Source organism: Bacillus sp. CZDM1 (genome assembly GCF_055502545.1).
Map to the genome: position 1 here is coordinate 1 of NZ_JBUESO010000004.1, position 57,671 is coordinate 57,671.

General features: G+C 39.1%; 50 protein-coding genes and 1 pseudogene (1 of these 51 running past the window's edge). 11 read left to right on the forward strand and 40 right to left on the reverse strand.

Annotation, left to right across the window (positions count from 1 at the left end; genetic code table 11):
* Window positions 1–377: 377 nt before the first annotated feature.
* The 7 genes from ACY3XC_RS10205 to ACY3XC_RS10235 all read right to left on the reverse strand — a co-directional run bounded on the left by ACY3XC_RS10205 (window position 378) and on the right by ACY3XC_RS10235 (window position 7,056).
* The gene (locus tag ACY3XC_RS10205) at window positions 378–809 is read right to left on the reverse strand and encodes a hypothetical protein (protein WP_464868452.1); all 432 of its coding nucleotides are present in this window, start codon (window positions 807–809) and stop codon (window positions 378–380) included.
* A gap of 262 nt (window positions 810–1,071) precedes the next feature.
* Entirely contained in the window at window positions 1,072–1,695 is a 624-nt protein-coding gene (locus ACY3XC_RS10210) for a nitroreductase family protein (protein ID WP_464868853.1), read from the reverse strand.
* Between the two features lie 313 nt (window positions 1,696–2,008).
* A complete protein-coding gene (locus tag ACY3XC_RS10215) occupies window positions 2,009–2,962 on the reverse strand; it encodes a metal ABC transporter substrate-binding protein (protein ID WP_464868453.1) in 954 nt (317 codons plus the stop codon).
* Window positions 2,963–2,982: 20 nt separating this feature from the next.
* Complete coding sequence (locus ACY3XC_RS10220) at window positions 2,983–3,840, reverse strand: metal ABC transporter permease (protein ID WP_095250215.1); 858 nt, start codon at window positions 3,838–3,840, stop codon at window positions 2,983–2,985.
* Window positions 3,841–4,584, reverse strand: coding sequence for a metal ABC transporter ATP-binding protein (locus ACY3XC_RS10225; protein WP_464868454.1), 744 nt, complete (start codon window positions 4,582–4,584; stop codon window positions 3,841–3,843). It lies immediately after the preceding gene.
* A gap of 310 nt (window positions 4,585–4,894) precedes the next feature.
* A complete protein-coding gene (locus ACY3XC_RS10230; protein WP_464868455.1) occupies window positions 4,895–6,100 on the reverse strand; it encodes an MFS transporter in 1,206 nt (401 codons plus the stop codon).
* Window positions 6,101–6,294: 194 nt separating this feature from the next.
* On the reverse strand, window positions 6,295–7,056 hold the full coding sequence (locus ACY3XC_RS10235) for an MBL fold metallo-hydrolase (RefSeq protein WP_464868456.1): 762 nt from the start codon (window positions 7,054–7,056) through the stop codon (window positions 6,295–6,297).
* Between the two features lie 132 nt (window positions 7,057–7,188).
* Between ACY3XC_RS10235 and ACY3XC_RS10240 the strand changes: the two genes are divergently transcribed.
* Window positions 7,189–7,599: an Lrp/AsnC family transcriptional regulator gene (locus ACY3XC_RS10240; RefSeq protein WP_464868854.1), complete on the forward strand. Its 411-nt coding sequence runs from the start codon at window positions 7,189–7,191 to the stop codon at window positions 7,597–7,599.
* A 181-nt stretch (window positions 7,600–7,780) separates the two neighbouring features.
* Here the strand turns inward: ACY3XC_RS10240 and ACY3XC_RS10245 are convergent, their stop codons facing one another.
* From ACY3XC_RS10245 to ACY3XC_RS10270, 6 genes are all read right to left on the reverse strand, one after another.
* Window positions 7,781–7,984, reverse strand: coding sequence for a hypothetical protein (locus tag ACY3XC_RS10245; protein ID WP_179160421.1), 204 nt, complete (start codon window positions 7,982–7,984; stop codon window positions 7,781–7,783).
* A 378-nt stretch (window positions 7,985–8,362) separates the two neighbouring features.
* Window positions 8,363–10,159, reverse strand: coding sequence for a glycosyl hydrolase family 18 protein (locus tag ACY3XC_RS10250; RefSeq protein WP_464868457.1), 1,797 nt, complete (start codon window positions 10,157–10,159; stop codon window positions 8,363–8,365).
* Window positions 10,160–10,321: 162 nt separating this feature from the next.
* On the reverse strand, window positions 10,322–10,900 hold the full coding sequence (locus ACY3XC_RS10255; protein WP_464868458.1) for a thermonuclease family protein: 579 nt from the start codon (window positions 10,898–10,900) through the stop codon (window positions 10,322–10,324).
* Window positions 10,901–11,107: 207 nt separating this feature from the next.
* Complete coding sequence (gene ypfJ / locus ACY3XC_RS10260) at window positions 11,108–11,944, reverse strand: KPN_02809 family neutral zinc metallopeptidase (protein ID WP_464868459.1); 837 nt, start codon at window positions 11,942–11,944, stop codon at window positions 11,108–11,110.
* Between the two features lie 191 nt (window positions 11,945–12,135).
* Window positions 12,136–12,549 (reverse strand): hypothetical protein, encoded by a 414-nt coding sequence (locus tag ACY3XC_RS10265; RefSeq protein ID WP_464868855.1) that lies wholly within the window; start codon window positions 12,547–12,549, stop codon window positions 12,136–12,138.
* Window positions 12,550–12,702: 153 nt separating this feature from the next.
* Window positions 12,703–14,019 (reverse strand): MDR family MFS transporter, encoded by a 1,317-nt coding sequence (locus tag ACY3XC_RS10270; RefSeq protein WP_464868856.1) that lies wholly within the window; start codon window positions 14,017–14,019, stop codon window positions 12,703–12,705.
* Between the two features lie 308 nt (window positions 14,020–14,327).
* Here ACY3XC_RS10270 and ACY3XC_RS10275 point away from each other — a divergent pair, with 308 nt between their 5' ends.
* A complete protein-coding gene (locus ACY3XC_RS10275; RefSeq protein WP_464868460.1) occupies window positions 14,328–14,624 on the forward strand; it encodes a hypothetical protein in 297 nt (98 codons plus the stop codon).
* A gap of 80 nt (window positions 14,625–14,704) precedes the next feature.
* Here ACY3XC_RS10275 and ACY3XC_RS10280 read toward each other — a convergent pair whose 3' ends face one another.
* The gene (locus tag ACY3XC_RS10280; RefSeq protein WP_464868461.1) at window positions 14,705–15,379 is read right to left on the reverse strand and encodes a GNAT family N-acetyltransferase; all 675 of its coding nucleotides are present in this window, start codon (window positions 15,377–15,379) and stop codon (window positions 14,705–14,707) included.
* Window positions 15,380–15,704: 325 nt separating this feature from the next.
* Between ACY3XC_RS10280 and ACY3XC_RS10285 the strand changes: the two genes are divergently transcribed.
* Both ACY3XC_RS10285 and ACY3XC_RS10290 read left to right on the forward strand, forming a co-directional pair.
* Complete coding sequence (locus tag ACY3XC_RS10285; RefSeq protein WP_464868462.1) at window positions 15,705–16,061, forward strand: hypothetical protein; 357 nt, start codon at window positions 15,705–15,707, stop codon at window positions 16,059–16,061.
* A 3-nt stretch (window positions 16,062–16,064) separates the two neighbouring features.
* The gene (locus ACY3XC_RS10290) at window positions 16,065–16,508 is read left to right on the forward strand and encodes a PIN domain-containing protein (RefSeq protein WP_464868463.1); all 444 of its coding nucleotides are present in this window, start codon (window positions 16,065–16,067) and stop codon (window positions 16,506–16,508) included.
* Window positions 16,509–16,956: 448 nt separating this feature from the next.
* Here ACY3XC_RS10290 and ACY3XC_RS10295 read toward each other — a convergent pair whose 3' ends face one another.
* Window positions 16,957–17,424, reverse strand: coding sequence for a DUF3291 domain-containing protein (locus ACY3XC_RS10295; protein WP_464868464.1), 468 nt, complete (start codon window positions 17,422–17,424; stop codon window positions 16,957–16,959).
* A gap of 197 nt (window positions 17,425–17,621) precedes the next feature.
* Here ACY3XC_RS10295 and ACY3XC_RS10300 point away from each other — a divergent pair, with 197 nt between their 5' ends.
* Together ACY3XC_RS10300 and ACY3XC_RS10305 are read left to right on the forward strand one after the other, a co-directional pair.
* Window positions 17,622–18,722, forward strand: a complete 1,101-nt coding sequence (locus ACY3XC_RS10300; protein WP_464868465.1) for a phosphatidylglycerol lysyltransferase domain-containing protein — start codon at window positions 17,622–17,624, stop codon at window positions 18,720–18,722.
* An 18-nt stretch (window positions 18,723–18,740) separates the two neighbouring features.
* Window positions 18,741–19,133, forward strand: a complete 393-nt coding sequence (locus ACY3XC_RS10305; protein ID WP_464868466.1) for a GtrA family protein — start codon at window positions 18,741–18,743, stop codon at window positions 19,131–19,133.
* Between the two features lie 464 nt (window positions 19,134–19,597).
* On the opposite strand, the gene ACY3XC_RS10310 is transcribed toward ACY3XC_RS10305, so the two are convergent.
* From ACY3XC_RS10310 to ACY3XC_RS10345, 8 genes are all read right to left on the reverse strand, one after another.
* Entirely contained in the window at window positions 19,598–20,233 is a 636-nt protein-coding gene (locus ACY3XC_RS10310; protein ID WP_464868467.1) for an NADPH-dependent F420 reductase, read from the reverse strand.
* Between the two features lie 73 nt (window positions 20,234–20,306).
* A complete protein-coding gene (locus tag ACY3XC_RS10315) occupies window positions 20,307–21,566 on the reverse strand; it encodes a cupin domain-containing protein (RefSeq protein WP_464868468.1) in 1,260 nt (419 codons plus the stop codon).
* Window positions 21,567–21,588: 22 nt separating this feature from the next.
* Window positions 21,589–22,731, reverse strand: a complete 1,143-nt coding sequence (locus tag ACY3XC_RS10320) for a cupin domain-containing protein (protein ID WP_464868469.1) — start codon at window positions 22,729–22,731, stop codon at window positions 21,589–21,591.
* On the reverse strand, window positions 22,731–24,563 hold the full coding sequence (locus ACY3XC_RS10325; protein WP_464868470.1) for a GMC oxidoreductase: 1,833 nt from the start codon (window positions 24,561–24,563) through the stop codon (window positions 22,731–22,733). The genes ACY3XC_RS10320 and ACY3XC_RS10325 overlap by 1 nt, the downstream gene beginning before the upstream one ends.
* Window positions 24,564–24,577: 14 nt before the next feature.
* Window positions 24,578–25,660 carry a gluconate 2-dehydrogenase subunit 3 family protein gene (locus ACY3XC_RS10330; RefSeq protein WP_464868471.1) on the reverse strand — a complete coding sequence of 361 codons (1,083 nt, stop codon included), beginning with the start codon at window positions 25,658–25,660 and terminating at the stop codon, window positions 24,578–24,580.
* A gap of 605 nt (window positions 25,661–26,265) precedes the next feature.
* Complete coding sequence (locus ACY3XC_RS10335) at window positions 26,266–27,792, reverse strand: AbgT family transporter (RefSeq protein WP_464868472.1); 1,527 nt, start codon at window positions 27,790–27,792, stop codon at window positions 26,266–26,268.
* Between the two features lie 21 nt (window positions 27,793–27,813).
* Entirely contained in the window at window positions 27,814–28,995 is a 1,182-nt protein-coding gene (locus ACY3XC_RS10340) for an amidohydrolase (protein WP_464868473.1), read from the reverse strand.
* Window positions 28,996–29,115: 120 nt separating this feature from the next.
* Window positions 29,116–30,411: a hypothetical protein gene (locus ACY3XC_RS10345; protein WP_464868474.1), complete on the reverse strand. Its 1,296-nt coding sequence runs from the start codon at window positions 30,409–30,411 to the stop codon at window positions 29,116–29,118.
* Window positions 30,412–30,872: 461 nt separating this feature from the next.
* Here ACY3XC_RS10345 and ACY3XC_RS10350 point away from each other — a divergent pair, with 461 nt between their 5' ends.
* A complete protein-coding gene (locus tag ACY3XC_RS10350) occupies window positions 30,873–32,276 on the forward strand; it encodes a purine-cytosine permease family protein (protein ID WP_464868475.1) in 1,404 nt (467 codons plus the stop codon).
* A gap of 104 nt (window positions 32,277–32,380) precedes the next feature.
* Here the strand turns inward: ACY3XC_RS10350 and ACY3XC_RS10355 are convergent, their stop codons facing one another.
* The 12 genes and pseudogenes from ACY3XC_RS10355 to ACY3XC_RS10410 form a co-directional block, all read right to left on the reverse strand.
* Window positions 32,381–32,650, reverse strand: a complete 270-nt coding sequence (locus ACY3XC_RS10355) for a hypothetical protein (RefSeq protein ID WP_464868476.1) — start codon at window positions 32,648–32,650, stop codon at window positions 32,381–32,383.
* Window positions 32,651–32,653: 3 nt separating this feature from the next.
* Window positions 32,654–33,043: pseudogene (locus tag ACY3XC_RS10360) on the reverse strand (SHOCT-like domain-containing protein).
* A complete protein-coding gene (locus tag ACY3XC_RS10365; RefSeq protein WP_464868477.1) occupies window positions 33,040–33,414 on the reverse strand; it encodes a DUF2089 family protein in 375 nt (124 codons plus the stop codon). Before ACY3XC_RS10365 ends, ACY3XC_RS10360 begins: the two are co-directional and overlap by 4 nt.
* A gap of 272 nt (window positions 33,415–33,686) precedes the next feature.
* Window positions 33,687–35,129: a DHA2 family efflux MFS transporter permease subunit gene (locus ACY3XC_RS10370; protein ID WP_464868478.1), complete on the reverse strand. Its 1,443-nt coding sequence runs from the start codon at window positions 35,127–35,129 to the stop codon at window positions 33,687–33,689.
* Window positions 35,130–35,358: 229 nt separating this feature from the next.
* The gene (locus ACY3XC_RS10375; RefSeq protein WP_464868479.1) at window positions 35,359–36,552 is read right to left on the reverse strand and encodes an MFS transporter; all 1,194 of its coding nucleotides are present in this window, start codon (window positions 36,550–36,552) and stop codon (window positions 35,359–35,361) included.
* 109 nt (window positions 36,553–36,661) lie between these two features.
* A complete protein-coding gene (locus ACY3XC_RS10380; protein ID WP_179160459.1) occupies window positions 36,662–37,198 on the reverse strand; it encodes a VUT family protein in 537 nt (178 codons plus the stop codon).
* A gap of 548 nt (window positions 37,199–37,746) precedes the next feature.
* The gene (locus tag ACY3XC_RS10385; protein ID WP_464868480.1) at window positions 37,747–38,280 is read right to left on the reverse strand and encodes a GNAT family N-acetyltransferase; all 534 of its coding nucleotides are present in this window, start codon (window positions 38,278–38,280) and stop codon (window positions 37,747–37,749) included.
* A 567-nt stretch (window positions 38,281–38,847) separates the two neighbouring features.
* On the reverse strand, window positions 38,848–39,795 hold the full coding sequence (locus ACY3XC_RS10390; RefSeq protein WP_464868481.1) for a sugar ABC transporter substrate-binding protein: 948 nt from the start codon (window positions 39,793–39,795) through the stop codon (window positions 38,848–38,850).
* 36 nt (window positions 39,796–39,831) lie between these two features.
* Entirely contained in the window at window positions 39,832–41,895 is a 2,064-nt protein-coding gene (locus ACY3XC_RS10395) for a PAS domain S-box protein (RefSeq protein ID WP_464868482.1), read from the reverse strand.
* Window positions 41,837–42,727, reverse strand: a complete 891-nt coding sequence (locus ACY3XC_RS10400; protein WP_464868483.1) for a CheR family methyltransferase — start codon at window positions 42,725–42,727, stop codon at window positions 41,837–41,839. The genes ACY3XC_RS10395 and ACY3XC_RS10400 overlap by 59 nt, the downstream gene beginning before the upstream one ends.
* 146 nt (window positions 42,728–42,873) lie before the next feature.
* Window positions 42,874–45,651: a response regulator gene (locus ACY3XC_RS10405; protein WP_464868484.1), complete on the reverse strand. Its 2,778-nt coding sequence runs from the start codon at window positions 45,649–45,651 to the stop codon at window positions 42,874–42,876.
* A 265-nt stretch (window positions 45,652–45,916) separates the two neighbouring features.
* Entirely contained in the window at window positions 45,917–46,768 is an 852-nt protein-coding gene (locus tag ACY3XC_RS10410; protein ID WP_464868485.1) for a DegV family protein, read from the reverse strand.
* A 746-nt stretch (window positions 46,769–47,514) separates the two neighbouring features.
* On the opposite strand from ACY3XC_RS10410, the gene ACY3XC_RS10415 reads away from it, so the two are divergent.
* Window positions 47,515–50,547 carry an efflux RND transporter permease subunit gene (locus ACY3XC_RS10415; RefSeq protein ID WP_464868486.1) on the forward strand — a complete coding sequence of 1,011 codons (3,033 nt, stop codon included), beginning with the start codon at window positions 47,515–47,517 and terminating at the stop codon, window positions 50,545–50,547.
* A 434-nt stretch (window positions 50,548–50,981) separates the two neighbouring features.
* Here ACY3XC_RS10415 and ACY3XC_RS10420 read toward each other — a convergent pair whose 3' ends face one another.
* Window positions 50,982–51,773, reverse strand: a complete 792-nt coding sequence (locus ACY3XC_RS10420; protein ID WP_464868487.1) for an IclR family transcriptional regulator domain-containing protein — start codon at window positions 51,771–51,773, stop codon at window positions 50,982–50,984.
* Window positions 51,774–51,956: 183 nt separating this feature from the next.
* Between ACY3XC_RS10420 and ACY3XC_RS10425 the strand changes: the two genes are divergently transcribed.
* Genes ACY3XC_RS10425 through ACY3XC_RS10435 form a run of 3 tightly spaced genes read left to right on the forward strand, consistent with a single transcriptional unit; the run spans window position 51,957 to window position 54,467 of the window.
* Window positions 51,957–52,622, forward strand: a complete 666-nt coding sequence (locus tag ACY3XC_RS10425) for a CoA transferase subunit A (protein ID WP_464868488.1) — start codon at window positions 51,957–51,959, stop codon at window positions 52,620–52,622.
* Window positions 52,615–53,268 (forward strand): 3-oxoacid CoA-transferase subunit B, encoded by a 654-nt coding sequence (locus tag ACY3XC_RS10430; protein ID WP_464868489.1) that lies wholly within the window; start codon window positions 52,615–52,617, stop codon window positions 53,266–53,268. The genes ACY3XC_RS10425 and ACY3XC_RS10430 overlap by 8 nt, the downstream gene beginning before the upstream one ends.
* Before the next feature lie 17 nt (window positions 53,269–53,285).
* The gene (locus ACY3XC_RS10435; protein ID WP_464868490.1) at window positions 53,286–54,467 is read left to right on the forward strand and encodes a thiolase family protein; all 1,182 of its coding nucleotides are present in this window, start codon (window positions 53,286–53,288) and stop codon (window positions 54,465–54,467) included.
* Window positions 54,468–54,629: 162 nt separating this feature from the next.
* Here ACY3XC_RS10435 and ACY3XC_RS10440 read toward each other — a convergent pair whose 3' ends face one another.
* From ACY3XC_RS10440 to ACY3XC_RS10455, 4 genes are all read right to left on the reverse strand, one after another.
* A complete protein-coding gene (locus ACY3XC_RS10440) occupies window positions 54,630–55,721 on the reverse strand; it encodes a maleylacetate reductase (protein WP_464868491.1) in 1,092 nt (363 codons plus the stop codon).
* 138 nt (window positions 55,722–55,859) lie between these two features.
* Entirely contained in the window at window positions 55,860–56,618 is a 759-nt protein-coding gene (locus ACY3XC_RS10445) for a gamma-glutamyl-gamma-aminobutyrate hydrolase family protein (RefSeq protein ID WP_464868492.1), read from the reverse strand.
* A gap of 49 nt (window positions 56,619–56,667) precedes the next feature.
* Complete coding sequence (locus ACY3XC_RS10450) at window positions 56,668–56,937, reverse strand: hypothetical protein (RefSeq protein ID WP_179160983.1); 270 nt, start codon at window positions 56,935–56,937, stop codon at window positions 56,668–56,670.
* 16 nt (window positions 56,938–56,953) lie between these two features.
* On the reverse strand, window positions 56,954–57,671 hold the final stretch of the coding sequence (locus tag ACY3XC_RS10455; protein WP_464868493.1) for a glutamine synthetase family protein. It continues 767 nt past the right edge of the window; only the last 718 of its 1,485 coding nucleotides appear in the window; the start codon falls outside the window, past its right edge; it ends in the stop codon at window positions 56,954–56,956.

Sequence of the window (57,671 nt, forward strand, 5' to 3'; positions counted from 1 at the left end):
GAGCCCGGTTCAATACCGTAACCATACCAACCAATTAGCTGCTTAAAATAAAACTCTAACTTTCGGGGGTCACATCATTCTAGCGGTCCTTTTTGTCTAACTTGCACCATGAGCACAGACTAAAAAGAATAAAAAGTGCCAGGCAACCTCATTTTTAGGGATGTGCCTGGCACTAGGTATTGCTTGAATTATATTAGGTTTCTATTTAGTTAATGCGTAGGGACTTCCTTTTAATTGGTTGTAGCCTTGTCTGTTATTTTGTTTAAGTGTTGGATGAACATAGTGGCCATGCTTTGTGTTAAGGTATAAACTCAAAGTAGGTTAGGAATTTCTTAGATTGAATTAAGTATATTATTGAGGAGTCTCATTGGAGAGGTTTAATGATTTTTTAGTTTATTGATTTCCCTAGAATGCTCTGAAATCATTTGGTCATAGTATTCGAGGTCATGTTTTGTTGCCATTGTCGCCTTTATTTCTTTAACCTCCTCGAAAACGGAATCTAGTTTTTTTTCAATTGTGGTCACTCTTCCGTTTATTTCAGTAACTTTTTCATTTGTTTCAGAAATTTTCCCATCCATTACGATTATTTTTCTATCCATTTCAACTATTTTTCCATCCATTTCGACTATTTTTCCATCCATTTCAACTATTTTTCCATCCATTTCGACTATTTTTCTATCCATTTCAACTATTTTTCCATTTAAATCAGCAACTTTTACATTTGTTGCGGCAACAGTGTTAATTAATTGATGCAATAACTCACCCTGTCTTTTCTGTTCTGCTAAAATTAAATTAAGCGTTTTTTCCACTTTTCCTCACCTCCTTCTTTTATTAGATTTTATTATAGCAGATTTATGTTGAGAATTGTCGATGAAATGGATTGAAGTGAATCCTCCAACCATTGATCAAGTTTTCCTTAGAAGCTTTGCTCCACCATTTCTCGTTAAACATCAAATCGTGTGCAGAATACCAAAAAAAATCCCCTTATCCACTTTTTGGATTTGGGGATTTTTATTATAAAAACCATGGAGACGGTTCGACCTTTGATTTGAAAAATTGAAACTAGCAGCCTTATTCCGTTGGCAATTCGTTAAAGAATGCAACATCCTCAATCGGAAGACGTGTCGTAGGATGTCCAGGTTTTGTTGCTTTTCCGATTGCAATGAGCATAACCGGCACTAACTGCTCAGAAATCCCAAAAGCTTCAACAAACTTTGCTTTATCGTAGCCACCCATTGGAACCGTGTCGTAACCTTTGGATCGCGCGACAAGCATAAGCTGCATCGAGATAAGGCCACCATCAGTATATACAATTTGGCGAGCCACTTCAGGCTGTAATGTGGAATACATACCGACCGTACGTTCGATGAATGATTTAGCCGTATCAGCTGGCATAAAGCCTCCTTCTACTGCCTGTCCATAAATTTTTTCAGCCTTCTCATAGCTTTTTGTATCACCAAGGACTGCTATAACAGCAGAAGCTTCGACTACTTGTTGTTGGTTAAACGCAATTGGCAATAGCGTTTCCTTCAACTCCGGTTTATCGATGACTAGAAAACGCCACGGCTGGAGGTTCGATGACGAAGGAGCCAATGTTGCTAGCTCCAGTATTTCGGTCATTTCCTCGCGGGATATCCGCACTGATGGATCAAAGGTACGAACAGATCGACGTTCACGAATAACATCCAAGAACATTTGCTGCTCGAGTTTTTCTAAAGTTTGAGAGTTTGCCACAATAATTCCTCCTATCAATGAAAGTATACTTTATCTCAAATACGCACATTTTTAGGAAAATTCTTATAAAGTATAAGCTTCTTTGCGCATATTGTTTTTTGATACTAAATTACCTTACTCAAATCAAGCCGAATTGTCAAAAATAATAGATTCGTAACTTTAACCATAAATAAAAAAGCGAATGATACTATTCAAGTACCATTCGCTTACTCTTTTCAATAGGATGGTGCCAGGCACTTTGATCCTTGAGAACCGTCCCAATGGAAACATATCCCTAATTTCCCATTAAGTTTTCAAATATAACAGAGATATTCCATTCCATCATCCCAATATAAGAATCTCCTTCTTCACCTGGTTTTCCTAGAGAGTCTGTAAATAATGTCCCGCCAATTGGAACACCCGTTTCTGTTGAAACCATTTCCATACTGCGAGGGTCGATACTCGTTTCTACAAATAATACTGGAATTTCTTGTTCATTAATTAAATCAACAATTTGCTTTACTTGTTGGGGTGTTCCTTGATTTTCTGCATTGATTTCCCAAATGTAACCTGCCTCAAATTCGTATGCAGCACTAAAATATTTAAAAGCGCCCTCACTTGTAACTAAAAAACGCTTTTCCTTAGGAATTTTATTGAAGCTTTCTAACGCTTCTTGATGAAGTTTTTCTAATTTCAAAATATATTCTTTAGCGTTTTTTTCGTAAATATTTGCATTCGCTGGATCTATTTCAATCAGGGCATCTCTTGCATTTTCTGCATACTTAATTCCGTTTCGGATATCAAGCCATGCATGTGGATCTTCTTCACCTTCATTTCCTTCTGATGTTAAAAATTTAGGATCTACTCCTTCACTAAGTCTAAATACAGGCGCATCCTCACCAGTCTTTCCCGCTGTTTGGATAAGCTTCTCAAACCAAGAGTTACCTGCTTCAAGATTTAAACCATTATAAAAAACGACATCTGCATCTGTTGTTTTTTGAATGTCTAATGGAAGTGGGTCATATTCATGCGGATTAGATCCTACTTTAGCTAAACTATGAATCTCTACTTGATCGCCACCGATATTTTTTACGATATCATAAAGAATGGAGTAAGTCGTAACCACCTGTAACTTATCCTCTTTATGTTCTTTTCCTGGTTCACTACCGGTTTCCCTATTTTCACTACATCCTGCCAGAATGACAATTGCAAAAAGACTTATAATAAATAATTTTAGAAAATATTTCATTGCTATTCCTCCTTTGTTTTTTATGAAAGGGCTTGTTTTTTCCTTCTTGCTTTTAAGAAACGCCATAAGATTCCTTGTTTTGGTGAAAAACCAAAGGCTAATAGGAAGAGAGCAGTTGAAACTAAGACAATGGTTGCTCCTGAGGCTAAGTTATAAGTGAAGCTAAAGTATAACCCCACAACCGAAGCAATCACTCCTAAACCAGCTGAAAGGTAAATCATTACCCATAATCGATCAGTTAATAAATAGGCTGTTGCTGCTGGAGTGATTAGCATAGCTACTACCAGTATGATTCCCACTGTTTGTAAAGAAGCAACAGTTACCATTGTCAGCAGCGTCATTAAAAAATAATGGATAAATTTTATTGGTAGTCCATATGCTTCTGCCATGGTCGGATCAAAAGAAGTCACTAGTAGTTCTTTGTAGAACAAATAAATCGAAATTAACACAAATATTCCAATGCCCAGTGTAGTCCACATATCTGAAGGTCGGACTGCTAATACATTCCCAAACAAGATGTGATAAAGGTCCGTACTACTTTTCATTAGGGTGATCAGAATAATTCCTAATGCAAAAGCAGCCGTAAACATAATTCCAATGGAAATATCATTTTTGATACGACTATTTTGGCTAACAAAACCGATTGACATTGCGGTCAAAACACCTGAAATAACGGCTCCAACAAAGAAATTAATTCCAAGCATGTAAGCAATGGCCACCCCTGGAAGAACAGCATGAGAAATCGCGTCACCCATTAGTGCCATTCCTCTTAAAATGATAAAACAGCCCACTACTCCACAAATAATTCCAACCATTACAGAGGTTAAAAGAGCTTTTTGTAAAAATCCGTATTGAATCACAGCCTCAATAAAAGACATTTATACCTTCACCCCCAAACTATCAAGAAACGAAAACTGTCCAGAATACGCTTTAGCCAAAACTTCCGCATTTAAAACCTGATTTATTTCTCCAAAACCAATAAGTTCTTTATTTAACAGAACAAGTTGGTCAAAATAATCACTGACTTTACTTAAATCATGATGAACAACAAGAATCGTTTTGCCACTATTCTTTAATTCTTTCAATATAGTAATAATGGTTTCTTCACTTGATACATCTATACCAACAAAAGGCTCATCTAGAAAAAGCATTTCAGATTCTTGAGCAAGTGCCCTTGCTAAAAAAACTCGTTGTTGCTGTCCACCTGAAAGTTCTCCAATTTGACGCTTACTAAATTCTGCTATACCAACCCTTTGTAAACATTGTAGCGCCCATTCTTTTTCTGACTTTTTTGGTCTTTTGAATAAACCTAGTTTTGGATACGTTCCGAGTAAGACCGTATCTAATACTGTGATTGGAAAATCCCAGTCAATATTGCTCCTTTGCGGGACATAGGCAACGGATTTTCTTAGCTCAATAAAACTTTTTCCGTATATTTGAACTTCGCCTTTATCTTTCGGGATAAGGTTTAACAATGCCTTTAATAGCGTTGATTTCCCAGCTCCATTCGGACCAATAATCCCAACTAATTTACCTGGTTCAATTGAAAAACTGACATTTTTCACCGCTTCATTTCCATGGTAGGACACAAACAAACTTTTCACTGAAAGCGCTGAATTCATTCATAATCATCTCCTTCATATCTAGTGTTTTCATTTGTATAAAAATGTTTACTTAGCGCAACTTTTAATTAAAAAAATAACGTGGAATTTTACCACATTTTACTTTAATCATATATATGTCATAACTTTAAAAAAGTTTACCTTAGGAAACATTTTAATCCTTAGGAAAAAACATGTCAATTAAAAATTGCTTTCACGAGCTAAAAAATCCCCTTATCGATTTTTTGTAACGGGTTCCGCTTTAAGGTGCCTATCATATAAATGACAATGAAAATGGCTTGCAAACTGACATCAGTTTTGCAAGCCATTTCTAATTTTTTGCTAAGCTTTCTCCCAATTGGTTTTCTTTCCACATAATTGTAATACCGAAGCCAATGACCATAATAACAGCAGCGAAAAGATAAGGATAGTCGATGTTTACGTCAAATAAAATTCCACCCATCGCTGGGCCACCGATATTACCTAGGCTCGTATAGGTTGAGTTCATACCAGCAACAAATCCTTGCTCTTTCTCGGCAGCTTTTGATAAAAAAGTCGTCAATGCCGGGCGAAGCAAGTCAAATGCGAGGAAGATGAAGCAAGTTACTGCCAGCACAGCCAAAAAGCTAGAGATTACAGTAGACGCCACTGCCAATATTGCACCTATAATTAAACATAATTGGATCAGTTTCTTCTCACCAAGTATATCTACCATTTTTCCAAACATAAATACTTGGATTACAACTCCGAAGATTGAGCTGATTGTAATAATAGCGGCAATCTCCTTCGGCGTGAAGCCAAATTTATGATCAGAAAATAGGCTGAAAACAGTTTCATATGCTGATAAACCGAAAGCAAGTACAAATACAATGATTAAGGCAGTAAAGTAACGTGGATTAAATGATCTTTTGAAATCGCCTATAAAGTTTGTTTGCTTTGTATTAGCAGAAATTTCTGCAAACTGTTCCTTTGTTAGCGGCTCTTTTAAAATAAATATTGATGAAATGCATGCTAAAAAGGCAATGCCTGCCGCAAAGAAGAAAGGCATACGTATACCGTATTCTGCAATAAAGCCACCAATGGCAGGTCCGATAATATAGCCAGTACTAATGGCAGCAGAAATATAGCCTATCGCTTTTGACCGTTCCTGAACAAATGTAATATCTGCAACATATGCAGTAACACCTGGCATAATAAAGGCGGCACTAATTCCCCCTAGAATCCTTGATAGATAAAGCACTGATACATTCGTACCTAAACCAAAGATAAGTTCTGAAACACCAAAAAGAAACAAGCCGATTATGATGATTTTCTTTCTGCCATAATGGTCAACCCAACGTCCTGCGAGCGGTGATATAAGTAATTGTGCCACAGCATGGACGGCGACAAGATAGCCCATCGTTTTTCCCGATAAATGCATGATATTCATAAAAGACGGCATAACGGGGACGATAAGACCTATACCTAGATATGCAATGAATAGATTGCTTAAAAGAATAATTAATACCAACTTTTGTTCTTTAATTGTTTTCTTCATATTTAATCACCTCTTTCTGTATAATCATTGATGTGAAATACCTCTTTGTAATACTTGCTTTAGAAGGTTTTGTTCAATAAATAATTAAGGAGCTCACGATTATCCGACTGCATAATCATGAGCTCCTTGTATCACTACAGAACAAATAAATGCTTAGAAACTGCACAAAATAAAATTCTATCTGCTTTGATTCTTTAAAATGAATATGATTCTCCGTCTTCAGGTACTAAAACATTCGAGGAGATTCCTTTTTCATTTATAAAGCTTTTTAATTCTTCTTTTGATAATGTCCAATGATTGACAGCTTCCATATGGACAGAAATGATTTTTGCATGTGGAGCAGCTTTATAAACTTCATAAATGTCATCTTTCCCCATAATTAGAGAACCACCTTCAGAAAGTTGAACATCCCCGCCGTTGACAACAATGATTTCTGGTTTGTGTGTTTCAATTACTTCCTGAACAGCTTCATACCAAACAGTATCTCCAGCTACATATAAAGTCTTCTCATTTGAGTGTTTGAAGACAACGCCGCACACTAGACCAGTAGCCTTTAGGATTTCGCCTCTTCCATGCTCGCCTTTTGTTTTAATTAATTGGATTCCTTCAAAGACTGTATTCTCTTGTAAAACCTCTACATTTTGGAAGCCTGCATTTCGAAGTTCAGTCGCATCTTCTTCATTTTGGGAAAATATTTTAATCTCTTTGGGCAGCGATTCTTTCGCAGCATCATCCCAATGGTCATAATGTAGATGCGTGACAATAACAGCATCAACATTATGAATGATTTCATCAATGGATATTGGTAAACTAACTAAAGGATTATTTGAGTTGTTTTGTCTTAATGAAGGGAAAGGCGGGTAAGTCCCTTTTTCTGATAACATTGGATCGATCAAAAACTTCTTTCCCGCATATTCAACGACAATTGTTGCATTACGAATTTGATGTATATTCATATATATTAACCCCTTTTTCTTTTGAAATTTCATCTGAACAATGTATAGTCTACAATATGGACACATTACAGATACATAGATTAAGTAAAGTCTTTTGGCGGTTTGACTTTATTTATGAAAGGAGTTAAATAAATTATAGATAACACAGATATGCATATTTTGAAGGAACTTACTAAGAACAGTCGGATTACAATGAAAGAATTGGGAGAAAAAGTCCATTTGACTGGACCGGCTACTTCAGCTAGAGTGGCGAAATTACAGGACAATGGGATTATTGAGGGGTACACCATTAAAGTGAATCAAGTAAAAATGGGGTATCTTGTTCACGCAATTATACATATTTATACGAAAAGCACAAATCATCAACCCTATCTGTCGTTTATAAAAGAACAAGATCAATTCGTCATAAACAACTACAAAGTCAGTGGAGAAAGTTGTTATCTTCTCGAATGCAAATTCCCAGACAATGGAATATTAGATGAATTCTTGACAGGTTTGAGCAATTTGGTGAGCTACAAATTATCTATTGTTATTAACAAATAGTGCATCCATAAACATGCGCGGTTGTGAATGAATCCTCTTAAACAAATGGAGGCATTCATCCAAGATGGATCCATGCCCCCATTAGCTTACGTTTGTAACACCCGAAGTCGGTAGGGAAAAGTTAGAAATCAATAAAAGAAATGACTCAGTATAGTGAACTGAGCCATTTCTTTTAGATCCTTTATTTAGATTGCTTCCTAAAAATCATGCCAAAGGTTAAGATCTCATAGCTATTTTTAAGAATAAATCCATAATTTTGTTTGTGGTCGATTATGATATCATCTTCTAGATGGTTCATCACCAATGGGTCAAGTAAGATTGTAATTCCATCAACTTGAAAAATCTCCTCATCCTTTACCTGCTCAACCTGAGCAAGTTCGTACACATACGTGGCACCTCAACCCGTTGTTCTGATTTCATTCAGCTTAATGGTTGGCGCTTCACCCAGTACATTTTTCAGCTGCTGCTTTGCATCTATCGTAAGAGTAACCTTCATTATTATCACCTCTATTTACTATTACCTTACACTTATCTTCGATGCATTAGCAAATACCTCATAAGCTTCTAAAATATCATTTAGCTTAAAGCGGTGCGTAACAAGCTTTTTAGGTTCTAATTGGTTGGCAGCAACTGATTTAAGAAGCATTGGAGTTGAATTTGTACTTACAAGTCCTGTCATTAAAGTAATATTTTGAATCCAAAAATCCCTACCTTTAGGCAGGGATTTTCAACTTGATAAAAAAATTTATCGTTTTTTTATATTTTATTTCAAATCATTAAAAATCTTCGATAATAACACTCTATTGGGATCCTGGCTAAGCTCCCACATCATCGCACCTCCGAGGCTATTCGCCTTGATGAAGGAGGTTTTATATCCGATTGATTCTGTATCATCATAGCTGATAAATTGCGAGCCATTGAACAGCCATGGGACTTTGGAATCTGGTTCCCAATATCGAGTGAATCCATTATTGTTTACATAGTTCGCTTCTAAATTCGCATAACTCAAGGCCGATCCGCCACCCGTAAAGGACTGGTATAGCCCGTTATTATGATTCGTCACCTGGTTATAAGCTCTGCCGTAGAAGGGAATCCCCATAATGAGTTTATTAGTGGGCACTCCTTGATTGAGAAATAGGCGACTGGTATCCTGTACACTCCACTCCCAGGAGAAGCCTGATTCGGGATCACGGTATAAAGGAGCATTCATCCCTGTTATGCCGTCCCAGGAACCGTGAATATCATACGTCATCAGCTGAATGTAATCCACAAACTGGTGAATCAAGTTCAGTTCTGTATTGGCAGCATAGGAGCTGCCTGCTCCAGCGGCAATGGTTAACAAATACGTTTTCCCATCCTTTGCACTTTGAGCATCCAATGTTTCTCTTATTTTTTTCAAAAGAAGCGTAAAATTCTGCTTATCCTCAGGTCGATTAATATTGTCTACCTCTCCCCCGCCTACTGGATATTCCCAATCCAAATCCACGCCGTCAAATCCATATTTTAATAGGAATTGCAGGGCGCTTTCAGCAAAGATTGTTCTTGACTGCTCTGTCAGAGCTACATCCGAGAACCTTTCCGACCATGTCCAGCCGCCAACAGAAATTAATGTCTTTAAATGGGGATATTGCTGTTTCAGCTTGGTTAGTTGATAAAAATTTCCCTTGTAAGGCTGATCAGCCGTATCACCTGGAAATGGTTTTTCCACATCAGCCCAGGAGTCCCCTAAGGCAATTTTTCCATCTGAAGAAATGTTGGCAAATGCATAGTTAAGATGGGTAAGGGCACTTGCATCAATATCAGCAACTTGGAAATTTGAATATGTCGACCAGCCGGTGAAATAGCCGACTCGTTTATAGGCAGCTGGTTCAGGGGTCACTGTATTTTTCACCAAAACAGTTTTGGAAACCTGCGCCGTTTGATTGGCCGTATCGTAGACAATCACCTTTAACGTTTGACTGCCATCCGACACCCATGGATCGGTAGCCCAATTCAAACTATATGGCGCTGATGTTCGCGTACCAATTAAATACCCGCCATTATTGCTGTAAAACTCGACCTTGCTGATTCCTTTATCATCACTTGCACTGACAGACAAAGTAACCGTTCCACCTATGGTCTGACCATCACTTGCAATTGGAGTAACCTGAATGCTGCCAACCTGCGGGGGTTGGTCGACGGCCGGTGCGGATGTGGTAACAGTGATCGTATTACTAGCTGGAGAAATATTTCCACTTGCATCGCGTGCCTTTACAAAGAAACTATAAGAAGTTGATGGACTTAGATTCCCCGAGGAATAAGAGGTTGTAGTCGTATTTCCGATATAGGTATTATTCCGGTAAACATCGTACCCTTTCACGCCAACATTATCCGTAGAACTCGTCCAAGTTAATGAAACCGTGGAAGCCGTTATGGCTGCTGCCTTCAAATTCGTTGGTGCAGTAGGAGACGTTCGATCTCTTTTAGCGGCTTCTGTAACAGTGAAATTACTTGTAAGGCTGAATAACACTAACAATAAAACGATAAAGATTTTATAGCCGTTTTGTAATCGTGGTTTCATGGCAATTCCTGCCTCTCCTATTAAAATAGCAAACTATCTATTCTTCATTTTAATAGGAGGACACGGGAATCGTGTACTGGCAAATAGTAGTAAATTTCAGCCTAGTCCCATATTGCTGATAAAAGGGCCTGGCAACTAGTAATGATCGTCTTTAGGTTGAATTTATTTTTCATCTAAACACCCATTAAATCCCCAGTTCGTCACAAATTTGAACCTGCTCCAAATATTCAATTTTTGCCTTTTCGCTAGATTTTCCTCCTTCCTGAAGTGTTCCAGGTATCTATAGGGTGGATTTATGATATAAGCCACTCGTGCGTATCCCTCTTTTATCAGCGTTCCTTGGACCGATACCCCATTTACATAAACATAGGCTAACAGTCGACCGTAGGTATCTCTTGTGTTTCCCTGTTCAAACTCCAAAGTTATCCTTCCGCTTTTAACCAGCTCGCTATTCCGTAAGAACGCGTCCTTTGCATAGAGCTGAACACATGATTTTGGATTTTTTGACTCCGGTGTATCAATCAATAAATAGCGCACCGTTTCCTTTTTTCCGTTCATATGGACTTTAATCGTATCTCCGTCAATGATATCTATTAAAGTAATGGGTATGTTACTTACTTGATCTTCAGTCACCTGAACGGTGTTCTCTTGTGCTGTATCTTCTATTTGTGATGATAATGGATAGATTGATATAAAGGCAGCTGCTGCGACTATAGCGAACGCTCCTGTTTGTTTTCTCATGAATATTCCCCCCTCCCCATTCCATTTACTAACTGGCAATCTTTTTTATATCTTCCATTTGTTATATATGGGTTTAGGAAGGAATAGGACAGGGTGGTTTTTAATATTATAGAATAAATAAATGGGACGCGCCCTCTGCCTTTTTATAGAAAGGTAGGTCGCGTCCCATTTTCAGAGATAAAATAGTTCTAGAAAATCCATTTCGATTTAAAGATTATCTGCATCAAAGGTATTTCCACCCTCAATCGTGCCGGTCTCAAATCCTTTTGTAAACCAGCGTTTCCGCTGCTCAGAAGTCCCATGGGTAAAGCTATCCGGAACGACATAGCCCTGAGCCTTCCTCTGAATGGTATCATCGCCAACCGCATGTGCAGCATTCATAGCCTCATCAAGGTCGCCTTTTTCGAGGTAGCCCTTCCCTTGTGCATGATTCGCCCACACACCTGCCAAGTAGTCTGCCTGTAATTCAAACCGAACTGAGAACTCATTAGAACGCCTTTCTTGAGGGGATACTTGACCTCCGGTATTCAACAGTGTTTGAACATGATGTCCAACTTCATGGGCGATCACATACGCCATTGCAAAATCACCAGGTGCCTGAAAACGTTGTTTCAGATCCTCATAAAAACCTAAATCAATATAAAGCTTATGGTCACCAGGGCAATAAAACGGTCCAACAGCGGAGCTAGCTTCTCCACACGCGGACTGGACTCCACCGCTAAACAATACAAGCTTCGGTTCTTCGTAATCCAGTCCCTTTTTCTCAAATTCAGCAGACCAGACATCCTCTGTATCTGCAAGGACAACGGAAACAAAATCCGCAAGTTCCTCCTCTTGCTGCGTTACATTCATTGGCGGGGGTGGATTGGCGCCATTATTGGCTGGCGTGTTCCCGATTATATCCCCTGGGTTTCCTCCGAGCAGGGCAAAAAGAATAATGACAATCACACTGCCAATTCCGCCACCAATGACGGTTTTGCCGCCCATTCCCATTCCTCTTCGATCTTCAACATTTGCACTCTGCCGTCTTCCTTTCCACTTCATGCTTCTACCTCCCCGAAATATAAAGATTTCCATTATGTTATACCCAAATTGGACATGATCTATTTCACGTGACCGTGGGTGACCGTGGGGACGGTTCTTTTGGTCCAATCTTAGAATGGTCATTGTGTAGAGGCCTGGCTGAATGGAAGGGTTTGAAGGGCTTCATACCAGTTAATAAAATTGTCAAACCATTATTTTAAGTCTGATAATTTTTCTCCCGTAATCATTTCGTATAGGACTGCCGATTTTTCTTTATCTAATTGAGCATATTTACTTTCAGCATCTATAACAAGTTCTACTTTTTCCTTATTTGGGCTTATCCAGAGTTCATATAACACTGCTTTCGCTTCAATATTAGGATCTTTGTATTGAAATCCAAACCTGTAATCAGGAAGGCGTACCATAGACACTTTTGCATTTTCCCAATCAATATCAGATAAAATCTCTTTCACTTTTTTAACTTGCTCATTATTATTAATTTCTTTAAAGTCCTCATATTGATTTTCATTCCCCAAATACTTTTGGACTTCTATCCTTTGTTCCTCATCTTTTAAATCATTTGAACAACCTGCTAAAAATAGTAATATCATTCCAATAGTGACCATTAATTTTTTGTATTGTTTCAAGGAAATCCCCCCTTTTACTATAGGACGAATTGTTTTAGGTAAAGTTTCAACGTGGTCCATCATAAACATAAAGAAGAGCTCGATTCTTACTGTAGAATCGAGCCCGTTTTTGAATAATTTCTTTACATAAAGCTATGTTATATTCGTTCCACTTGCTGTAACTTCCTTTTTAACATGAAGGGGCTGATTCTTTTCCTTCGCTACTGTTACCCATTTATCAAGTGATAAATATATAATACCTGCAACGAAACATCCTATTCCCAGAACCGTAAATAGAACCTGACCAAGATGTTCATCAAGCAAAAAACCGGCAAAAATGGGTCCGAATGCACTGCCAACGATCCACTGAAGACTTGCTGCCCCCATATAAGTACCACGTAAATGTTCAGGTGCAATATTGGCTACAAATGTCATTTGTACCGGGGATAAGAGCATTTCCCCTAATGTATATATTCCATAGATTATGATAAGGACTAAAAGGATACTCCAGTAGGAAAACTGGAGCTTTGTAAAAAATATTGGCAGCCACCCTACTGCAAGCAGCCCAAAACCAAATAAAACCGAACCATATAGCATGACCTTTCCTAGTTTGCGCTTACTTGCCCATCTCGATATCGCAAATTGGAAGAAAACGACCAGTGCTCCGTTAAAAGCCATTAAATAGGGATATGGATTTTGGGCATCGGAAAGTGCCGGCAATTGTTGATCAAAATGCAAAGGAAGCATCCCTTCTGTTTGTGAAAATCCCATTGAAATCACAATTCCCGTAATAATATAGAATAATAAAATTTTATCTTTGACGAGCACCGTAAAAATAGATGGCAGTTTCTCTACTTCATCCATTTCCTTCGAATCTTTCTTTCGTTCACTTTTCGGTAATGTTTCTGAAAGTAAGAGCGCTAAAAAAAGGGAATAAACAAAAACGGATGAAGCCGCAATGATAAAGATGACTGTTTTTGATAAAAACACAATGGAAGTACCAAGCAAAGGACCGATGGCTGCTCCAATATTGTGGCCCATTCTCAGCAAACCATATGCTTCCGTTCTTCCCTCTTCATCTGTCACATCTGCGACCATGGCTGATGCCGCGGGATGAAAAAGTGAATTAAACAAGCCGAAAAAACTCGATATCAATAAGAAAGGATAAAAACCATCGAAAAAAATAAACCCCAGCATAACCAATCCATTTCCAACCATTGAAACAATCATTATAGGTTTCCTACCATATTGATCCGCAAGCTTTCCACCTATTAATGAACCAAGCACTCCGGCAATTGGCCCCATCGCCATCACCACACCAACTTGCCAAAAATGATCCACCTTATCACTCATATATAAGGCGAAAAAAGGCATTAACATCATCATCGCAATACCATTAATCGATTCACCGATGAAACGAATCCAAATATTACGATCCATGTTTCGATAAGCCTGTAAAGTCATTTTCAATCCTTTTTCCTCATTTCTCTCTGACATCCATTTTGGCAGTCCTAGATTTTCAAAACATTAGAAAAGCACAAAAGCACTAGTCTCTTTTAAGAAATAATCGGCGAATGCCCGCCATTGTAGCATGCATGTAAAGAAATTCCTCATTAAAAAATAATAATTTTTAAGTTCCTTGACCAATTAATTCCACATCTAAAGCGTGCTTCCTAATCATGAAGTGAGTAAAACTACTGCAACTGGGCAGTATATGTTTAGGTTAATTTACATTCATATTTAGCATATTGGCTATTATTCAATGAGGAAGTGAATAGATGAATAACGGTAACGAACGCAATAACTTGGGTGAAAATGTAGAAGATATTGACAACAATCAAGCTGATCGTACTGCTAATGTAGGTACCAGTGACTTTGGTGAAACAACAGGAACTTTGACTGATGCCGTTTCGGGTGCTATGATAGGTGCTCCATTTGGACTTGTTGGTGCTGTTATAGGCGGTGTTGCAGGCGGTGTTATTGGTAATCAGATGGTGGAGTCAACTGAAACAGATAACAATATAGATTCAAATAATCGTGATGAGAAAAGTAATACTAGCTCTATAAATAAGTAGATATTTTTCATTTTGTATAATTGGACTACTATTACAGCAGTCCTTTTATTCATTTCAATCAAAATTTACTCCTACCCAATTTATTCTGTACATTTTTTTATTAACTTTTGATATTTATTATGTCCATCTGTTAAACCAACAAGTTCAAACTCATTGTTCTTATAAAAGTTATTTAGCTTTTTATTTCCAGCCACACAATCTAATTTTAGATACTCTGTTCCACTTACGTTGTTCTGGACCCAATCCAGGATACTTTTCCCCATCCCTCTTTTCATATATGAAGAGGTAACAGCAAGTCTATGTAAATAAACCGATTTAGAGGAGGGATCGACACCCCAAATATGCCTATCCCATTCACTTTGTTTAGATAAAAGCGTAAATGTTGCCACGATTTCGTTATCTTTCATAACAATATACGTTTTTTCATTAAGTATGTCCTGTTTAATCTCTTCATCTTGGTTACCTTCTAATAGAAACCTCCACTGGTTTATCTCATTATCCTTGATCCACTGTGCTGTCTGTTTTAACAGTTTAATAATTTCGCTGCTCTCTTCATTCGCAGCCAATCTAATAGTAAAACCCTCACCATAATTCAAGTTCATTTTTTCCTCCTCATTGATTTTAGCTTGAATTGGTAAATAAATCTGTACCTCTTCAACACCATTACCGATAGGATGATAGGTCTCGATAATATAAGAATCGGGATCTCTTTGATAACCTGGTTCTCTGCCCCATTCAAAAAAATACTCTATCATATTCTATATTTTATTTATTCAATAAAAAAACCTTACTTCCTGCATTGGATTAAGGAATGGGTCATTACCCCAACATAGAAACTCTCCATTGGAACACATTGACGGTGTAAATACCTCCATTCATTACATGTTAGTTTTCCTTAATCTAGAAAAATTTATTATTCTAATGCAACTAAACTGCTTCAGTCCTTATGCCTATTAAACTGAAGGAGCTTCAATTCCTAACTTTAAAGAATTCTTATTAACCACTTCCACATGGAAATGGTTGTATATGGAAGAAACATGGTATAATATTTTTAATAATTTGTAATAAGGTCGTGAAAAAATGCCAGCAAAAAACCAATCTAAACGTCTAGAGGATCACCTTAGGGCCATACAAATATCCAAGAAGCTAATAAGAAATCCACGATTTAGAAATCAACATAATGGAATCCTTGTTGTAGACTATACAACTCGAGAAGATATTGAGATTGAAATCGTGAGACCGGAAGATATCCTTGTACGTGCAGAAGAATTTGCTGAATCTAGGGAGGGTATTGATGTGAATACTCAAAAGAAAAAGCTTACTAAAGAAGAAAAGAAAGCACTCCATAAAGAGCTTGCTGGCAGTGCACAGTCCCATACTAAAGAGGGTATTGAAGAATTACTAAGAATTGCAAAAAGAGATGACTGGGAGGACTAATCATTGGATAGAGCACTGGTGGATACAAACATTTGGGCAGCCGATGAAATGGGGTACCAGGATGCCGTAGACTATATTGAACATTTAATTGATGAAGAAGTTGAAATCATCATGACTACATTGGTTAAAATGGAGCTAGCGTCTTACCATTTAATTGACAAAGACACAGTAATTAAAGAAAACCGGGACAAATATATAAACATGATGGCCGATGTAGTATTTCATATCACAGAAAGAGAAATGGAATTAGCAGCAGAGATACGAAGAAAAGCTAGAGGTGATGCAATCAGACAAAAAAGCATTAAAACACCTGATGCTCTGATTGCTGCCTCAGCCCTGGTACATAATTCTTATAAAGGTAGAAAACTAGATTATGTGAATCCTATCAAAGATAACGTAGATTATTCTGCATTTGGTAAAGCATATGCTAAATCAAAAGGACTTTAAATACATAGAACTAAGTTAGACACTTTATTTTAAAGGTGTCTTTTTTCTTCTAAATAAGATACCTTCTCCGTCCTAAGGTATTACCTAACTTCATTAACCGTTCACAATACTGTAACAACATCTAACAAATCACCCTGTCCTTCCCCCCCTATTTTCATATATAGAGGGTAGAAAAGGTTGGTGCATTTTTATGAATTTGTCTTAGTATCGCGATTCAGTCCTTTAAGCAGCTGATCCGCAAACTGAAATCTACTAAATCCGTATTAAAACCAATTGCCTTCTTTTACGGAATTGTCACCAACAAATTAAAAGAAATCTTTCTTAATCAATTATTTGAAGTTCGTGAAAGTAAGCCGATACACTTTGTGCTCCAATCAGGCGAGGTCATGTACTATGATTGGCCACATAGTGAATTATAATTTTTGGTTGTACTTTTTCACGAACCGCGCTACTTAACTACATACTTCTCACCTTTTTCATCAAAAGTGTGCTTAAAGTCAAACGCAAAAGAAGTGGGGCCATGCTGAAAATAATAGTTATATCTTTTGAAAGCCTCCTGCCAAGAGACATCCTTAACCTTCTCTGTCCACCATACAACATACGAAAGGTGTTTCTCTGGATAAGGCTCCATCCATTTGCTCCTATCTCTCATGGCTTGGCTGTGCTGACCTGAGTAGGTAAAACGATATAGGCCCTGAAGGGTTTTCCATACAGTCAGCGTAAGAACGGGGAAACCAACCCCTTTTTTAGCTTCCTCGGGGATAGCGACTCCAAAAGGGGAAAACTCCTCTATTAGCTGCCCTGTTTTAGCAGCCTGTCGCATTACTTGGTGTCCCACTTCATAAAACTCACGTGATGCCGGGTGGTCATAATGGTGATTAAGCCTGCCCACCGTATAAATCGAAACGAAAGCCATATGTATACCTCCATTTAATGACCATCGGGACGGTTCTATTGGTCTTTTTTCTATCAAATGACCGCGAGAACCGTCCCTGTGGTCCCTTGTATTCCCTGTGGTATTCCACTTTAAAATTTACAATAAATTCTACACAGTCAATTAACTCTTCCTATGTTATTATATAATAGTTGACTTTTTTCAGGAGGAAACCTTTCATGTTTGATGTGAATACATCCTTTATTAAAGAACAAGGTGAGATGATGAAGTCTCCCATATGTAACATCGATCTACACTATGATGAATTGTCTTCTTTTATACAAGAAAATGGAGGAAATCATGCTTCTCATTTGATTTTCTTAAAAGATAAAGAGATTTTTTGGACGAAAGAGCGAGATGTACTTATTGTATATAAACGCATTGCAAATAAATTAATGGTTTTAGGTGATCCAATTGGAGCTGAAGCAAAAATTCAGGAAGCCATAAAAGATTTCTGTGAATATAGCAAAAGCAGAGGCTTTAAACCTGTTTTCTATCAAATAAGTCCACAGTATATGCACTTTTATCATGATTCAGGTTTTCGCTTCCTTAAGGTTGGTGAAGTGGGGTTAGTGAATCTCCAACAATTTTCTTTAGAAGGAAAACAAGGAGCAAAATTACGAACAAAATTGAATAAATTTACGCGAAATTCTTATACAGTTAGCGTAGTCCACCCCCCTTATTCAAATCACATGCTTTCCGAATTAAAGCTTATTTCCGATTCCTGGTTAGGCAGTCAGAAGGAAAAAGGGTTTTCGGTCGTCTCATTTAGCAAAGAATATGTTTCGCGGTTCCCAATCGCACTTTTACACAACCCTGCAGGTGAACCCATTGCCTTTGCTACGTTAGCAACTGATCATAAAAATACGGTTACCATTGACCTGATGAGAAAATATTCAGATACCCCTTATGGAACCATGGATGTATTATTTATTCATATTTTTCAGTGGGCAAAAAACAACGGATATCAAAACTGCAGTTTAGGTATGTCTCCATTATCAAATGTCGGAAACTGCAAACATTCATTTACAGGTGAAAAACTAATTCGCCTAGCCTACCTTTACGGGAATTCCTTCTACAATTTTAAAGGTCTAAAAGAATTTAAAAGTAAATTTACCACCGATTGGGAACCAAAATATATAGCTTACAAAAAAAACTTTCTTCTGGTGACTTTTGTACAACTGCTGCTTCTGATCAACTATAAACGTAGTTTAATAGATCATAAGAAAAGAAAAAATAATTCTATTAAAAATGCTATCACAAAATGGCGTTTTGAATGACCATAATGAGAGGCTTTAATGATGCTCGTAAGCGTAAATAAAGAACTATTTCTTAAATTTATTAAATACAGTATTGTGGGCTGCTTAAGCGTGCTCATTTATTTTCTGTCTGTTTTCGTTTTGGTTGAACTTTTTGACAAAGGTCCTATTTTCGCATCAACACTTTCCTTTATCATCATGACTTACATCTCATTTCTATTAAACAAAAAATATACCTTTGGCAGCAACTTCTCCTACAATCAATTGTGGCGTTTTCTCGTTGTTTCTGCCATTGGTTTCACCTTAAATTTTAGTATCATGTATCTAGTAGTAAATATCCTATCACTTCACTATGTAATCGGTGAGCTAATCACAACATTGATCATTCCCATCATCAACTTCATATTGAATAACTATTGGACATTTAAATAGTAGGAAAAAGTGTGAGGCCGTGGTGCCTGACACTTTTATTATATTTAGATTGGTTACAAAAAATATAGTTTGATTTTTAAATCAGAGCGCTATGTGGTAGAAATTTTTGAGGATTAGAGGATAAAAGGAAGAAAAAATTGTTACAATTTATTTGATATATATATTTTTAAAAAATAATCAATTCGTTAAATAAATAGTTATATCTTTTGAAAGCCTCCTGCCAAGAGACATCCTTAACCTTCTATGTCCACCATACAACATTAGATTATAGATACTGAAAATTCAAAAAAGGTGCCAGGCATCTTCCAATTTTGGATGTGCTTGGCACTAAGGTATTGTTATAATTAGGTTTCTTTATAGTTATATGCAGATATCCTTTGGAATCAGTTGGTGCCTTATCATTTAAACCTTCGATATTAAATGGTCATTCACTTCATAGGTACCCATCAAGCTAGTACTTTGGTTTAGGACACGACCTGAATAGCCGCATGCCAGTTATAATTATATTTCATGTTAAGCCCGATGATCAGCACAGTCATTTGTTCAATCGTACGTGCTTTTTGCAGTCCGCCTGCATCTAGAGCCTGGAACGGCAGCGCGGATATTAGTTCAATCACTTCCGCTTTCGCCTGTTCCTCTTCACCGATGACCAACACTGTTGATTTTTGCCCGTTATTAAAATACGGTTCATAGAATACGCCTGCTAATGTGTTTTTGAACGCGCCGACGACACGAGATTCGGGTAGAAGTCCTGCAACGGATTCGGCCGCGGAATGATCAGGTTTCGTTATCAGGCCATCGTACGTCGCGTTAAGCGGATTGGAAATATCGACGACGATTTTTCCTCTTAGTGCAGTCACCAATTCGCGAATGGTTACATTGTTTTCTTGATAAGGGATGGCCAGGAACACGATGTTCGCGCGCTCGGCTGCTTCCGCATTGCTTACGCCTTTAATACGAGGTAAGCCAATCTGTGCCGTCACTTCCTCCGCAGTTTTGCGATTACGGGAGCCAAGAAAAACTTGATATCCTGCTTTTGCAAAACTTTGGGCAATCCCTTTACCCATATTACCAGTACCAATAACAGCGATGATTGTCATTTTAGAAAACCCCTTTATTTTAATATTGCTATATTAAACTCGGTTACGTTGTCGCGTCTTCAAACCATTCGGATCAATCGTAGCCGCCAAACATTAGCAGCGAAATATTCTCATCTGTCGTATTAATTAAACTATGCAGATCGCCATTTTTAAGTAAAACCATGTCTCCGGGGCGCATCATGCGAACTTCCATGCAGCGTTCCCTTACATCGGTCTTCAGCCAGTCGCCTACAACCATAAGGGCAGTCCCATCCATCATAAAAAAGATTTCCTGATTATCGCGGTGTCGATGAATCCCGATGCTGCAACCTGGTCTCAAAATGTGAAGATCCATATACTCAACTGCCATGAATGACTCGGTACGTGGTGTATCTTGTTTTCTGCCGAATGAATCCTGATTCCAAGGCTTCAAATTTCGGCTAAGCTCATTAGAATTGGCAAATTGGCCATAATTGGAAAACAGATTCCGGTACTCCAGTGACCCTACTCCCCCATGTGGATTTGAGCTTGAACCAACCTTCAAGTAGTTCTCCCAGCCACGTAACTTCATATTAAATTCATATTGATAATTGGCTCCGTTAAGTGAATCCCAATAATCTCCTGTTTCGTCGGCCCATGCGACTTCAATATGAAGCGGTTTAAGCGGATGCATCGAGTTATCCTCGGCGATGTTCATCATATCTTGGCTATCAACGTTTTCGCGTTTAAAATCAGCGAGAGTGCCCCTGATTAGATTGGGACGCAACTGCAGCTCGCCTCGCTGAATCGCAGCTTTTCCTTTTTCGTCAAGCGACTTCATCAGGTCTTCCACGGCTCCCGGATAGCCCCAGAATTCTACCTCATAACGGTCTGATTCAGGGTTGTATATCGCCGAAATCTGTTCATTGGCGGCATGTTCCCCAATTTTGAGGTATAGCTTAATTTTGTCGCTCAGCTGGTGATTGGCGGCTTCCGACAATTTCGAGTCTGGGCCGCCCCGGTAAGAAATTTTCAGAAACGGTCCTATCCAGTCACCAACTGCGATAATTCCGCGAACGAGATAAGTGTCAGTCGAAGTAAAATCTTTGATGTTCTGCTTCTGAAAGTCCATCTTGTTATCCTGGTTTCTGAAGTCCAAGTCACTCGACTGAAGATTATCTTGATTCGGACTGTATAAGACGAGATCTTTAAAAGGGAATAAATACTGCGTGAATTCTGTACGATAATACTCAATTCCCGCCGACCAGTGAACGCCCTCGATTATACGAAGCAGCTTTTCGACTGGATTATGATCATTGTAATTTGGGTTTTGAGCAGGAATTACTTGATCTTGATAAGATATAATCGTTTTCATCGCGATGCTTCCTCCTTAGCAATTAACTGCAATGATACAAAAACGCTACGAATTTTAACGGTTTGTCGCCTGTATTGCGAATGCCATGGAATCCGCCGCTTTTTGTATAAATGACGTTTCCTGGCCCGATTGGCAGTTCTTTGCAAGCTTTCTTACCGATACCAAAAATCTCACGTTCCACCGTTTCGTATTTGTGATCGATCGCAGGGTCGTCGCCGACAGCCATATAGCCGATCCCTTCTCCCTCGACGATATAGTACAGCTCTTCCGAACCAATGTGATGGTGCGTGCCCTCCACTTTGCCGGGGGGTATCGTGACTTCATGAAAATAAGCAACATTGCCTCCGAATTCCCGCTGCAGAATCCAGCGCATTTCAATAATATTATCGGGCTTAGCATCCTCGTTCTTATCCGGTTCCATCATCGCATTCAAATAACGGACAGGCTCGACTTCCTGGGAATTCATAAACCATCCACGCTGGAAATTAATCTGATAATTCAAGTCTTTGATCGTGTTTTGCGGCGAACTCGGTTCGGATGTGCGGGGCTCTTGATGCGAACGGAAATAATTGTTATCCCACTCCGGGTCATGGATCGTATTGCCAAATGGCAATTCTTGATCATATTCCCTGAACGCAACCTCCATTTGTTTAAGTTGCTTAATCTCGCGGATTGCACCGGAAAACTGCGGAATACGTGTAATCGGCATTTCGGCACCTATTTGAGTGATTACCTTGTAATCGTGTCTTGTCCCTAGCGGCACTTCAAGCGTATCCCAAACTTCCACTTGATAAGCTCGGATCCAGTCACAGTAGTGCAAGGTTACAGTAGCCTCGGTCGTATTGTTCGGATCATCCGTATTTATTCGTATGAAGGCTTTCACTTTGTCCCGGATAAATCTCGACTTTTCCCTGACCAGTTCCGTTAAGCGGCTAGCCCGATATTCAATTCGCATGAAATTGCTAAGAAAACGCCCGTCCAAATAAACCTCGCCTTTCAACACGTGTGCATCGCCCTTGTTGCGAACTTCCTGTACATTGTAGCGGTAACGCGGAGAACGAGTCGCATTCAAATACTGAGCATGATAAATTCTGTCCGGAAAAAACACAACCTGAAAAATGCTGTTTTCCGGGCTAGTGAACATTTCATTAAACTTCGGTTCCATTAACTGAGTACCTCCCGTAAATGGTTAGCGATTCTAAATGCATTCGCCTGAATGGTCAGCGTAGGATTCGCACCGCCTGATGTCGGCATAAACGAACCGTCGGTTACGTACAGGTTATTGAAATCCCATGCGCGGCAATTAACGTCGAGAACGGAGTCATCCCGAGATTCCCCGAACCTTGCACCACCCAGAATGTGGTTGGCAATTCGTGCCAAACCGTTCTCTGCGCTGTAAACGCCGCCTCCTTGAATCGAGCCCTCAGCAAAACCACAGCCTTTTTCAAGAATGCGGGCACACTGACTGGCCATAATGTCCATGAGTGCTTTGTCGTGTTGATGCCATTTTTTGATAATGTAGGCAACCGGACGATTCCACTTATCGCGGATTTTTGGATGAAGCTCGATCCGATTCTCCTCTAACGGAACTTGATTGGCCATAAAAGCGACAGACAACGTCGTGCCGAAATTACGGTTCAACCAGCCTAGAAGCTTTTCATCGGTTAGATCCGTGCTACCCGAAAACCCTTTCCAGATTGTATCCAGGTCTTGTGCACCCATCGTCCTCGCAAGCGAGATTGGCAGCGCTGCATCTGAAGTATTGTTGTAAATCGCCGCACCAGCCCAAAGTCGATTGTTATACAAAAATTCACTGGTCGCGCAAAATTCTGTTGCCCAATCGCTATCAAGCGAAATCGACTTGTCAAATCTGCCGCTGACGACTGTGCTCGCTCCGCCAAAACAATGGGTAAGGAAATATTTACCTAATAAATGATTCTGGTTGATTCTTCGGTCAAATTTTAAATCCTGCCTCGCTGATAGTTTAAGCAACCGGACAGACTCGATTGCCGAGCAAGCTACGACTACGACTTTCCCTGTAACCCATTGTGTTATGCCGGATGGGTCACGGTAGTATACTTTGGAAACAGAGCCCCGGGTTTCACATTCCAAATGAGTTACGTTGCAGTTTGGCCGCAGCTCGAAATTAGGTTCGTCCTTTATGGGTGATAGCAGCGATACCCACGTATTGGATTTCAATCCAAGTGGATCGCCGTAGCGGTTTACATAACCCGTTTTTGCCATTTGCGGATTTGCAGGCACTTTCCTGCCACTAGGCTCATGGTCCTCGGTAATGATCGCCAAAGGCGTACGGAAGCGGGGCATACCCAGTGCATCCAACCCTTTTGCGACAAACCGACTGATCGAATTCGGTTCCAGTGGAGATTGATAACAGTCTGTAGGGAACGGTTTCATTTGATTTTCAGCTGTTCCGTTAATGCCTACGAGTTTTTCGGCCATTTCATACCACGGACGCATCTCTTCATAGCTTACTGGCCAATCGCGGGCATTTCTGCGAATATCGTCATTCGGATCTTGAACAAGATCAGAGCGGCCATCGTTAAATGAACGGAGCTTGAAGTCAATCTCGGAAAAGCGCAGCGAAACTGCTCCGTACAGTTGTGTTCCCCCACCGACAACTTGGGCTGTATACCCTTCGATCGTTGCATAATCGCCTGCATTACGCGTCGAGTTTTCGCCGGTTTCCGAATAAATGTGCGGTTCGTCATTCAAGTCAGGCTCCACATGACTGGAGTAGTAGGATTGGCCCTTGTTGGCAACATCGAGCGTGATCACCTTCTCCGCACCTGTCGCAAACAGCTCATCTCGCTTAAAGTCACTAATTCCACAGGGATCCTGATACTGCGGCAGAAAAAGAGGTCCTTTCTCCAATATGAGGACAGATTTTCCCGCTTTCGTAAGCGTATGAGCAATCGGTGCGCCGCCTGCACCGCTGCCGATGATTACAACGTCAAACTCTGTTGGTAGCTTCGCCATGCTTTTCTCTCCTATCAACCAATGTATTCTTGGTTATTCCCTAGCGGTTGTTCCATCGATCTCATCCAATCAAACAGCGTATTTCCTTCCTGATCACGAAAAGTCTGGGATAGGAAAGACCAGCCGGCTGCACCGATGTTTCCGCCATATTTCGGATGGGCAAAAGCACCCGTAATCGTATGACGCCTCAAAAGCTGCAGGAAAAATCCCGGATTCGAGTAACGTGTATAATCCCATTCGGGTACGTCGCCTTGCGCCATCTGATGATAAAGATCGACGAAAACCTCCCTCGACATTTGCAAAGGCTCTTGCCCCGGTCTGCGTTTACGCAGAATGCCGTCGATGATGGACAAGCAAATTTTATAATCTTGCAAGCGGTGAAATTCTTCATTGGCAACTAACTTATCAATAAAATTGGCGACACCCACTTGTTCGTCCAACCGGAATACTTGCGTATACCTATTTTCTTTGAAAGAACGGTCCAGTTGAAAATAGTAATCTTTTAAAAATTTGCTGCCTTCTGCCGTCCGAAACGGGAGAATATGCTCTGTTAATCTATCAAGTATTTTCAGCTCCCATTGCTGAAAACTGATAGGAATGGTACACAGCTGTGTAAAAAATCGCGACCATGTTTTGCCGTTATCCTCCGTAACCGTCTGAGGGTTAATCGGGTCAAGCTTATATTCGCCATTTACTACAAACTTATATCGATGCACCTGTCCTTTAGGCACAAGTAAAGAACAGGCATAATACCGTGTCGGCTGATCCGCAAAACGGATTTTCCTTAGTGCAATAGGTTCGTACAATTTTCCGAAAGTTCCTACTACACTTACACTCTGCTCTTGTTCAGCGGAAGGCATCACATACACAAAAGTTACTAGATTGTAATCATAGTAACTTTCGCCTACCTTACAATCGTTATAGCTGTCGATGATCGGAAAGCGCCAATTTTCGGCGATGGAGGCACGAACATCGTTCGATGCGTACTCCCCGTGGTAATTATGACGGACCTGCGTTTCATCCCTAGCTATATACTTTGTACAATAATTCAACACATATTGATCGAAATTAGGCCTTTCGACTACAGCCGCTGGCATTCTCTTCCCCCACTTCCGTATTAAATTTGTGAACCTTATTTATGAGTTAGTTTTAGTAATATGTTCATCTGTATGCTCTTTGTCATAAGTTCTTCCTTTTGCCCCAAAAAATTCGAAGTGTAGATGGAGGACCAGCTGACTATTGCACTATTGAACAATTTCAAATGTAACAAACTAACAATCTCACAAACAATATCAATTTACTCTCAGGAATTTGGAATTATACCATTTTTATCCTTAAAAAGTCTTTTTACCTAATTTTCTGCTTAGGAAATCGAGACCGTGGGGACGGTTCTAACGGTCCTTTTTGTCTAATTTGTACCATGAGAACCGTCCCTCTGGACACCTATTATCCTGAAATCATGTAATAATATGGGTGTAATTGAAATTATTGTAATATTGAGGAAGGATGTGTTTAAAATACAAGTGGATGTATGCGAGGACAATAGTAAAATATTAAAGCTTCATTACACTATTAAAATAAAACAACAGATCTCCTTTTTTAGGAGACCTGTAATAATTGCTATCATGACCGCGGGTGACCGTGGGGACGGTTCTCATGGATATATATAAAGACCACCAGAACCATCCCCATGGTCACAGTCTTATAAATGAATCGGTCCTTCAGGTCCAACCGGGATTCCTAATAGGTACCAGATGACTACGAGGATGATCCAGAAGATTCCAAAGAATAATGTGTATGGGAATAGTGCTGAAATTAGTGTTCCTAGACCAATCTTATTATCAAATTTTTTGGCAAATGATAATAACAATACAAGGTATGGAAGCATTGGTGTTATTGGGTTTGTAATCGAATCACCCACTCGGTAAATAGCTTGTGTAAATGCAGGATGATAATCCAAATACATAAACATTGGCACGAATATTGGCGCTAGTATGGCCCATTTTGCTGAAGCACTGCCTATTAATAGATTGACAAAAGCGACAAAAATAATAAACAGAACAATTAACGGAACACCCGTAAATCCAATATTGTTAAGGAAATTAGCTCCTTTTATCGCAATGATTGGACCTAGGTTACTCGACGCGAAGAAGGCAAGCAATTGAGCTGCAGCGAACACCAGCACAATGTATGGGCCCATTGTACTCATAGCCTTGCCGACCATATCTCCGAAATCCTTCGAAGTTTTAATACTCTTTGAGCCAATTCCATAGAAAAGGCCGGGAATGAAGAAAAAGATCGTTAACAGTGGTACGATTCCAGTAATGAACGGTGAACCATCAATGATTGATCCCGTTTCTGGGTTTCGTAGAATGCCGTTTTCAGGAATAATCAATGCTAGTACTGCGATTAAGAACACGAGTGCAGAAATCCCCGCCCATTTTAATCCACGATTTTCTTCAGGTGATATCGACTCCATCTTTTCGATATCACCTGTATAAGTACCGAAACGTGGGATCGTAAACTTATGCGTTACCCATAATGAAACAAATAACAACACAATCGTTGAAACTGCAATGAAATAATAGTTCATAGCAGGGTTAGCTGAATAATCAGGATTTACAGTTTGGGCAGCAGGTCCTGTGAAGCCCGCTACAAGCGTATCTGACATTCCAATAATAAGGTTAGCGGCAAATGCCCCTAAGGTGGAAGCGTAAGCGACTACTAAACCAACTAATGGATGATAACCAAAAGCCATCAATACCGATGCCGCAAGCGGTGGCAAGACAACAGGTCCTGCATCACCAGCAGCATTACCGATTATTGCAATTAATATAATACTTGGTATGATGACTTTCTTAGGCGTTGTCATAACAGCGCGCTTCATTAATGTTGCAAAAAAGCCGCTTTGTTCAGCAAGGCCAATCCCAATCATCATGACAAGTACCATGCCAAGCGGTGGGAACGCACTGAAATTGGTGACCATTTTTGTTAGGATTTCAACTAATCCTTCACTGTCTAGAAGATTATTAACAACCACCTTTTCTCCTGTAACAGGGTGAATGGCTGAAACATGAAATAATGATGCTACATAAGATGTCAGCAACGTAATTCCGCAAAGAATAAAAAACAATACGATTGGATCAGGTAATTTATTACCCGCGTATTCAATGGAATCAAGCATTCTATCAAAAAATGATTTAGACTTTTTCTTTGTGTGTTGTTTCATCTTACTCCTCCTCGATGTTGATTAATCTTTTGTTAGTGTTAAGGCAGTAAAGACGTGAAATTTTAATCCATCCTTTAACGCAGCTTCATCGATATCAAATTTTGGATGATGATGTGGATAGGTGATGCCTTTTTCTTTATTCCCCGCTCCAATCATGACAAAACATCCTGGCCTTTCGTCGCTGAAAGCAGAAAAATCCTCTCCTCCAAGCATTGGGTCAATCCAATCAAGACTACGTTCAGGGAAATGTTCCTCAATCATATTCGCTACCCTTTCCGTAACTCCGATGTCATTCACGACAGAGTTATAGCCATAGGTGTAATTTACAGTTGCAACAGCACCGTTTGATTTAGCAATCCCTTCGGCGATGTCTGTAATTCGGTTCTTGATCAGTTCACGAGTAGACTGTGAAAATACTCTTACGGAGCCACCAATTTCAACACAGTCCGGGATGACATTAAGCGCTTGTCCACCCGCCTGAAATTTCGTAACGGAAACGACCGCCGAATCAAGTGGAGCGACTGAACGAGAAATAATATGATTGAGTCCAGTCACAATTTGTGCACCTGTTGATAGCGGATCAATGGTTAATTCAGGTGTTGAGGAATGTCCGCCTTTTCCCTGGACAGTGATTTCAAATATATCACTATTCGATGAGATAGCCCCTTTCCGAATACCAATCGATCCGAATGGAATAGTCGTCATTAGGTGAATGCCTATTACTTCGTCCACACCTTCAAGAACCCCAGCAGCAACCATTTCTTTCGCTCCACCAGGAGGCAATTCTTCTGCATGTTGAAAAATAAATACAACCTCACCGCTTAATGATTGTTTCTGTTCAATTAATATTTTCGCTGCACCGAGCAGCATTGAAGTATGACCATCATGGCCGCATGCATGCATGACACCATCATTTGCTGATGCAAACGACAATTCCGTCGCTTCCTGTATTGGCAGTGCATCCATATCTGCACGAATGGCAATGACCTTTCCAGGTTTAGAACCCTTTAACCTTGCAACCACGCTAGTTTTGGTAGGTCTTGATAATTCTAAACTTCCAAAGCTCTCGAGTACATCATAGACATATTGGGCTGTATTATACTCTTGAAAAGATAATTCTGGATGCTTATGCAAGTATCGTCGCCATTCGATCACGTCTTCAATAACCTCTTCTATACGATTTAAAACATTTATATTTTCCATTTATATTCACTCCTATTTAACGAATAATTAACGTCATTGCGTTAATGCTTTACTATACTATAATAAATTTTTAAGGAATTTTCAATAAAATAAAAAAAAATAGCTATGAAAAGCTATTTTTTAAGAATGAAAACTATATAGTTTCAAAGGTCTTCCCTTATCACTGCTTTTGGTTTCGCCTACTTCCTCGACCAATCCAGTCTTCCGGAGACCAAGAAGAATCCGCTGTGAATTGCGGAAGCTTATCCCAAGCTCCATTGCAATATCTCGTGAAGTGAACGTATCCCACTGTTTTTGTTCCACATAACTTCTCAATTTATTGTATAGTTGTACGCTTATTTGAACCTCACTTAGCTTATGGACTAATTCAGGCTGATCACTTTCACTTAAATAAGACACGACTTCTTTATTGCTTCTGTATTCTTCCACGATACCCTGTTCATCAACAATCACAATCATATTTTGATGTGCGGTCCTAGACCGCTGAACTGCCTTTCTGGCATTATATTCAGCCTTAAGAACCGAATCACCAAACCCCACTCCCGCTGCAATAGGCTGTTTCCATTGATCATGCATTTTTTGAATGGTTTCCTGAAGGATATTGATATGATTTGTTACATCTCCCCTGGAACTAAATATCATGTAATCGCCCTTGCCAGCCTTTTGAAAAGAACCATTCAGTTGGCGGCTAATTCGAAGCAAGGCTTCTTCCATTTTCAATTCTGCCGATTGGATATCATAGAGCAATTCTTCCTTTACCCGCTCTATGTCTGGTTTCTCTGCTTCAATAAAACAAATAGCAACCTGCGTATTTTGATAATATTGTGCTTTTGCTTTTTCAGAAAGTGATAATAGGGTTTGTTTTATTCCAAGTCTAGTAATCGTCATCCATGAAACCGGTATTCCCTTCTGCTCTAGCTCCTCTTTCACGTTTGGATAACAGGTAAGTACCCCGTCAATTTCTCCTTTTTCCCAAAGCTGGATATGATACCTATAGATTTCCTGTTCATTCACATCAGCCGGGAATTGTTGAATCCGCAGGTCTTTAATAGGAGCATCTAGCTTTCTCACCTCAGAAGTATTGATCGCATCAGGAAGGTCAATGCTTATCTGTTTAAAACCCTCTTTTTTTTGTAAAAGGAGACTGATTAGCGAATGATAAAACCCCGTCTCCCAAGATAATATGCCATGAAGACTATCATTTTCACCGATTACACCCTTTGCAATCGCATATGGAATCGGGCCGGAAAAAAGCCAGGCATCCACATCACTTCTATGCTGTAACACAATCTCTTTCGTTTCAATTGCCTGTTTATAAGGCAATGGTAGAAACACTATATTTTTCTCAAACTCCCTGGCAACCTCCAAAATACGCTCAATCGAAAGTTCTGGTCCTACCACTCCGACCTTATACACTAGAATCACCTTGCCTCTGAATTGATAGATATTATAAAAATCATAGCACAAAAATGACCGCGGGTGACCATGGGGACGGTTCTTTTGGTCTAAATATCACGGCTGACATTTATATTTTCCTCTATCACGTATTTCCATATTAGTGATTTAGCGGCATTGCAAAGGAAAAACTGGAAGTGCTAGGATAGCTAAAGATAAAAAAAAATCAATCGTACGAATAAAAACGTACATTTAACAATATTACTCCTGCAATATTCGGAGTATACAGTACGATTACTAAGATAGAAGCAGTATTTGGATGAAAATGTTACGCTTAAAGTGTTATATCACAGATTTTGTCGAATAATCATGTTTGAGTACAGACTATGATTATTGTTATTATTAGGACATTAGTTCACTAATTATGGATTTGTTTATTGCAAGGAGCATCCTTGTGAAATCTATCACAAAAGGAGTTGATAATGTTGAGATCTGATAACGCTACAGTTCAGAATCGTAACAAAGAGTTGAGTGATGATTACTCATTGGATCGAGTACCTCTTAACAAAAGAAACATGGGTTGGTTAAGCATAACAAATATCACATTTGGAATTGCTACGGCCATCTTTTATTTTCAAATGGGAAGTGTGATGGCCCTTCAATTTGGTGCCATCAATGCAATCATTTCTGCTATTTATGCGATTATTGTTGCCGGTATTCTTGGAACCTTCATTGCCTATCTATCGGCAAAATCAGGAATGAACGTTAACCTATTATCAAGGGGTGGCGGTTTTGGCTATATTGGCGCCTCTTTGACCTCCGTTATTTATGCCACTAATTTTATTATGTACTGTGCGCTTGAAGGCTTAATCTTAGTTGCGGCTGTACACGAATTCTTTCCTCTAATTCCAAAATGGGGTTTAATCCTTTTCTTTGGTATCATCGTCATTCCATTAAATTGGTTTGGAATCAAACAATTGGATAAATTACAAAAATGGTCATTACCGCTTTTTGGCATTTTCCTAATCGCAGCCATTGTTGTAGCTGCAATCAAACCGTCTGTTTATGATGGAAGTTTTTGGTTGTATTTGCCAGAAAATGTTCAGGTTGGCGGAACTGCCCTTTTACTTTGTATTGGAATGCAACACGGAATTATGGGATTAACACCACTACTAGCTTCTGATTATGCTCGTTTCCTTAAGCCGAAGGATCTTAAAATTGGAATATTTGCCATTGGATTTATCCCGCAGATCTTTTGTTTCGGAGTGATGGGGGGCCTTGGAATTTGGTTCGGTGTTCGTCTCGGGGAACCGAATCCTGGAATTTATATCGTTCTACTCCTTGGTGGGTGGGGAGCTTTATTTACAATGATCACTCAAATAAGAATTAATGTGACAAATATCTATAGTGGTTCCTTGTCACTATCCAATTTTTTCGAAAATGTTTTTAAATTTAAACCAGGGAGACGCTTTTGGGTTGTCGTTACTGGGGTATCAGCCATTGTCTTAATGCTTGGGGACATTGTGAATCACCTTGAAACCGTTTTGACTTTCCAAGGAGTTTTCTTATTATCCTGGGCAGCTATTCTTGTTACAGATGCTGTTTTTGTTAAGAAAATCTTAAAGATTGGTCCTGGATATTATGAAGCGAGACAACAGAATTTGCACAAATGGAATCCTGTCGGTGTTGGCTCATTACTAATCGCAAGCAGTCTCGGCACGGTTGCTGCATTAGGATTTATGGGAACATTCCTGCAAAGTACTGCAGCATTTTTCGCAGCTATCCTTGCCTCTATTTTAACGATTATCTTGGCTATTTCTACAAAAGGAAAATATTATATAAAAGAAGAAACCAATGATATTGCAAAAGAAGAATATATTGCATGACTATTTAACCCTCTACTAGTGATGTAGAGGGTTTGCATATCGTTAGACATTTATTCAGAATAAAAATAAACAACTCAAGTTAGAATCAATCTTTACATCTTTATTTAAAGCTTTACTTCTACCTCAGTTCCATCCTTCAATTTCGTTTCAACAAGGATAACTCCACTATTCTTAGAAAGTCCCTGCAGCAACGGCTTCAAATCCTTTTTTTCAATTTCCGGGAAGATGAATGTGGTGCCGACCTTTTCAATTGCCTTATTTATTAAGCGAATCATTCTTTTTGATGTAATAATCAAACTAACCAAATCTAAAACACCATAGGGAACGGGAATGGAGAAACGTTTATCCTTTACTTTCACCTTAACTTTTAACATAATCTAGTCAATCACCACAAATACTTTATCACCATTTGCCGAAGTGATGTTAACAATCTCTCCATCCAATTAGTTTTCAATTGCTTCGATAAGCAGGTCAACGTTAATATCTTTTACATATTTTGCTGCCTCAGGTATTTTTTCAGCAATATTTGTACCTACTTTTAAAACAGCCTTTACCAGATTAATCGGTAAATTCACATTTACATTATCACCATCTTCGGAGGTCACACGAATCTTTAACATTTTATTTACATATGAGGCTTCTTTTTTTGTTGTCACTAGCTCTGGTTGATCTTTACCTTGTAGAATAGTAATTAGTTCACTTGCTTTTTCCTTATCAATCTTTCCTTGCTCCACCAGCGTTAAGACTCTCGAAATTTCGTCCTTCATTCTACTTCCCCCTCTTTTAATAACTGAATGGCTTTCTCTGCCGTAATTTCGCCTTTTTCTAATAACGATACAATTTTTTTCTTATCCACTTCTAATTTCTTTTGAGAGGAATATCCCAGAGTAGAGATTATTTCATCTAATTTTCCTCTGACAGTCGGATAGGAAATTCCGAGCTCCTTCTCGACCTCTTTGATATTTCCACGACATTTAAGAAAAATCTCAACAAAATGCAGCTGTTCCTGACCGAGAGCCGCCAGTCTTGAAATTTCAAATTCATTTTCTATTGTTGTCTGGCAATGGTTACAGTGCAGCTTGGTAATTTTAAGCGCCTTCATGCAAACGGGACAATTAGTAAGTAAAGGATACGCCATACTGTTCTCCTCTCTTTCATTTAATCATATCATACACCATATCTTTTAATTTTCAAATATGATATTTAAAATTATTTATAAAATTTTATAATTTTATTCAATATGTTAATTTCCTCATTGAATAAATTAATTTACTGAGTATTTAAGTTAAAATAAAAACAGACTCATTGGAGAGTCTGTCTTTGTGTCTTGAAAGGGATATGAGCAGTGGAGTATTTCACATGGTGTATTGAAAAAAGCCATAAGAACCGTCCCCGCGGTCACGCGGTTTCTTACTCCTGTAGTTTCACTCGTACATTTCTTTGCCTTTTTCCATCTGCTTCACCCTCTGCCTGGCGGTTGTTCTTAATGAAAAAGGAGAGGATCAGTCCTATTAAGGAAAGAATGGAAACGACCATAAAGGCGATGTTCGCTCCGTGTATATCTGGATAGGCAATGTCAGGAACCTGTTTTGCTGTTTCCGCTGTTGTTGTCATAACGGTAACAAGGATAGCGGTTCCTACCGAAGCAGCAATCATTTTCATCGTATTATCCATAGCCGCTCCATGGGGAATTAATCGTTTTGGCAGCTGATTCAAGGCAGCTGTTGCGACCGGCATCATTACCATAGAAAGACCCAGCATTCGAATCCCATAGAGGACAGTAATATAGGTCAACGTGGTCGAAGGGCTAAAAGTCGTAAACGCAAAGGAAGCAGCACTCATGATCGTTAATCCAATCATCACGAGCCATCTTGCCCCGACTTTATCAAATATTCTTCCAACAATTGGTGACATAATCCCGCTAATCACTGCACCAGGTAATAAAGCAAGGCCCGCTTCAAAGGCAGAAAACTCCCTCATATTCTGCATAAAGAGTGGAATGATTGTTTCTGCTCCAATTAAGCCCATAAAGCTGATCATTCCTATTGCTACGGAAAATGGGAAGATTGAAAACGTAAAAACACGGAATTCCAGCATCGGATGCTTTAGTCTTAATTGGCGGAAAATAAATACAAACAGTGATACACCGCCAAGTGTAAGTGATAGTAGGGTTGCAGGATGAGACCAACCGTAATTTCCCGCACTCGTAAATCCATAAAGAAGCCCGCCAAAACCGAATGACGATAATAGGATTGAGATGATATCCACCTTTGGCTTGGAGATCTCAGTGACATTTTTCAAGAAAAAGAATGCGACAACAATATCGATTAGAGCAATAGGCAAAATAATAAAAAATAACACTCTCCATGAAAATTGCGATGTCACCCATCCTGACAAAGCTGGTCCGATGGCTGGTGCAAAGGATATTACAAGGCCGACAAGACCCATTGCTGCCCCGCGCTTATTGACCGGGAAGATGAGTAAAAATACGGTTGTCATTAATGGCAGCATCACTCCCGCTCCCATTGACTGTATGACTCTTCCTATAAGAAGAATTTCAAAATTAGGAGCGATCCCACTGACAACCGTTCCCACTGCAAAAACACTCATTGCAGAGATAAATAACTGTCTTGTGGTAAACTTTTCTAATAAAAAGGCACTGATTGGAATCATGATCCCATTCACCAACATAAAGACGGTGGTCAGCCATTGTGCACTATTAGCGGTAACGCTCATTTCATCCATAATTGGAGGGATAGCTGTTATCATCAGCGTTTGATTCAATATCGCGATAAAAGCCCCTGCAAGTAAAAGGCCAACAATCATCGTTTGCTTATTTCCTGAACTCTCCATTCATCCAACTCCCTATTTAAAAATATACTGTTACAGATTACATTGTTTTCCTGCTAAATTCCAATGAAAGGTTCTACAGAAGCTTCATGCCTAATAAAAAGGTCTTTTAAAGATAGATAACTTGATGGAATGATAGTATCAGTTTCCAGAACAAAAAAACACTCACAAATATTGATATATCAACATTTGTGGTGTTTTTTTGTTTTTATATTATACTTTTGGCTGCCGTCTATGCTCTAGATTCAAAGTATTTAAATTTACCCATGGATATGATTCCAATTATCGGACCAATGCTTAATAGGATAAAAACAAATCTCCATCCTAACCATGTTTGAAAGATTGGAATGAGGTTGATTGACAATATTGTTATTAGAAAACCTATACACATTTGCAAAGTTAGTGCCGTCCCAATATAGTCCGCTTCGGCAAACTCTGTAATACCAACAGAAAATTGAGCAGAATCTGCGATGACCGATGCTCCCCAGATCATGGAAACTAGGACTGTCAGCCAAATGAAACCACCAAAAGTAAAACCAATCAATATCGCACAAATAGCGCTAACCAACATACAAATAATCGTTAAATTTGCCCTTCCTATCTTATCCGCGACTATACCTCCTGCTATGCACCCAATTCCCCCCGCGATTCCAATAGCGGAAAAAGAAGCAATCATACTTAACCATGGGTCTAAATTTGGTGCGGACCGCAAAAAACTTGCAGACAAAAAAGCTGGAAGCCATGTCCACATGGCATATAACTCCCACATATGTCCAAAATATCCATAATTCACTAGCATGACTGGTTTATTCTTTAGTATCTTTCCAAATACGGAAAAAGACCAAGAACTATTTTTAGAAACTATTCGAATATCAGGTAATAGGTAGAAAATAAGAATAGCTGCAATCATTGCTAAAATCAAACTAATCGTAAGTACCCATCGACTATCCATATTTATAGTAAATATGGATATGAAGTGTGGCAATGAGGAGCCTAATGTTAAAGCAGCGATTAAAATGCCTGTTGCCAATCCTCGTTGTTTTGGAAACCAGTGTGCAATCATTTTTACTGAAGTTGGATATACACCCGCTAAGGTTACACCAGTTAATATTCTCAGTAATATACCGATCCACGCTTGATCAACGATAATCAAGAACCCATTTAGGAACGCACCCGACAGCGCTGAGATCGCAAACAATCTCCTAATATTAAAACGATCAGATAACCCAAAATATGAACTTAAAAATGCACCAATCACAAATCCAATGGGAATGGCTGCGGACAGCAATGCACCTTGGGTCGGGGATAGACTCCAGCTTTTTTTCAGTTCGGGGGCAATAACGGAGGCATTAAACCACAGACTTAAACAAAAAATGACTGCTATTCCAATAATCGTTAACGCCAGCCAACGATTCTTTATCATCATTCACAAAACCTCCCAAAGGAATAAAAATTTGAAGTTTGGTCTTCATCAACTTCATGATTACGCCTAAATAAAAGCTCCAACCTCTATCATCAGAGCTTGGAGGCTTCATTTAATTTGAAACTGCATTTTTGCTAATGTTGTTGGTTTGGTGAATAATTACAGCTGCGATACCCTGAATGATTGTCTTTACAATCACTTGACCTAGGATGGCGAATGGAACGGCCTCCCATGGCAGGAATCCTGCACCGAGCGGGCTAAGTCCGATGACGACGAAAATCGCAGAATCTAGTATTCCGCCAACAATACCACTATATAGGACCCGTAAGCTCATTGGCAGGTTCAAACGTGTATAAATCTCGGTATCGGTTGTTTCTGCAATCATAAAAGAAATCGCAGATGCCATTACGATAATTAATGTGTCCCCTAATAAGAACGAAACGATTGCCGATAATATAAGTGCTAAACCGATAAACATATAGGTTTTCTTTCTTCCGTATTTGTTTTGAACCAAGTCACGGAAGATAAATGTTGCACCGATCAGTAATGTGCCCATTGGTACAATAAAGACCCCTAATTGCATTGGCGCAAATGCCGCTGTTATAACATTGGCTGCAATGATTGAAATTAAATACAACAAAATTCTCATGATGCCCTCTCCCTTTGATTTTTTATCCGCAGAATATCCTAATTGACCCGTTAAAATAGAAAACACAGTACCTCTAAGAGAAGTACTGCTTCGCCTTAGTTTTTTTACCGAGGGGTGCTAGAACCTCCACCGCAGGATGCGGAATTTTATTTATGTGAAATTTAGTTTACTATTTTTTTAGACTTCTGTCTAGATAGACTTATCCTGAAAACCGGGAAAAACGGTGGGGACGGTTCTCGCGGTCATTTTTTGTCTAACTTGCACCATGAGAACCGTCCCTCTGGACACAAAATGAAATATATTAGTCTATTTATATATATTGTATATATAAACATTTTATTGTATAATTATACTGGGTTGGATGGTAATTGTGGACATCATAGTATTTAGCGTAGGTGGGGCTGATACAAATTAAAGTAAGAGCTAGTTAGCTCTTTTTTTTATTGTGTTAAATATTAATTAAGCCCGTTTTTTGTAATCTACTACAAAGCCATTGTTTTAGTCTTTGGGTGGTCTTGTACAACTATCGCACCCGTTAATAATGTTAATTACTGGATATTTTTAAGTAATGAGTATACGTATGTATCGTATGCTACACCATTTTGATACATATAGTCCCTCAAAACTCCCTCTTTTTGAAAACCAATTTTAAGCAGCAAATTGTTGGATGCTTCATTATCAATAAATACAACCGCGCCTATACGATTTAAACTCATAATATCAAAGCCATATGAAAGAACTTTAGATACTGCTTCCGAAGTGTAACCTTTCCTCCAATGCTCTGGATGGATTTCGTACCCTATTTCTGCTCGTTTATGTTTAGGCAACCAAGCATTAAAGCCAATTGTTCCAATTATACCTTTGGTCCCTTTTCTTTCAATCCCCCAACGTATGCCTCTTTTTTCATTGTAATTTTTTGAAAAAAAATCAACAAACTTTTCTGCTTGTTCTATACTCTCTAAAGTATCTTGTCCATAAAAACGTGTTACATCGTCGTTAGAAAAACAATCAAAAATGCCTTCTGCATCTTCTCTTGTTATTTCTCTTAATACTAGCCTGTCTGTCTCTAATATAGGAAACATTTAATCTCCCCCTTTTTTTATTTCAACAACTACTTATTCTTTTTAAAAAGTAAAAATCCCTTTTTAAACTGAATTCCTTATTGCACTTAACTCCCACGTTAGTGTTAGTTAAACAAGGAAAACGTCATACAATTCCAATGCTTTGTATCAAGGACTGAGGCTGTGTTATTATTCAAAGTTGATTTTCATCTAGGGTTGATCATTCATAGACGGAGAATTTCCGCCTATTTTAGAAAAGGAAGATTAAGAAGCAGATTTAAGCGGAGATATTCCGGTTAACTGCTTCAAATAAGACAAAATCCAATGATTTGAATACCATAAGCGGAAAAACTCCGCTTATTATGAAGGAAATATGGGGATTTCCCAATTTAAGCGGAAATTCTCCGCTTATTTTCCAAACACGGTGAAATCAACATTCTGCTTTAACACAGCCATCTTTTCAAAAATTTCGCGATAAGAACTTACCTCTAGATTGCACAAAAGGCCCGATTAGCTCCTATCCGCTAGTCGGGCCTTGTCACGCGCAAAACTTCCGATTGTCCCCTTAAAAAAACGTCCCTTGGTCCCCTACTTCACGATCTTCTCATAAAATTTTAATCTTTGCTGGGCATTCTCTTTTATGATAATATCTACTCCACTGTCCACGAAGGGTTCCACATTTTTTCCTTGAATCACCTTCATGGCTGTTTCAACACTTAAATATCCCATATCATAAGGGTTTTGGGCCATGGTACCAGGAATGGTTTCATCTGAAATAAGTTCAAGCATTTCGGTAAGTCCATCCGGCCCAATGACAGGTATCGAGAGTCCTTGTTTCTTTATCTCCTTGATTACTGGTAATGCGATTGTGTCATGTGTAGTCACGACACCTTTAATATCGGGCTGGTCACGTAGAAGCTCTGTTACCAAACTTTGAATTCTTTTGGGATCATCCGGTATTCCTGATTTTACAAATGCGATTTTGATTCCTGCGTTTTGTAAAGCACTGGTAGCACCATCGATCCGCTCTTTAAAAACTGAGAAAGACAAATCCCCTGCGATAATGGCAATCTTATTCCCTGGCTGCAGCTGTGAGGATAAAAAGGCTCCGGCTTTTTTACCTAAATCCCGATTATCGGTTCCGATATACGCTGTTTTGTTGTTAAGTGGAAGATCGGAATCTACTAACAAAATCGGAACATCCGTAAACGTTTCTAATGCATGGCTTACAGGTTCACTTGCACTGATTGGTGCTGTAATGATCACATCAGGCATTTCTTTGTACACCCTCATTAATATATCTGCTTGTTCTTCCGCAGTTGATTTAGTAGGCACAATCACCTTTCCATCGATGTCAAAGTCTTTAAACCCTTTTTCTACTCCAGCCTTCATAATTTTCCAGTATTCTGAGTTTCCTTCTTTTAACACCACGACCACAGTCGGCTTTTTATCAGCTAGTGTTACGGAAATAAATCCTAGAACCAAGACAGAAATAACAGCACCAATAACCAAATAAATTTTCCCTTTCTTTAACACTTCATCCTTCCCCCTCTCTTCCATTAAAGAATGAACCTACGCTTTGGTTAAGCTGGGGATAATTGGAAATCGAGCAGAGAAAGTGGTTCCTCCATCACCCGTTTCAATTTCAATTTTGGCATCATGCCGTTTTGCTACACTGTAACAAATGGCTAACCCCAAACCTGTTCCTGTTTCCTTTGTCGTAAAGAATGGTGTCCCTACTTTTGGCAGTACTTCCGGACTAATTCCTTTGCCTTCATCTTTTATTTGCAGGACCACAGTCTTTTTGTCTTTATAGGTTTTAATCGTCAAATTTCCATTAGAAGTCATGGCATCCAAACCATTTAAGGCTATATTCAAGATGAGCTGGCGGATTTCTTTCTCGTCCAGCGAAATGTCAGGACATTCGCCTAATTCAAGCATAAGCTGTTTATTCGAACGTAAGGCTTCCGCTTGAATTAGCGGAGATAAAGCTTCAATAATAATGTTCAAGTTTTGATTCCTTTTGACGCTGATTTTATTTTTTGCTAGATTCAAAAATTCTGTGATAATCGAGTTTGCTCGGTTCAATTCTTCTAACATTAAATCGATGATATCAGGTGATAATTTGTCGACTTTATTCCTTGTTAATTGTAAAAATCCTTGAACGGTTGTCATGGGGTTCCTGATCTCATGGGCAATACCTGCGGCCATCTCTCCGATTAAATTTAATCGGTCTAGGCGGTACATTTCATTCTCGAGATGGACCCTTTCTGTAATATCATTCAATACGACGAGCGTACATGGTTCGGAATCGATATCAATCATCTCGGTGGATAATAACCCTGAGCGGACTTCCCCGTTTTTCGTCTCATATCTGATTTTCTTGTTTAGAATCTTTTTATTTAAATCAATAGACTTCCCTGTTGCTTCATCGATAAAATGCTGACTATTAATTTTTTGTTGGATCAACTCGTCACAGTTATAACCGGTGAATTTTGTCCAGCTCGCATTGATGTCGATAAATGTCAGATCCTTCTGAGATAAAATCGCCTTTAATAAGGGGCTCGATTCAAAGATTTTTCGAAACCTTTCTTGGGAACGGAACAGATGATCGGTAATCTTTTTTCGTTCCTCAATCTCTTTTTGCAGTTTCTCATTCGATCTGGTCAGATCAAGTGTCCGCTCTTCAACGATATGTTCCAAATTATGAAATCTCTGTCTTTTTACTTCTTCTATTTGCTTTCTTTCTGTTACATCACGTATGGTACAAACAAAAATCTGTTCGTCTTCGATCATGGTTGAAGCAATTAACAGATCACCATAGAAGCAGCTTTTATCCTTTTTACAAGCAACGACTTCAATAATCATTCCTACCGATTGTCTAATCATAGAAAGGAATAAGGTTGAGTCACCTAACACTTCCTCCTCCCATTTAGGAAAAAGCTTCTGAACGTTTTTTTCCACCAATTCCATTGGGTGGTAGCCAAACATGCTAATGACGGCCGGATTCACAGTAAGAATACAACCTTGTTTATCGAAAGTGACAATGGTATCGGTTATCGTTTCACTAATAGCTCTTGATAATGCTTCTGTCCGACGTAAATTTAGAGTGGTTCTATCCAGCCTTTTGTTGACTTTATTCAGCTCAAGCAAATGTCCTAGATCTGTTTGGATGATCGTTTCTTGATGGTTTTGGTGGATTTTGACAAACTGTTCAATTTTCTTTTTCAATGTTTCTGGCTGAAAGGGTTTAAAAATATAATCGATCGCACCTACAGAGTATCCTTGATGAACATGTTCCATATCTTGACTAATCGCTGTAATAAAAATAATAGGGATATTTTTTGTTTTTTCTCTGGCCTTTATAAGCTCGGCAGTTTCAAATCCATTAAGTCCCGGCATTTGTACGTCTAGTAAAATTACTGCAAAATCATGTTGCAGCATGCATTTTAACGCTTCTTTTCCAGAATGGGCGCTAATAAGATTGTAGTTTGGTGAAGTGAGCACTGCTTCTAGTGCCAGAAGGTTTTCTGGATGATCATCCACCATTAAAATATTCACTTTTTGAGCATTCTTATTATTTAATTTTTTGATAGATTCTTTCGGTTCCATCAAATTCTCCGTAATTGTTTTCATGACGTGTGAATTTAACCCCCTCTCTTTTTCCTAAGCCAAGAAACCCTGAGGTACTTAGGCTTTCATATATTAATTGATGAACATCATTTTGAAGATTCTTATTAAAATAGATGAGAACATTTCGGCATATAATCATATCAAACTCGTTAAAAGAATGGTCTGATACCACATTATGCTGAGCAAAGACCATATTTTTCTTAAGAAATGGGTGGAAACAAACCTTATCGTCAATGGCTTTATAATATTCAGAAAAGGACTGTTTCCCACCTGCTTCAAAATAGTTTTTGGTAAAGAGCTTCATCCCTTCTAACGGAAAGGTACCCTGTTTTGCTTTTTCGAGAATATTCTTATTGATATCGGTTGCATAGATTCTTGTTTTTTCATAGATCCCTTCTTCATGAAGGAGAATCGCCATTGAATATACTTCCTCACCGGAAGAACAGCCAACATGCCAGATTTTAATAGAAGGATGATTCTTTAATATAGGGACAACTTTTGTCCGGATACTCTTGAAAAAGGATGGATCACGAAACATCTCCGTAACATTAATTGAAAAGTCGGTTAGTAACTTCGCCATCACACTTGGTTCACGAAGGATTTTTTCCTGCAGGGCTGATATACTTGATAGTCTCTCAATCTGAACGCGATGGTTAATCCTCCTTTGGATGAAAGGAAGGGCATAATTTCTAAAATCATACCCATAATATCGAAACATAGCCTCTAGTAGTAATTCAATTTCAATCCTCTCAATTTCTTCAGCCTGTACTAGATTATTAGATTCATGCTTAGTTTTCTGTGCGATTTCTAACCCCGGTAACAAAAAATGTGACATTTGTTACCAGGATCCACCTCCTTTACTTGATTTTTATAATTGAAAGTCCATATCTTTTTAAAATCTTTCCTTCTATCGTCGTCATATTACATTCATTCTTTTTTTTGATATAAATCTGTGATGACATGCATTGCATCGATCTATTGTTATGATTTTTCTTTAACAGATTCGAGCTCCTTCGTGAACAGCCAAACTTGCATTAACGAGAACAGCTGGTCTAAGTTCAATGGCTTACTGATATAATCGGTAGCTCCTGCCTCCAGGCATTCTTCTCTGCTGTGCTTCATCGCCTTTGCTGTAAGGGCGATGATCGGAATCGTTTCAAATATGCTTATCTTACGAATATGTTGAATTGCTTCAAACCCATCCATCTCTGGCATCATAATATCCATTAAAATTAGGTCGGTATTAGGATGGGCCTTTAAAACTTCCAACGCTTCCCTGCCATTTTCGGCAACCAAAATATCCATATCATGATTTTCAAGCGCAATCGTTAAGGCATATACATTTCGTATATCATCATCGACAATAAGAACTTTCTTATTTTTCAGGACCGATTTCCCATGTGTGATCATTGGCTCTTTCTTTAGAACTTGATCATTCTTCGTATTCACTAAATAGTTTTCTTCCAAACTGACGGCAGCTTCCGTTTGTGCCGAAGATATTTTTCCTATTTTGCTATTCATTTGTGTGTTTGGCAAATATAATGTAAATGTACTTCCATTCCTAATTTCACTTGAAACTTCTATAAATCCACCCAATAACTGAGCAAGTTCCCTGCAAATTGAAAGACCTAATCCTGTACCGCCATATTTTCTGCTTGTCGTCCCATCTGCTTGTTTGAATGCATCAAAAATCGTCTCTTGTTTTTCTTTCTCGATTCCAATTCCCGTATCTATTACGGAAAAAGCAAACATTTGATCAAGTTGTTGTTCTTCCCCTCTATTACCGGTGATGTTTTTCATCACACTCCGAATTTGTAATGAGACACTGCCACTTTCCGTAAATTTAAACGCATTGGCTAGAAGATTTTTTAAGATTTGCTGCAGTCGTTGTTCATCCGTAAAGAACGTTACTGGCAATGCTTTGTCCAATTCGATTGAAAAATGAACTTTCTTCTTATTGGCAATCGGTGAAAATTGACGATAGATCATATCACTCAACTGATTCAATTCTACTTCTTTTGATATCACGTCTAGTTTACCAGACTCTACTTTGGCCAAGTCTAATATATCATTGATTAAATTCAATAAATCATTACCGGAAGAGTAAATGGTTTTAATATATTCCTCCTGTTTATATGTCAGATTCCCTTCTCCGTTTTCAGAAAGGATTTGTGCTAGAATGAGCAAACTATTCAAAGGCGTTCTTAGTTCATGGGACATATTTGCTAGAAACTCAGATTTATATTTAGAACTAACTAGCAGCTGCTGTGCTTTTTCTTCAAGCGCCGCACTGACCTCTTGTATTTCGAAGTTCTTTTGTTTAGACGCTTCATACTCTTCTTCTAGTTTTTCATTTGTCGTCCTTAACTCCTCTTGCTGCATTTGGAGTTCCTCTGATTGCGCTTGCAGTTCTTCTGTCAGCGCTTGGGATTCCTGCAATAATTGTTCTACCTTCATATGGTTGATAATACTATTAATCTTAATACCTAAATTGTTATTCACTTTTTCAAGCAGCTTTATTTGAATGGGGGTTAACGACTCAAATGAGGCAATTTCAATTACCGCAAGTACTTGATCTTCAAATAAAACTGGTAAAATCATAATCGTTTTAGGAGAAGCTTCTCCTAAACCTGAAGCGATTTTCAGATAATCGTCGGGAACTTGGTTTAAATGGATAGGGCGCTTTGTAAGTGCGCATTGCCCAATTAATCCCTCTCCTAACCGAAATTGCTTTCGTTCTTGCTCGAAGGCTTTAGAGGCAAAGGAAGACATTCTTGTTAAATACTGATCACTTTTGTTTACTTCCTTTAAATAGAAGACACCATAGCTCGCTCCCACCATTGGTACTAGCTTTGTGATTAACATATGTGCTAGCATCTGCACATTTTCTACTTCCGGATATAGTGTTGCAATTTCAGCAATTTTTGTATTCAGCCAGCTTAGCTCTTCTGCTTCTTCTTTTAATTGTTTCTCGATTCGACTATGTTTCTCAAGTGCTTTGGCCATTTTATTAAAGGCCACAGCGATTTCACTTAGTTCTCCTCTTGAGGTAATGTCAATACGCGGCAATGTATCAAAATCACTCGCTGCTGCCTGTTTCATTACGTCCGTTACCTTGTTAAGGTTGTTACTGGTGCTTTTTATGATCCATATAGCTAAACTTATACCGATGATTAAGCCGATCACGAGGTAAATGTAAATATTTTCAACTGCCCAATTATAGGTATCTTTGGAACGTACGAGTTCATTCTTCATCCCTTGTTCTTGTAAGCCATGAAGCAGTTCTGCCAATTGATCCATTCTTTGACTGATTAGTTCAGATTCAATCAAAAAAGTTGAAGTAGGTTTAGCGTCAGGATTGATTTTCCTATCCGTCAACGCTAGCTGACCCATATTTCGGTGGTTTTCATGTAAGATTTTAAGTTTACCAAGGAGTTCCTGAGATTTCTCATGGGTGTCCTTTTTCTCTAGTGCATCAATCGCAACTTGTAAATTTGAATTTGAATTTTCCCATGCATTTAACAAGTCTGAATTGACTTCCCCTCCACGATCCTTCAATATCGTATTCAATACGTTTGATACGATTGAAGTTTCTTCTTTAATCGTGGAAGCAATTTCAATTCTCTCATTTAAATCACTAATCACAACGTTCATTTTAACTGTCGATTCTTCAAGCATGTTCATTAACATAATAACGATAATCGTAATGAACAAAAGCAATGATCCTATGCTCGTATAAAGCTTCGTTCGAAATCTCATAACTCCTCCTAATTAACCAGTATTCAATGGATCATATTGATAGATTCCTAAATTAGATAAACTAGTGAAAATTTTCCCACTATTTATCATACTTTAAATTCCTTTCCGAAACAATGGAAACAATAGGACCATGCAGGACCATGAGGACGGTTTTTTCGGTCTAACCTTAGGAAAGCAACAAGTGCCAGGTACCAACCAAAATACTGGATGATGCCTGGCACATTTGTTTATATTATCAGCCTTTCTTACCGGTTCTTGTCACTTCCTAAACCTCTAAGCCTGAAATTCCAACACCGCCAGGTCCAGCATGAGTTGAAATCATTGCTCCTGCCTGAATCCATTTTATATAATTGAAACCATTTTCATTTGCAATTTCACTCATCCTCTTCTTGATCCTTTCATCAAGTCCGATTGAGTATAGTAGGTAAAGCTGCCCTCTATCAATATCGTATTGATCAAAATAATCCCGCATGAGTTTTTCTGAAACTGCATCCATACTCCCGCGATATTTTTTTGTTGAAGTTAGATTTCCATCAATTAATTCAATCCGCGGCTTTATTTTCAACAGTGCCCCTCCGAGATAAGCTAGATTACTAACTCGTCCACCTGCTCTTAAAAAATCTAAGCTGCCGGGGACGAAAGCTAGTCTTGATTTAGGAACCACTGATTTGATCTGCTCTACTAAGTGTTGAGGGTCAATATTAGGGTCATTCTCCAATAAGGTAACACCATACATCACAATTGCTGTTAATCCGCCTGTAACGTTCAAAGCATCAATGAGAAAAATATCATTCAAATCTTCAGTGGCAATGATTGCATTTTGGAAGGAAGAAGATGCCTTCGAAGTATAACCAATATGTACAATGATGCAATCAGGATTATCATTTTTGATCTTTGTAAAAAATTCTAGATATTCATGGGAATTGGTGGATGTTGTCGAGGGTATTTTCTTTGTCTGTTCGTAATAGTCATAAATCTCCGTTACAGGTAACGAACCGTCTAGGTAATCCTTTCCATCCATGATTACGTGCATCGGGACCACTTGAACATTATGTTTTTCAGCTAATTCTTCTGGTAAGTCCGCACCACTCTCTGTCGTTAAAATAATTCTTCTCATCCATATCCCCCACTCCAATATAAAAGCCATTACCAATTCATTCTGCATTTCTATTCTACTCTACTATACATGAAAAATGGCTGTATCTATCCTTAAAAAGAAAAATAAAAGTTAAAAGATTTACAGAACCTTAACATCAACAAAGCAGCCTCTTAACAATGATTTATTATTCTATTATTAGTGGGGATAGCATGTGTGGCTATCATGGTATTTGGCGCAGGTGGAGCCTTTACTTGCAGATTATTTTTACATATTCAAACGTTTATAAAAAGGAGTGTTCTACTTGAAAAAACAATTAGTTCGGTACAAGGGTAAGAAATATTTTCTTCTCCACCATTACTCCTCAGATTATTGTGAAATCCAAGATCCTTATTCTCAATTTACCATTCTCCTAGTCCATTATTCCGAGCTTTCTATAATGAAAAATTAATTAGCTGCTGTTGATCATTTGAAGCGTTATTATAACGCTTCTTTTTTCTTTACTTGGAGGGAATACACAGTTAGGAGTAATGCGTAAGACTTAAGACGTAGAAAAAAATCAGTCTCCTCAAAGCAAAGCAAATATGGGATATTTAGGTAGGAATTTTGAAGATTTTAAAAAGGCGGTGTTGATCAAATTCATTTCAATTTTATTAAGAGTTTGTTAATCTCTTGCTACTTTATGGTAAATATTAGCTAAGCATTTCAGAATTTGTGTTAGGATTCAACTTGGAACTTTATATCTATGTTAAAGGAGAGATGTACCTATGTCAGTTTTCACAAAATGGGCTTTTCGGAACAAAGCCGCCGTCTCATTGATGACGATATTAGTATTAATTATCGGGGTCGTTAGTTATTTTAGATTACCGATGGAATTCTTGCCTTCTGCAGACAATCCGCAGGTAACCATTATCACAATGGGCCAAGGAACCGATTCAAAAACAATGGAAAGTGATGTCACTTCTCCAATTGAACGGGCTGTTACCAGTATTAAAGGAAAAAATTCAATTTATTCCACAACGGGAGACGGTTTTTCAAAAGTAGATTTATTTTTTGAAGCAGGCTCCGACATGAAACAGGCAAAATTAGATGTTCAAGAGGCTTTATCAAATGTGGCATTACCAGCTTACATATCAAAGCCAATTATTTCGCAGCTAAATACCTCCATGATTCCTATCTCCAACATCGCTGTAACCTTTAAAGATGGCCTCAAGACTGAAAACCTGGAATTAGTAAAAGAAAAAATGGAACCGATGTACAAAGATATTGACGGTGTTGCCCAAGTTCAAATCTATGGTTTGGTTGATCCCGTTATCTCCGTAAAGATTGACAATCAAAAGTTAGCACAAAATCAGATATCCCTTCAGAGTGTGCTGGGAATTCTGCAAGGGCAAAACACCGCGCTTGCAATCGGCGAAAAGAATATTGACGGAAAAACAAGCAATATTAAGGTGATCGGCGACCTATCAAGTCTCGAAAAACTAAAAAACCTGCCAGTTGCACCAAATGTAAACCTCGGGGATATCTCATCGATTGAGGAAACAAATCAGTCCAATTTTCTTAACCGTTTTGACGGAAGCGAAGCATTAAGCATTAGTATTACGAAGGACAGCCATTCAAATGCTGTGACCATTAGTAAAGAAATCGAAAAAGTAACAAAGGAAATTAACAAAAAATACGATACACAAGAATCTACGATTTATGTCGCCTCAGCTGATATGGTTGAAACATCGGTGCAAACAATGATGAAAGAAGTTCTTCTTGGTGCGTTATTTGCTACGATTGTCATTATGATCTTTTTACGTAATATCCGAACAACGTTTATTACGATTGTTTCCATTCCGCTATCACTTTGTTTTACCTTGTTCTTACTCGATCGTTCCGGGGTAACGTTAAACATTTTAACTCTCGGCGGTGTTGCCGTTGCCGTTGGGCGACTTGTTGACGACAGCATCGTTGTCATTGAAAATATTTACCGCAAAATGCAAACAGAGAAATTCTCGGTTCAAATGGTGATTGATGCCACGAAACAAGTTGGTGTTGCGATTACAGCCTCCACGCTAACAACTGTCGCGGTCTTCCTGCCAATGAGTTTATTAAACGGCGGGCTTCAGGAATTCCTTTTACCATTTGCCTTAACGGTTACCTATTCTCTACTGGCCTCCCTTTTGGTTGCCTTAACGTTAGTACCCTTAATGAGTGCTGGTTTGCTGAAAAATATAAAACTTCCAGAACATAAACCGTCCGTACGTTTTCCAAATGCCGTCCAATGGTCTTTAAATCATAAATGGATCATATTTACCATTTCAATCCTTTTATTTGCCGGATCGATTAGAGCTTATTTTGTTGTACCAAAAGGTGCCGTAGACAATTCTTCTGCCGACTTTATAACAGCCACCTTGAAATACCCGAATGAAACGCCTTTTGAAATGGTAAAAGAAAAGGCAATTGAACTTGAAAACTCGATAACTGACATGGATGAGGTTGAATATGTTTTTAACCAAGTCGGTTCTTCAGCCGATTCTGCTCAATTTGGCCAGATTGGTTCAGCTACCGAAGCGGTAATCAGTATACTATTAAAAGATAAAGACGATACGGATAAGGTTTTAAAAGAAATTGAAAAGAAAAAGGACGACTATAAGGATGCTGTATTAGAAGTCGCCACGGCTTCGTTCATGATGGGTGGAGCTGGCACCTCGATTACCATCGATGTGATTGGTGAGGATATCGATCAACTGGAAACAACAGCAACCAATATTAAAGAAATTGTATCGGAAATTGACGGGGTTGAAAAAGTAACAACAAATCAAGATGAAAAGAAAACTGTCTACTCTCTAGTTGTTGATCCCGCAAAAGGCAACACACAGCAGATTGCCCAGCAGCTTGGTGTCATGTTAAATCAAACACCACTTGGAACAATCACGGTAAATGAAAAACAAACAACCGTTGTTCTTGAGCCTTTACTGAATACGGAAACAGAAGACGACTTGAAAAATATATCGATAATGACCGAAAGTGGAATGGTACCCGTTTCTGAGGTTGCAAGCTTAAAAGTGGCTGAGAGTTCAACAAGTCAATTCCATAAAGACGGAGAAACCTACCTTCGTGTCATAGCAACCGTCGATCCTGCTAAACTCTCTGATATTTCGACCAAGATAAACCTCGAAATATTCGGTGACCAAAAAGACAATAAAGGAATGGACCTTCCCGAAGAGGTAGAAGTACTTGTTGGAGGTGCAAGTGCCCAGCAAATGGAGGATTTTACTGATCTTTTCTTAACAATGCTTGTTTCCATCGGAATTGTGTTCTTGATTATGGTCATCACGTTTAAGTCAATCAAAGCACCAATCGCGATATTAACCTCCCTGCCGCTTGCGGCCATCGGTGCGATTTTAGGAATTTTAATCAGCCGGATTTCTGTTGATATCACCGCTCTGCTTGGAGCGCTTATGCTGATTGGAATTGTCGTCACCAATGCAATTGTTCTGATTGACCGTGTCAGACAAAATGAAGAAAAAATGACGATTCGCGAAGCGATTATTGAAGCGACGGCTACCAGAATGAGGCCGATTATGATGACCGCCATCGCAACGATCTGTGCGATGATTCCACTCTTATTTAAAGCATCACAGAGCGGTAGCTTGGTTTCACAAAGCTTGGCTGTAGTCGTGATTGGCGGGCTGGCTCTAGCTACCCTCTTAACCTTGATCGTCATCCCATGTGTCTATGAATTATTGTATTTTAGAAAATCAAAGAAACAAAGAATAGCGGGATCAACAGATCAACCGATTCAAATGTAAAATATAGTTTACACTAAATTAGCCGAAAACCTGCAAAAGATAAACTTGCAGGTTTTCGGCTTTTTTTAAAACAACCAATATGCGAGTTTTAGTAAAAAATACTGGTTTACTTGAAGTATTTTAAATAATGGTTCTGTTAAAACTGAATGTTGATTTCACTGTGTTTAGAAAATAGGCGGAGAATTTCCGTTTAAATTGGGAAATAGCCATATATCCTTAAAAATAGGCGGAGTTTTTCCGCTTATTGTATCCAAATCCATGGATTTTGCCTTATTTAAAGCAGTTAACCGGAATATCTCCGTTTATATTACCTTCTTACGCTTGCTCTATATAGAATAGCCGGAAATTCTCCGCCTATGAATTTTCAACCCTACACGAAAATCAACAAGGAATAATAATAGAGCCAAAATAGAAGCAGGAGAATCCTCTGCTTCCTAGCCTAACATGCTAACAAGCGTGTTTATCTCTTCTGCGCCATCTTTTAAAAGCGGCAGAAAGAGGTCATTAATTTTTTCTTCTGTGGTTCTTTTAGAGTTCGTTGAAATGTTGATGGCAGCGACCGTTTCACCTTTTTTATTAAAAATGGGGAGAGCAATCGACCTTAAACCCACTTCTAATTCATCGTTCCCTTCGGCATAGCCCTTTTCACGGCATGCTTCCAGACAAGTTTCGAGTTGACCAAACTCAGTAATCGTATGCTCTGTATAAGCTTCTATTGATGCTTGCTCCCAAATCGCTTTTCGCTCCTCCAACGGAAGCCAAGCAACAAGGGCTTTCCCCAAGGAAGTCGCGTAATAGGGCAGCCTCGACCCTACCCTTAAATTGGTTCCGATAATTCTTTTCGCAGCGTTCACCCTTACTACATAAACAATTTCAGAACCATCCAATACGGCAAGATTGGTCGATTCCTTGATAGATGTGGAGATTCTTTCAAGGATTGGATGGGCTATATCAGGCAAATTAAGTGATTCTAGATAATGTGCAGCGAGATTCAATACTTTTGGGTTTAGTTTGAACTTATTGTCCTCTGTTACGGTTAGATATCCCATATCGGCTAGAGTAAGTGCAAACCTTCTAACCGTTGCCTTATTTATTCCTGTTTTTCTTTCTAAATCACCCAAAGACATCAAGTTGGAATTGGAGTCAAACGCCGTTAAAACGGCAAACCCTTTTGCAACAGAATGGACGAAATAATTGGCCTCTGTTTTCTCGTACAACTTTTCCACTCTCCTTTTTCCTATTAAACAATAACGCATTACATCAGACAATCCTATTGCCTATTTTCAGAAAATTCCTTATAATAAGGGTATATTACACTATTCGTATTTATATACGAATAGTGTAACCGATAAACATACAAAACTCAACCATCACAAAAACATAACAATGATTATAAAAGGAGGATAAAAATGAATAAGATTGTAACAATTCAGGATGCAATCTCGAATATTAAGGATGGCCATACCGTCGCCGTCGGCGGATTTGGTCTTGTTGGCTGTCCGTTGAAATTAGTCGATGCACTTGGTGACCTTCCTGTATATGGTTTAACTTTGATTAGTAACAACCTTGGAGAACCTGGTGGAAAAGGTCTTGGCAGGATATTGCTGCAAGACAAAATCACCAAAGCGATCGGTTCTTTCTTTACGAGCAATATAGATGCCGTACGTTATGTCAATGAAGGCAAACTGGAAGTGGAGCTTGTTCCTCAAGGGACACTTGCTGAACGACTCCGTGCTGGTGGTGCAGGTATTGGTGGATTCTATACAAAAACATCGGCTGGCACACTTCTAGCTGAAAATAAAGAATCACGCTTGATGAATGGCGAAGAGTATGTTCTTGAACTTCCACTTTGCCCAGATGTTGCCCTTATTAAGGCAAAGAAAGCAGACCGCTATGGCAACCTTGTTTTTTCAAAAACTGCCCGTAATTTCAATCCGGATATGGCAAAAGCTGCGAGAATCACGATTGTCGAAGCTGAGGAAATTGTCGAAATTGGAGATCTAAATCCAGAGGAAATTGTCGTCCCTCATTTATTTGTCAACTATATTGTGAAGGGAGAAAACTCGAATGAATAGTAAACAAAAAATGGCGATTCGAGCGGCCAAGGAAATCAGCAATGGCAATATTGTCAATTTAGGAATTGGGATCCCTACCCTCGTCGCTGATTTTTTACCGAAGGAAAAGAATGTCTACTTGCATACGGAAAATGGGCTGCTTGGAGTAGGTCCTACCCCTTCAAAAGAAGAGCTTGATCCGGAAATCATTAATGCTGGTAAATTACCTGTGACAACGCAAGTAGGTGCCTCCTACTTTTCCTCCTCGGAGTCATTTGCAATGATTCGAGGCGGCCATGTGGATGTCGCCATCCTCGGTGCTTTACAGGTTGCCGAAAACGGGGATATCGCCAATTGGGCTGTTCCCGGGAAAGATATACTTGGCGTCGGCGGAGCGATGGATCTGGTTGCGGGGGCAAAAAAAGTGATTGTGACGACCCAGCATTGTGCGAAAAACGGGGAACCAAAAATTCTTCAAAGATGTACGTATCCCATTACAGCCAAAAACGTAGTTGGACTTTTAATTACTGAACTTGCTTTGTTTCGCTTTGAGAATGGAAAAATGATCTTAGAGGAAATATCAGAAGAAATCACGGAACAAGAACTAAAAGAAATCACACCTGCAGAATATATTGTTTCAAGGAATCTATCAAAATATCAAGTTTAGCAGAAAGGAGAATTATGATGGCTAATGAATATGTAGTGGTTGAAGCGAAACGAACAGCTGTTGGAAAAATTGGAGGAAGTTTAAAATCCATGAATTCAGGAGATTTGGCGGCGGCAGTCATCAAGGATGTACTTGCTGTTACTGGTCTCGGTGCGGATTCTGTCAATGAAGTGATATTGGGAGAAGTAAGACAATCAACCGAATCATCCAATGTGGCTCGTGTGGCAAGTCTTCGTGCTGGTATTCCTATATCAGCGAGTGCACAAACGGTAAACCGCCTTTGTGCTTCTGGGATTCAAGCCGTTGTTTCTGGAGTTCAGCATCTTGCCTTCCACCCAGATGAGGTGGTGATTGCCGGGGGTACGGAAAACATGAGCAGGGCGCCAATCTATCTTCGCAATGCCCGATATGGCGAAGGAAACCCTTATACCGTTGACTCTAATCTTGAGAATGGGCAGCAGCCGATTGAGATGTACGGAAAAGATTTGGGAATGGGTGTTACAGCTGAAAACGTTGCAGAAAAGTATGGAATTAGCCGTGAGGATCAGGATAGCTTTGCACTAGAAAGCCATAAGCGGGCAAAACAAGCGTGGGATAATGGGAAATTCGACTCCCAGATTGTCCCGATTGAAGTGAAAACCAAAAGGGAAACGTTCCAATTTGCGAAAGACGAACATATGCGGGAAACCACTTTAGAACAACTTGCAGGTTTAAAACCTGTATTCAAGAAAGATGGAACAGTCACCGCGGGAAATGCCTGTGGTCGGAACGATGGCGCGAGTGCTCTCCTATTAATGACAAAAGAAAAGGCCCATTCACTTGGCTTGAAACCACTTGCAATTGTGAAAAATTGGGCCGTTGCTGGTGTAGACCCACGGTATATGGGCATAGGTCCCGTTCCAGCTGTCAACAAGTTATTGGAGAAAACGGGTCTAGGTCTAAATGATATTGGTCTTTTTGAATTAAACGAAGCGTTTGCTTCGCAATCACTGGCAGTGATTCGGGAACTTAATTTGGATATTGAAAAAGTTAATGTAAATGGTGGCGCGATTGCACTCGGACATCCACTTGGGGCAACTGGTGCCGTCATCATAACGAAGCTTATCCATGAAATGATCCATAGACGAACCCAATTTGGGATAGCAACCCTTTGTATTGGCGGCGGTCAGGGAATGGCGATTTTATTGGAATCCCTCTAGATGATGTCAAGAAATTTTTGTTTTTGGTAATCTGTGCACGAAGGGGCGGATCAAAGTTAAATTCTAACTTTGATCCGCCCCTTAAGGTATGAACCCTTATTTAATAACATTCATACCTACAAAAATGAACAGAAATTATTAATCTCATCTATTTTAAAACTCTTACTTCACCGTTATCGGTTCAGACACAGGTCGCTTTCCGTGGAAAGCAGATTCAAGCAGGTTACGTATCGATTCCCTGTTTATTGGACGCGGATTGTAATATGGATTTTTCGTTGCTAACTCGGCTGCTCTATCTAAATCACCTTCATTCAGCCCGATGCTCTTTAATGAAACAGGCACACCTAATGATTGAATCAGATCGAATAAAGAACCTGCTACCTCCTGTGGATCAGACCCAATTGCTCGTGATATTGCTTGAATCCCTTCTGGTGTATGATCAGCATTATAAGCAATGACATAAGGCAGAACCACCGTATGTGTCTCCGCATGTGGAAGATTAAACGTTCCTCCAAGTGTATGACAAAGCTTATGATGCAGTGCCATCCCAACAGTACCTAGTACGGTGCCACCTAACCATGTTCCATAAAGTGCATCAGATCTGGCCTCCATATCGAGCGGGTTTTCAATGATTTTAGGCAAACTCCTTCTTAACGCACGGATGCCATCCTCAGCCATAAGCGAAGTTATTGGATTGGCACTCTCAGAGTATAACGCTTCTACACAGTGGGCAATCGCATTGACACCGCTTGTCACAGACAGTTTTGCAGGTAAGCTAGTGGTAAGTGCTGGATCATAAAGCACAGTCTTTGGCTTAACAATCAGATTTTTCCCGGTTTTCTTCACTCCTTTTTCCGTAATCCCCCAAATCGGAGTCATTTCTGATCCGGCATAAGTAGTTGGAATGGCTATGATCGGAAGTTGAGTTTCAAGTACATTTGCCTTCGCTAATCCCATGGACGACCCTCCACCAACAGCAATCAGTCCATCAATTTTATTCTCGTTAACATAGTCCACTGACGCTGTTACACTTTCGATTGGAACATGTTGAACGGCTTTTGCATACACCCCATGACTGAGTTCGCCTAGATTTCCGGCTAATTCTCTCCCAATTGACACTTCATGTTCACCAGGAGTAGAGATAATAAGAACATTTTTCAACCCTAAATTTTCTACTTCTTCGCGAATATTTTCTATTACCCCTTCCCCAAACACAATCCGAGTAGGTAATGACTCATATAAGAAACTTTTCATTGTTGTATCCTCCCTAAAACTATCATTTATTAATAATAAGAAAAATAAGAAGCGAACAACTTATAGAGGTTATTCGCTTCTATTAATATGATAACCCTCACTCTTCATTAAGTATGAATCGGATTCTATACGATGCTTCTATGAGGGAACGGCGGTACATTTCCCTGCCATTAGATCTGTCACTCTTTGAATAAAGAAATCAAATACCTTCTGTCCTATGTGACCAAGCAATTCAGGATGCCATTGGATACCAAAGGCCAACCATTCGGTATCAGATTGTGCCGCTTCAATCATTCCATCTGAACTCCAGCCAATCGCTTTGAATCCTTTCCCCACTGTTGCAACACATTGGTGATGAAGTGAATTCACCATTAGTTTATCCGTTCGATAGATTTCATCTAATAGACTTCCTCTTTCTAAGACAACCGGATGCTCTAAGTGGGTATGAGGTGGTTCTTTTCCCATTCGCGGATGATTCGGATAACTATCATAAATGTCCTGCATCAATTTTCCGCCAAATGAGACCTGTAAGATCTGGTGACCTCTGCAAACTCCCAATATCGGAATATTCCTTTTGGCAGCCTCGCGAATGAGTTCAATTTCAAATTGATCCGCAATATTTTGAATCCCCAATGATTGTCCAGTGTTTTCCTCTCCATAAAAAACAGGATTTACATCTCCTCCTCCAGTCACAATTATGGCATCTACGAAATCCAAATATTGGACCAGGTCGGTGATTGGAGCGTGAGGCAAAAGGACAGGTACTCCCCCCGCCTCAGTTACAGCTCGGTGATATTGCACATGCAAGGTATAAAGGTCATTTTCCCCTGTAAAGTTTGGTATCTCACGTCTCCAAGTCGTAATCCCAATTACAGGTTTTTTAAAAGTCTTTGACATGACATATTTCTCCCATCATTTCAATATTAGGAGGTTAAAGCTACTTATCCTACCTGTTATGACGCCTTAAGATTTCCGTACTCCATGGCCTCCAAACATCAAGGTTTGAGAGGGATTCCATGATTTCATCATAATCTTCACGATCAATGGAGAGCCAGTCGTGACTTGGGACTTCTTCATAGATGCTGAAATCCATTGTTTTAGCAGTACGAACGGTCTCAGCAAACTGTCGATATTTTTCAATCGTTTCATTTAATCTAGTAATTTCTGATACTAATTCTAGTCGTTCTTTTTCCCATTGCTGCTGTTGATCAACCACTACCGCTCCTCCTTTATTAATAGATTTCAAAATATTCTCGATGCTCCCACTCTGTCACGGTATACTGGTCCTCTTCAATCTGATGATCCTTTAAGAACTGTTTATATCGGTTTAATTCACTCATTTTCAAACTCACTAAGTAGTCAATAAACAATGGACCCATTTTCTCCTTAAAAAATGAATCATTTTTCAAGACATCTATCGCTTCTTCCAGACTCTTTGGAAGAGCTTCTTTCTCGTCACTGTATCCTTCCGTACTAGGATTGCCTGGATCGATATTATTTTGGATGCCATCTAATCCAGCATAAATTTGAGAGGCCAAATATAAATATGGATTTGCTGCAGGTTCCCCGACCCGGTTCTCAAATCGAGCGTTTTTAGGGTCTTCCATCACACGAATCATGGTTCCTCGATTATCCAAGCCCCATCCGGCACGATCTGGTGCAAGGGAATTTTCCCTAAAGCGCTTATACCCATTCACTGTTGGAGTAGTAAACGCAGTTGCAGCACGTGCATGTTTTATTATTCCGCCAATAAATTGTCTGCCTATGTCTGAAATCGGTTCATTCGCTGATGTTGGAACAAAAGCATTTTGTCCTGTACGGAGATCCACTAATGATTGATGCATATGCCATCCATTTGCAGCCATTCCTTGGAAAACAGGTCTACACATAAAGGTGGCAATATACCCATGCCTGCGGCAAATTTGTTTGACTGCCGTCCGTAAAAGCATC

Excerpts from the sequence above, each read along its gene's own strand:
- ACY3XC_RS10300 (WP_464868465.1), top strand. The coding sequence starts at position 17,622 with ATGTTTGATGTGAATACATCCTTTATTAAAGAACAAGGTGAGATGATG.
- ACY3XC_RS10395 (WP_464868482.1), bottom strand. The coding sequence starts at position 41,895 with ATGAAAACAATTACGGAGAATTTGATGGAACCGAAAGAATCTATCAAA.
- ACY3XC_RS10320 (WP_464868469.1), bottom strand. The coding sequence starts at position 22,731 with ATGGAACCGAAGTTTAATGAAATGTTCACTAGCCCGGAAAACAGCATT.
- ACY3XC_RS10305 (WP_464868466.1), top strand. The coding sequence starts at position 18,741 with ATGATGCTCGTAAGCGTAAATAAAGAACTATTTCTTAAATTTATTAAA.
- ACY3XC_RS10405 (WP_464868484.1), bottom strand. The coding sequence starts at position 45,651 with ATGAGATTTCGAACGAAGCTTTATACGAGCATAGGATCATTGCTTTTG.
- ACY3XC_RS10250 (WP_464868457.1), bottom strand. The coding sequence starts at position 10,159 with ATGAAACCACGATTACAAAACGGCTATAAAATCTTTATCGTTTTATTG.
- ACY3XC_RS10215 (WP_464868453.1), bottom strand. The coding sequence starts at position 2,962 with ATGAAATATTTTCTAAAATTATTTATTATAAGTCTTTTTGCAATTGTC.
- ypfJ (WP_464868459.1), bottom strand. The coding sequence starts at position 11,944 with ATGAAGTGGAAAGGAAGACGGCAGAGTGCAAATGTTGAAGATCGAAGA.
- ACY3XC_RS10225 (WP_464868454.1), bottom strand. The coding sequence starts at position 4,584 with ATGAATTCAGCGCTTTCAGTGAAAAGTTTGTTTGTGTCCTACCATGGA.
- ACY3XC_RS10425 (WP_464868488.1), top strand. The coding sequence starts at position 51,957 with ATGAATAAGATTGTAACAATTCAGGATGCAATCTCGAATATTAAGGAT.
- ACY3XC_RS10325 (WP_464868470.1), bottom strand. The coding sequence starts at position 24,563 with ATGGCGAAGCTACCAACAGAGTTTGACGTTGTAATCATCGGCAGCGGT.
- ACY3XC_RS10380 (WP_179160459.1), bottom strand. The coding sequence starts at position 37,198 with ATGAGAATTTTGTTGTATTTAATTTCAATCATTGCAGCCAATGTTATA.
- ACY3XC_RS10370 (WP_464868478.1), bottom strand. The coding sequence starts at position 35,129 with ATGGAGAGTTCAGGAAATAAGCAAACGATGATTGTTGGCCTTTTACTT.
- ACY3XC_RS10235 (WP_464868456.1), bottom strand. The coding sequence starts at position 7,056 with ATGAATATACATCAAATTCGTAATGCAACAATTGTCGTTGAATATGCG.
- ACY3XC_RS10445 (WP_464868492.1), bottom strand. The coding sequence starts at position 56,618 with ATGTCAAAGACTTTTAAAAAACCTGTAATTGGGATTACGACTTGGAGA.
- ACY3XC_RS10335 (WP_464868472.1), bottom strand. The coding sequence starts at position 27,792 with ATGAAACAACACACAAAGAAAAAGTCTAAATCATTTTTTGATAGAATG.
- ACY3XC_RS10375 (WP_464868479.1), bottom strand. The coding sequence starts at position 36,552 with ATGATGATAAAGAATCGTTGGCTGGCGTTAACGATTATTGGAATAGCA.
- ACY3XC_RS10410 (WP_464868485.1), bottom strand. The coding sequence starts at position 46,768 with ATGAGAAGAATTATTTTAACGACAGAGAGTGGTGCGGACTTACCAGAA.
- ACY3XC_RS10220 (WP_095250215.1), bottom strand. The coding sequence starts at position 3,840 with ATGTCTTTTATTGAGGCTGTGATTCAATACGGATTTTTACAAAAAGCT.
- ACY3XC_RS10415 (WP_464868486.1), top strand. The coding sequence starts at position 47,515 with ATGTCAGTTTTCACAAAATGGGCTTTTCGGAACAAAGCCGCCGTCTCA.
- ACY3XC_RS10230 (WP_464868455.1), bottom strand. The coding sequence starts at position 6,100 with ATGAAGAAAACAATTAAAGAACAAAAGTTGGTATTAATTATTCTTTTA.
- ACY3XC_RS10350 (WP_464868475.1), top strand. The coding sequence starts at position 30,873 with ATGTTGAGATCTGATAACGCTACAGTTCAGAATCGTAACAAAGAGTTG.
- ACY3XC_RS10275 (WP_464868460.1), top strand. The coding sequence starts at position 14,328 with ATGAATAACGGTAACGAACGCAATAACTTGGGTGAAAATGTAGAAGAT.
- ACY3XC_RS10285 (WP_464868462.1), top strand. The coding sequence starts at position 15,705 with ATGCCAGCAAAAAACCAATCTAAACGTCTAGAGGATCACCTTAGGGCC.
- ACY3XC_RS10430 (WP_464868489.1), top strand. The coding sequence starts at position 52,615 with ATGAATAGTAAACAAAAAATGGCGATTCGAGCGGCCAAGGAAATCAGC.
- ACY3XC_RS10330 (WP_464868471.1), bottom strand. The coding sequence starts at position 25,660 with ATGCCAGCGGCTGTAGTCGAAAGGCCTAATTTCGATCAATATGTGTTG.
- ACY3XC_RS10210 (WP_464868853.1), bottom strand. The coding sequence starts at position 1,695 with ATGTTCTTGGATGTTATTCGTGAACGTCGATCTGTTCGTACCTTTGAT.
- ACY3XC_RS10355 (WP_464868476.1), bottom strand. The coding sequence starts at position 32,650 with ATGTTAAAAGTTAAGGTGAAAGTAAAGGATAAACGTTTCTCCATTCCC.
- ACY3XC_RS10255 (WP_464868458.1), bottom strand. The coding sequence starts at position 10,900 with ATGAGAAAACAAACAGGAGCGTTCGCTATAGTCGCAGCAGCTGCCTTT.
- ACY3XC_RS10440 (WP_464868491.1), bottom strand. The coding sequence starts at position 55,721 with ATGAAAAGTTTCTTATATGAGTCATTACCTACTCGGATTGTGTTTGGG.
- ACY3XC_RS10340 (WP_464868473.1), bottom strand. The coding sequence starts at position 28,995 with ATGGAAAATATAAATGTTTTAAATCGTATAGAAGAGGTTATTGAAGAC.
- ACY3XC_RS10315 (WP_464868468.1), bottom strand. The coding sequence starts at position 21,566 with ATGAAAACGATTATATCTTATCAAGATCAAGTAATTCCTGCTCAAAAC.
- ACY3XC_RS10295 (WP_464868464.1), bottom strand. The coding sequence starts at position 17,424 with ATGGCTTTCGTTTCGATTTATACGGTGGGCAGGCTTAATCACCATTAT.
- ACY3XC_RS10280 (WP_464868461.1), bottom strand. The coding sequence starts at position 15,379 with ATGATAGAGTATTTTTTTGAATGGGGCAGAGAACCAGGTTATCAAAGA.
- ACY3XC_RS10435 (WP_464868490.1), top strand. The coding sequence starts at position 53,286 with ATGGCTAATGAATATGTAGTGGTTGAAGCGAAACGAACAGCTGTTGGA.
- ACY3XC_RS10385 (WP_464868480.1), bottom strand. The coding sequence starts at position 38,280 with ATGTTTCCTATATTAGAGACAGACAGGCTAGTATTAAGAGAAATAACA.
- ACY3XC_RS10400 (WP_464868483.1), bottom strand. The coding sequence starts at position 42,727 with ATGTCACATTTTTTGTTACCGGGGTTAGAAATCGCACAGAAAACTAAG.
- ACY3XC_RS10265 (WP_464868855.1), bottom strand. The coding sequence starts at position 12,549 with ATGGTCACTATTGGAATGATATTACTATTTTTAGCAGGTTGTTCAAAT.
- ACY3XC_RS10310 (WP_464868467.1), bottom strand. The coding sequence starts at position 20,233 with ATGACAATCATCGCTGTTATTGGTACTGGTAATATGGGTAAAGGGATT.
- ACY3XC_RS10365 (WP_464868477.1), bottom strand. The coding sequence starts at position 33,414 with ATGGCGTATCCTTTACTTACTAATTGTCCCGTTTGCATGAAGGCGCTT.